The following is a 57,671-nucleotide window of genomic DNA, read 5'->3' on the forward strand; positions in this document are numbered from 1 at the left end:
ATACATTCAAAGCCAATGCCGAGTTTTGAAAAGAACTCAAAGATTGCCAAAGGCGGATGCAGGCCTGGTTTATCATGCCCGATAATGATGATCTCGGGCTTTAGTTCGACAAGCGGCGCCGCTGACTGTTCATCAAAATCAATGATGGTCAGGATTGGCCAGGAGGCAAGAATTTTTTCCTGGCTGATGATAAGGCTTCTCTCATAGAATGTGTCATTGACTTTAACTTTTGTTTCAGAATATGCCTGAATCGCATGCTTTTCTGCTTTTTCCAGTGAAATCTGCATGGTTTTTATGAACTCAATATTTTATACTCCCTGAAGTATAACACAGGGGTGAAAATCATGAGTCAATTTCCAAGAATCAATCGCTTGCCGCCATATGTGTTTAATACATTAAACCAGCTCAAGGCTGAAGCTCGGGCGAAAGGTGAGGATATTATTGATTTTGGCATGGGCAACCCTGACCAGCCGACGCCTCCGCATATTGTCGATAAATTAATCGAAACGGCAAAACGCCCTGAAACGCATCGCTATTCCATGTCGCGGGGAATCCCTCGCTTGCGGCGCGCTATGGCGAATTGGTATCAGAGAAATTATCAGGTAACCCTGGATAGCGATAAGCAGGTATTAACCACAATTGGCTCAAAGGAAGGGCTTGCCCATCTCGCCCTGGCTATCTCCGGCCCCGGCGATACTGTTTTAGTTCCTGATCCAACTTATCCTATTCATACCTATGGTTTTGTTATTGCGGGCGCTAATGTTAAGCAGATTCCCTTGCAGGATGATGCGCAGTTTTTGCGTGATCTGGAGCAGGCTATTACGCAAACCTGGCCAAAACCCAAGGCCTTGGTGATTAATTTTCCGGCTAATCCAACGACCCGTTGTGTTGAGTATGGTTTTTTTGAAGAGATAGTGGCTTTGGCCAAGCGGCATCATATTTGGGTTATTCATGATCTTGCCTATGCAGACATTGTGTTTGATGGCTACAAGGCCCCGTCAATCCTTCAGGTTCCCGGGGCAACGGATATCGCGGTTGAAACCTATTCATTGTCCAAATCCTATAACATGCCGGGTTGGCGGGTTGGTTTTGTGTGCGGTAATGAGGAGCTGGTGGCAGCCTTGGCCCGCATCAAATCTTATCTGGATTATGGAACGTTTACCCCCATTCAAGTTGCAGCAATCACGGCTTTGGAGGAGTCGGATGAGCATGTAGAAGAAATAAGAAAGCTGTATGAAAAACGTCGTGATATTTTGTGTCATGGGCTGCAAGAAGCGGGCTGGCCTGTGATGAAGCCCCGGGCAACCATGTTTGTCTGGGCTGAAATTCCTTCAGTATACCGCCATATGGGTTCTCTTGAATTTTGCAAATATTTATTGAAGGAGGCTCATATTGCCGTATCTCCCGGTATTGGTTTCGGCCAGCATGGTGAGGGCTTTGTCCGCTTTGGATTAATCGAGAACCCCTTACGTATCAGGCAGGCGTTACGGAACTTGAAAGCTTTGTTGAGGCGGGATGGGTTACTTCAGGCTGTTTAAGGATGGATGTAATTGTCAATGACAGGCTGGAATCGTTGCCTGAAGGCAGCATCCAGGTGCCGGGTTATGGGGATTTTTATTATCATCTTTTATCCTGTCTCGGTTATTCATCTAATCATTTTCCGCTGGCCGACCTCTTGCGGCGTTGCCATGGGCTTGAAGGCGACTGGTATATTGCCTCCTTAATTCATTGGCAGGCAACCCATAATGATGCCATGATTACTGCTTCTCCGGATGATTTAAAATTATCTGAGCTTGAGGCGAGACTATGGTTTGCTGCGCTGAAGGAATTTATTGCTGCTGAAAATATGGAGCTTTTTTACAGTAATCCTCACTTATGGCTGATTCAGTGTAAACAACCGCGGACAATTCAAGCAAAACCTCTTTATGATGTGCTTAACCAATCCATGATGACCCATATCAGGAATCTGGATAGTACCCTTCACTGGCAGCGGTTTATTACTGAATGCCAAATGTTTCTTGGTTCTCATTCGTTAAATGATAACCGGCCGGATTTGCCGATCAACGGGTTATGGGTTTGGGGCGGGGGCGCGCTTGCAAAACCGGGTACACGGCCAATTATTTCTGGTGACTCGGGGTACTCATATCTTGCCTCTTTTCTATCAACAAAAGTGATCCCGTATGAGCCTCGACGTTCTTATCCTGACAATGCTGTTTTACTTTTTGCAACACTGGCTGTTAAAGATTTGGCGAATTTGCAAAATCAATTAAAACATTACACGGTAAACTGGCATTGGAATAATCTTTCATATACCACCAAACCTCGGAAATGGTGGTCGCGTCTTTGGAGTAAATGATGCTGATTAAACATAGGCCCTTGTCAAACGAAGAGTTTATTGGTGTTTCCATACCCAAGGTTTTGCGGCGAATTTATTCAGCCAGGGGAATTATCAATGAAGCGCAATTAGATAAACGTCTTAAGGCTTTACTGCCATTTGACACAATGCGGGACATTCAAAAGGCTGCAATGCGGCTTGTGCGCGCAATATCCAAACAAGAAAGAATACTGATCATTGGTGACTTCGATGCGGATGGAGCTACATCCAGCGCGCTGGCTGTGAGCGCCCTCAAGGCGATGGGCGCAATGCAGGTTGAGTTTTTAGTGCCCAATCGCTTTGAATTTGGTTATGGATTGACGCCTGCCATTATTGATGTGGCAAAAAAATGGCATCCAAACCTGGTTATTACAGTAGATAATGGAATTGCAAGTATCGATGGTGTTGCTGCGGCAAACGCAGCCGGCATCGATGTTTTAATCACTGATCATCATTTGCCCGGCGAAATATTGCCTGAGGCCTTCGCGATTGTAAATCCCAATCAGCCTGGAGATAATTTTCCGAGCAAAGCCATTGCCGGGGTCGGGGTAATTTTCTATGTGATGCTGGCGCTCCGCCGTCAATTGAAAGAAAGCGGATGGTTTAACGCACAAAATATTCCAGAGCCTAACATGTCTCAATTTCTCGATCTGGTGGCTTTGGGTACAGTTGCGGATGTCGTTTCACTTGATCAGAACAATCGAATACTGGTGAGTCAGGGATTGGCGCGTATTCGCCAGGGGTTATGCCGTCCTGGCATTCGCGCTCTGGCTGAAGTCTCTGGGAGAAAATGCGATCGCATCAGGGAGTCGGACTTGGGTTTTGCTATAGCCCCAAGATTAAATGCGGCCGGCCGCCTCGATGATATGTCTTTGGGCATTGAGTGCCTTTTATGTGACAATTATGATAAAGCTTTTTCTCTTGCAAGCCATTTGGATGAATTGAACCTTGAGCGGCGCCGTATTGAAGCAGAAATGAAAGAGCAGGCATTCGAGGCTTTGGAACAATTCAATTCACAAGCGCATAAAAACGCGCATGAACTCCCCCTGGCATTGTGCCTTGTTGATCCAGACTGGCACCAAGGCGTTATCGGTATTCTTGCGGGCCGTTTAAAAGAACAATATCACCGCCCGGTTATTATCTTTGCAGAAGTCAGCAAAAGCGAGCTTAAGGGGTCGGCGCGCTCCATTCCTGGGTTGAATATCCGAGATGTATTGGCCGAGATTGATAAAGATAACCCAAAACTTATCAGTAAATTTGGCGGTCATGCCATGGCAGCAGGGCTTAGTATTCATCCTGAGCAATTTCAGGCATTTAGAGATGCTTTTATAAAAGAAGCCGCAAAACACATAGACGCTTCCCATTGCCGGGGGGAATTGCTGACAGACGGGCCGTTGCGCGCAGATGAAATAAACCTTGAATTGGCTTGCCTCCTACAGGAAGCGGGTCCCTGGGGACAGCATTTTCCCGAGCCGATTTTTGATAATACCTTTGAAGTATTGGAGCAGCGGCTTGTTGGACAAAATCACTTAAAATTAACCTTGATGCATGAGGAAGGGGGAAATCCCTTAGATGCCATAGCCTTTAACATTGATGCACAACAATGGCCTAATCATCATGCGCGCTATATTCACGCAGCATATAAACTTGATGTTAATAATTATGCCGGGCGTACCAAATTACAGCTTATTATTGATTACATGCAGGTAAAATGATAGAAAAAAGGTTAGGCTCGTCTGGTCATCGCTGCCATTAAGGTAAGGATTTTTGTCATTCCCGCGCAGGCGGGAATCTATCTCAATGCTGGTACTGTGCTAACACAAGCATGGGTCCCCGCCTGCGCGGGGATGACACTATACGGCTTAACTTAATGGCAGTGCGCCTGGGTATCTCCTCATTTTGGTGTTTTGAAGCGAAAATTGAGATAATTTACTGCCGTAAATGATGACCTGATTATTTTAGGAAAATACAATGGCTACTCCTTCCGATTTAAAAGCATGTGATTTAATCATTTTTGGTACGAAAGGAGATTTGGCATGCCGGAAATTACTGCCCGCGCTATATCAATTACAGAAAGCGAAGTTATTACACCCAGATAGCCGCATTATAGGTGTGGCGCGCGATGAGTGGACGCAAGGCAGCTATTTAGACTTTGTCAAAGAGAAGCTTCAAACCTTTTTAAAAGAAGAGCTGGACTTTGAGGCATGGAATAAATTGCAGCAAAAATTGAGCTATGTTCAGATAGATCTTCTCCAGGCGAAAGATTATATGCGGCTTGCAGATAAAACCGATCCGAAAACCCGCATTCCAATCAGTTATTTCGCAACACCTCCTTCTCTTTTTGGCCAAATCAGTCAGGGGCTTTCAGAAGCAGGCCTCACAAGCGAGCCCGCCAGAGTCGTGCTTGAAAAACCAATTGGGCAGGATTTGGTTTCATCAAAAGAAATCAATGACCAGGTTGCCTGCTATTTCAATGAAAGCCAGATTTACAGAATTGATCATTATCTAGGCAAGGAAACGGTTTTGAATTTACTGGCTTTGCGTTTTGCCAACACCATTTTTGCTTCCAACTGGGATAGAACAATGATCGATCATGTACAGATTACAGTTGCTGAAGAAGTGGGAGTTGAGGGCCGCTGGGCTTATTATGATGAAGCGGGTCAAATGCGGGATATGGTGCAAAATCATCTCTTGCAAATCCTCTCGCTGATAGCAATGGAACCGCCTGTCAGTCTCGATGCGGACAGCATACGCGATGAAAAACTCAAGGTTTTGAAGGCATTGAGGCCAATTGATGTGAGCAATGCCCAGGAAAAAACAGTCCGCGGGCAATACACTTCAGGCTATATCAACGGACATCCGGTACCAGGTTACCTTGAAGAAAAAAACGCAAAAGGCAGCAGCCTGACAGAAACTTTTGTAGCGCTTAAGGTCGATATTGATAACTGGCGTTGGTCTGGGGTTCCATTTTATTTAAGAACAGGTAAAAGAATGCCTAGAAAATTGAGCGAGGTGGTCATCTGCTTTAAGCACCAGCCCCTTAATATTTTTTACAAGGCCTACAAACAATTACCGCCTAATAAACTGATTATTCGATTACAGCCCGATGAGGGTGTTGAAGTGCAGATTATGAATAAAATCCCAGGCCTCGATGAAGCGATGCGCATACGCCAAACCAAACTGGACTTAAGTTTCGATACAACATTTAAATCGCAGCGGATAGCAGATGCTTATGAACGTTTGCTGTTGGAAGCGATGCTTGGCAATCAATATCTTTTTGTCAGGCGCGACGAGGTTGAACAGGCCTGGACATGGGTTGATGGTATTATTAATGCGTGGCAATATCATAATGAGCCGCCTCGGCCATACCAGGCAGGAAGTTCAGGGCCAATAGCCGCCATTTCTTTACTGGCTCGCGATGACCGGCAATGGGATGAGTGACATGCAATTGACCAGTTATGAAAGTAAAGAGATACTCAGTCAGGAATTTGCTGCGAAAATCAGGGCGATTTTAAGTGAGGCTATTGCGCTGAGAAATCAAGCGTTTTTGGCTGTTTCAGGAGGTCAAACTCCTCTGCAATTGTTTAAAATCCTTTCTAAAATTGAACTTGCCTGGCATTTGGTTACCGTTACTTTAGTGGATGAACGTATCGTGGATGTGAATTCTCCTGAAAGCAATGAATATTGGGTCAAGCGATATTTGCTTCAAGGGAAGGCTTCCAGAGCAAACTTTATCAGCCTGCATGCTCAAAATATCAATGAAACCGTTGCCGCGTTGCCGCCATTTGACGTTTTAATTCTTGGCATGGGAGAAGACGGCCATACCGCATCCTTGTTTCCCTGTTGTGCTGAATTGACAAAAGCGCTTGCGGATGAAGAAGATAAAGCCATCATGTTTACCAATCCCCTGTCAGCATCCCATGCCCGGATAACGATGACTAAAAAGCGTCTTTTAAGCAGTTTGCATATTTTCTTACATATTATCGGTGAGAAAAAAAAGGAGGTTTTACAGAAAGCATTCACTGTGAATAATCCCAATCTTATGCCCGTTTGTGCATTTTTGTCCCAGCCTGAACTGCAAATTCTGTATGCGCCCCAGTGAGGTATTTTATGCATCCCGTGATCAAGCAAGTGACAGCACGCATCAGAGATAGATCTGAAAGCATTCGCAAGAATTATACCTCCAATCTGGAAAACGCTTGCAACGCGAAGCCGCAACGCTCTGGATTACAATGTGGAAATTTAGCCCACGGTTTCGCCGCCTGCTCTGCTCGAGACAAATTTGACTTGCGTGGTTTATCAAAAGCGAATATCGCCATTATTTCGGCATACAACGATCTATTATCCGCGCACCAGCCGTATGAAACATATCCCCAGTTGATTAAAGACGCTATTCATGAGGCAGGAGGTGTTGCGCAATTTGCAGGCGGTGTCCCCGCTATGTGCGATGGCATTACCCAGGGTCAGCCTGGCATGGAACTAAGTCTTATGAGCCGTGATGTGATTGCTATGGCTGCGTCAATCGCGCTTGCGCATAATCTGTTTGACGGCGGCTTAATGCTTGGCATATGCGATAAAATTGTCCCAGGATTGTTGATGGCGGCTTTAAGATTTGGCCATTTGCCTTTTATTTTTGTGCCGGCAGGGCCTATGCCTTCTGGAATATCCAATCTTGAGAAAGCGCGCATCCGCCAACGGTATGCAGAAGGGAAGGCAGATAAATCAGAGCTTTTGGATGCTGAAGTAGCATCTTACCATTCGCCTGGAACCTGTACATTTTACGGTACTGCAAATTCCAACCAGCTGTTGATGGAAATAATGGGATTGCATCTGCCGGGCGCTTCCTTCGTCAATCCCGGCACACCGCTTAGAACCGCATTAACCAGAGCTGCTGCAAAGCGGATTGTTCAGTTAACAGGCTTAAATCAGGAGTATTTGCCAATCGGAAAACTGTTTAGCGTCCAAACTCTGGTGAATGGAATGGTGGGGTTATTGGCAACCGGTGGTTCTACAAACCACACCATGCATCTGGTGGCTATTGCAGAGTCAGCGGGTTTTTTAATTAACTGGGATGATTTTGCGGAGCTATCAAAAGTGACTCCGTTAATTGCCCGCGTCTATCCAAATGGTCAGGCGGATATCAATCATTTTCAGCGTGCCGGCGGGATGGCTTTTTTAATACATACTCTTCTGGATGGCGGACTCCTGCATGAAGACGTCCACACGGTGATGGGATTTGGCCTTCGGCATTATACCAAAGTTCCAACGCTGAAAGAGGGTGAAATAGTCTGGCGGGAAGGGGTTCATGAGCCTCTTGACCCGGATGTTTTGACTTCCATTGCAAAGCCTTTTAAACCGGAAGGCGGGCTTGGTGTGCTCTCCGGCAATCTTGGTCGCGCGGTTATAAAAACTTCTTCACTGCCTGATGGCAGGCAATCTATAGAAGCTCCAGCAGAAGTATTTTCTTCTCAGGAGGAGATGGAGCGGGCTTTTAAATCCGGTCAGTTAGATAAAGATTGTATCGTGGTGGTCCGCTTTCAAGGACCTAAAGCCTGCGGGATGCCGGAGCTTCACAAACTGACTCCCATATTGGGCGTTTTGCAAGATCGGGGATATAACGTTGGCTTGATTACAGACGGCAGAATGTCCGGGGCTTCAGGAAAAATTCCTGCAGCAATTCATGTGACTCCTGAAGCTTGCGAGGGGGGGGCGATCGCGAAAATTCAATCTGGCGATATGATTTTAATGGATTGGGGACAGGGCAGGCTGGAGTTGCAAATCGCCAAAGAAATTTTAGAGAGTCGGAAAGATGCCGGTTTTAATAGAAATAACCCTGCGGGATATGGGCGTGAGCTGTTCAATGGAATGAGGAGCCTTATAACCAGCGCTGAACAGGGAGCCTGCAGTTTATTCATAAACAGGGTATGCCCATGAGCAGTTTCAATCATTTTTTAAATAATGAATATGCTGTTGTTGCAGATATTGGTGGAACCAATGCTCGTTTTAGCCGGGTTAACCTGAGCAATATGGTATTGGATAAAACGGTGATTTATTCTTGTGCCCGCTTTACAAGCCTTTCTTCAGCTTTTATACACTATCGAAGAGACCAGGGTTTAATGGCAATTAATTGCGTGGCGGTCGCCATTGCCTGCCCTGTTATTCGGGACAAAGTCTCTATGACCAATTGCAACTGGCAATTTTCTATTAAAGCCTTGAAGCGCCAATTGAATCTCAGCCATTTGGTGGTTTTGAATGATTTTGCGGCAGCAGCGATGAGTTTGCAGGTTTTAGCCGATGAGGAAATGATCCAGATTGGCGGAGATAAAATTCAGCCTCAACACCCGAAAGTACTATTAGGCGCCGGCACAGGATTAGGTACCGCCTTTCTCATTCCCGTTGGTGGACGATTTTCTCCTGTTGCAAGTGAGGCAGGACATACCGATTGGAAAGCAGAAACTGGGCAGGAAAAATTTATTCAGAGATTTCTTGCCAAGCGGTTTGGACATGTTTCGGCAGAACGCGTTTTATCGGGGCCTGGCTTAGAGTGCCTTTATCTTGCCTTGGCGGCATATGAGAATAAATCAGTTAACCCTTTAAGCGCTTCAGATATCGCAAAACTTGCCCTGTTGGATCAATCAACTTTGGCCAGGGGCGCTGTTATGCAATTTTTCTCAAGTTTTGGATCCATGGCAGGCGATTTGGCTTTGACTTTAAATGCCCTGGGCGGGGTTTACATAGCAGGCGGCATTGTTCCAAAATTATTGCCTCTGATTCATGCCAGTGATTTTCGAAGCCGTTTTGAAGACAAAGGGCGGTTTAGAGAATTTAATTCGAAGATTCCATGTTTTGTGGTTAATTCAGCCCATCCAGGCTTAATCGGCGCTGCACTCTATTTAAAACAATTAATGGATAACGAAAATGGTTTTTCCCGATTGGCAATTACAGCCTGAATACCTGTTCAGTCAGTGTAAAATTATCCCAGTTTTGACGGTTCAAGAGCCGGAAACAGCAGTTGCCCTCGCTCAGGCGCTATTGTCAGGAGGGATGAATGTATTGGAAATTACGCTTCGCACCTCTACTGCTTTAGAAATCATCCGCATACTGTCCCTGGAATTCCCTCAAGCAATCATTGGCGCAGGCACCGTTTTAAATTCTGCCCAACTGGACTTGGCAATGAAGGCCGGGGCAAAATTTGCCCTAAGTCCTGGCGTGACCCCCGCGCTTTTAAATGCAGCAAAGAGCGGCCGAATACCTTTTATCCCTGGGTGCAGCCACGTATCCGAAATCATGGTTGCAATGGATTATGGTTTTCAACATTTTAAGCTTTTCCCGGCGGAAGCCATAGGCGGGAAGGCTTTTTTAAAAGCAATCCATGCGCCGTTGCCAAATATCCGTTTTTGTCCAACAGGCGGTATTAACACGCAAAACTATCTGCAATACCTCAATCTACCCAATGTAGACTGTGTGGGCGGGTCATGGATGATAGATTCTGAAAGCATAGAAAGAAAGGAATGGCAACAAATTACCGCCAGTTGTCAGGAAATGCTTTCAGGGCTCAGAGATTAAACGCGTGCGAATAAAGCATTATCCGTCTACTGAATCGATGATTACACGCGTTCCTTTCATGCCTCCCTCGGGAAGATCGATAAACTCCTCATTGAGCCAGCGCGCATCTTCGATAAACATACGCACACATCCATGACTGGCTCGGTAGCCTGGCACCACACTGCTGCCATGCAGAGCAAAACCACGGAAGAAATGCATACAATATGGCATTTCAGCGCCGCCATGATTTCCATCAGCCCGTCGTGGGAATGCCGTAGAAATGCAGTCAATATCTTGTTTGCGGATAATACGAAATGATCCTGATGGCGTTTTGCAGTATCCATCTCTGCTTGAACAGCGGCCGGAACCGGAAGAAAGGGGACCCCACCAGATGAGTTCTCCATTTTCATCATATGCGCCCCAGGCCAGTTTTTTTTGGCTAACAAAGATGGTTTTCTCGCCGTCTGATTCGATATATCTTGGAAAAGGAGAAACATCATAAATCGTTAACCGGTCAATATTTTTAGGAATCGCAATTTTCATGCCCGGCCGCAAGCGTATATTCATGCGGTTGATGCGCCGGACAATATCTCGTTCTTCGAGATTGGGAAAAAGGCTCTCCCAGCTTTCTCCGCTCCTGACTTTGATGCAAAAATAATCAGGTTCATTACATAAAGTTTCCCCAAAGCGTTGTACGGCGTGGCTGACTGGCTGGGCTAATAAAAGAAATAGAGAAGCGATTATCAACCCTGGACGTTTCATAGTTACCTCATTAAAACCGGTATATTCAGTTTAACGGCAGGTTTTAGTAAAACTTGAAAGATAAACAAGCGCTACCAGAATTTTCGCGTTATAATACAGGGCATTTCAAAAGAGTAGGGATTGTTAATTTATGAGCTGGCTAAAAAAACTTTTGCCTTCAAGAATTAGAACTGAGACTTCACAGAAAAAAGGCGTACCGGAGGGATTGTGGGTAAAATGTCAGGGTTGTAATGAAGTGCTCTACAGCACTGAGCTTATAAAAAATCTTTCAGTATGCCCCAAGTGCAACCATCATCACCGTATCACGGCAAGGCAGCGCATAGAACAGTTTCTTGATAGGACTGGCCAGGAAGAAATTGCAAGAGAACTTGAGCCGGTAGACCGGTTAAAATTTCGGGACTCAAAAAAGTATAAAGACCGCATCTCCCAGGCTCAAAAATCGACGGGCGAAAAGGAAGCATTAATCGCAGTTAAAGGAACATTGAAAGACTTGCCTGTGGTGGTCAGCGCATTTGAATTCAACTTTATGGGCGGCTCTATGGGTGCCACAGTTGGCGAGAAATTTGTACGCGCAGTAAAAGTAGCTGCGGAAGAAAAAAGAGCCTATATTTGCTTCACTGCAAGCGGCGGTGCGCGCATGCAGGAGGGATTGTTTTCCTTAATGCAGATGGCTAAGACCTCTGCTGCACTTGCAAAATTCTCTGAAACTGGCCTTCCCTTTATTGTGGTTTTAACAGATCCAACCATGGGGGGCGTATCGGCGAGCTTTGCCAGTTTGGGTGACATTATTATTGCTGAGCCAAATGCCTTGATTGGCTTTGCAGGTCCGCGGGTTATTGAACAAACGGTAAGGCAAACTTTGCCAGAAGGTTTTCAGCGAAGCGAGTTTCTGCTGGAGCACGGGCATATCGATATGATTGTGCCCCGTAAGGCAATGCGAGCGACAATAGCTGAACTGGTTTCCAAACTCAGGCGTCAAGTCCGTGTCAATGAGACAATTTAGTCACTTTTCTTTATCCGATTGGTTGGTTCATCTTGAAAACCGCCATCCTCAGGAAATTCAGCTCGGTTTGACCCGTATTCAAAAGGTGGCAAGAGATTTAAATTTGCTTGATTTAGCTGTTCCTGTGATCACAGTCGCAGGTACCAATGGCAAAGGTTCTACCGTCTCAGCTTTGGAAGCCATATATCTTGCCGCCGGCTACCAGGTTGGCAGTTATACATCACCTCATCTGTTTGCCTTCAATGAGCGAATTCGTATTAATGGCCAGCCAATCGAAGATAATGATTTATGCGAGGCTTTCGCAAATATTGAACATGGCAGAGGCGATACCCCTTTAACCTATTTTGAGATGGCAACACTTGCCGCACTTTGGCATTTTAAACAATTGCCCCTTGACTTGATTGTTTTGGAAGTTGGTATGGGCGGCAGACTTGATGCAACCAATATTATTGATGCTGATTTGGCCATCATCACAACAATTGCGCTGGATCATGAACAATTTTTAGGTAGAAATAAAGAAGCCATTGGTTTTGAAAAAGCAGGAATTTTGCGAAGCAACATTCCCTTCATCTATGCGGATATCGAACCGCCGATAAGTATTCGCACTGCAGCCAGAAATCTGGGTACGCGCATGCTTTGTTTGGAAGAACACTATTCCTATTTGTCTTTTTCCGATCACTTGCAAATTACCTGCATGGGAAAAACCTGGGAACCGTTGCCTTCTCCTGCAATTAATCATAAGGCTGCAACTGCTGCAGTAATAGCAAGTTATCTTTTACGAACCCGCTTGGCCATCTCCCCCTGTCATTGGCAAAGCGCCATGCAAAGGGTATGCCTTATGGGAAGGCAACAGTTCATCAAGGGGGAGGTTGCTGCTGTGTTTGATGTAGCCCATAATCCGCAAGCAGTCATGCTGCTTGCGGATTTTATAAAAAAGATAAATTGTAAAGGCACGGTTCATGGCGTCTTTTCAGCATTGCAAGATAAGGATCTTTACGGTTTAATTAAACCTATGCATGCACACATAGCTGAATGGTATCCAGCGCTTTTATGCAATAAACGGGCAGCGTCGGAATCTGCCTTAATGACAGCGTTTGAACAGGCATTAAATAAAAAACCCATGTGCCATCAAAACCCCATAAAAGCGTTTCAGGCGGCCTTAACTCAGGCAAATCCAGGTGATTTGATTGTTGTATATGGTTCGTTTGTGACGGTCGGCGAGTTATTGGCAAAATATCAGGCAGGAGAATTAAAGTGAAGTTTAGGCTGGAGGAGCGCGTAAAGCATCGATTGGTAGGCTTGGTTGTGATTTTATCATTGATGACCGTACTATTGCCCGCAATCATGAAAAAATCCAATCACCAATTGGATGAAAACATGAATCTTTCTGTACGGCTGCCTGCAAAACCCATTTCTCCCAAAGTAGAGATTCCTGAAGAAAAAGCCCTGTTTGAAACAGTTAAAATTGCCGAGGTCGATTTAACCGTTCGCAGTGAAATTGCAAAATTACCGCAGACTGTAAAAGCTGAACCCTTGCAACAGAAAGAAAAAATGATTGCGGTTAGTAACGTTAAACCGCAAACAAACCCTGCCAATGAATTGAAAAAATTAAAGTCTGTTGCCAAAACCAAGATCCATGAAAGTTATGCAGTCCAGTTGGCTTCTTTTTCTGTCAAAAAAAACGCGGAAGCATTAGTCAAAAAATTGCGTGATAAGGGTTACAAGGCAAATTACAACAAATTCAGTGGTAAAAAGGGCGATTATTATCAAGTCATTGTTGGCAAGGTCGCCCGACCCGAAGAAGCGAGGGCGCTACAAAAACAATTAGCAGAGAGCATTAAATTACAAGGATTTGTAATCAAAACAGGAGTCAGTTAAATATGACTGGACATTGGTTTGATTATCTGATTATCACAATCATCGGGCTTTCTGTTTTAACCGGATTGTTTCGGGGTTTTGTGAAAGAGCTCGTTGCTTTAGGCGTGTGGATTTTAGCTTTTTGGTTTGCTTATCACTATTCTTATGCGCTTGAACCATGGCTTGAGCCATATTTGGAAGATCAAACCCTGCGCACAGGGATATCTTTTATCGCTGTTTTACTTGCTACATTGACTGCCGGCGGTTTATTCAATGCGCTGCTGGCTTTTATTCTTAAGCGTTCCGGTTTGAGCGCAACAGATCGGATCCTGGGAATGGGCTTTGGCATCATTCGCGGTATTTTTATCGTTGCTTTACTGATTGTCGCTGTCAAAATGACCTCTCTGCCAGATCAGGAATACAGGCAACAAAGTCAATTTTATGCCAAATTTGATCCAGTGGTGAACTGGATATCAGGATTGATGCCTGAATTCATCAAGCAAGTCAGTCTCCTTGAGAGAAAAGAAGAAAATCCCCGTGTTTCTTTACCTAATCAAGATTACCAAATCCTGCCTAAGCTTGATGAGTTTCAGTTTATGGAAGATGAAAATTAGACATTGCTGAAACCTCATGGAGTATAGGCTAATTTATCGATATAGTTTGTACTCTTGAATATAACTGAATACTGGTGTTGGCAGATAAGGCCCGATGTCTTTTCCTTCCTTGATCTGCTTACGAAGCCAGGTTGATGAAATATCATAATGGCCAGCATCGAAGCAATAAATTTTTCCGCAGGTTGATTTTAAAAAGTCATGTTTGTTCATGGTCTTATGATTTTTTAAAACCGTTTTGAGCGGTTCTTCAGTGACTTCAGAAGAAATATGCGGTCTGTGAAGAACAAGTAGATTGCATAATTGTAAAATTTCCTGCCATTGATACCATTTAGGCAGCTGTTTGAATGCATCCATGCCAAGAATTAAGGTGACAGGTATTCGAACTCCGAAATCTTTACGGTAACTTTTCAAAGTTTCAACCATATAGGATGGGCTCTCACGGTTTATTTCCCGAAGATCAACTGAAAATTTCGGGTAGCGAATCAAGCCCAGTTTTAACATGCTGATGCGCTGCTCGACAGAAGCCTGGGCATCTTTTTTTAATACGGGAAACTTGCAGGGCAGGAATATAATTTCTTCAAAATTAAATTCTTTCTGCACAGTAAGCGCTGTTTTTAAATGACCATTATGAAATGGGTCAAAGCTTCCGCCATAAATTGCCAAATTTTTCGGCCTGGTTCCAGTCATATTTTGCTACGGAGAGTATGAGGCATATATCGCATACCTAAAAATGTTAAGTATATTAGCTCAAAAACAGAAATAAGTTAATTTTCAAAAACGTTCATCATGCAAGAATAATCATCAGTATTAAAAATATTGCAAAATGCATAAAAATAACACATAATGAGGCTTCGCCTATTTGAGAATGATGTTATGAGAAAAATTCTGGTGATTAATGGACATGGCGCCAAATTAAGCGACAATGTAAATATTAATCCGCAACATAGCTTCATCACCCCTGGCGATGCCTCTCACAGCTATGTGTTATCTTTTGATAACATGAATCGGCATTTGGAAGAAATGACCTGCCGAAATCAAATATGGCCTATCCATGATGATGAGCAAGAGATCCAATGGCACCATTATCAACGTAATAATATCAATGATATAACAATCTCTCCTTTGCAACAGAATTTTTCTTTTGTGATGTTTGCAAGCTCCTTGCTTAACAAAAAAACCGGGTGGGAGAAATTGACCACTCCGGAACATGATGTATTAGAGCGGGGCGCTCTGGCTGTAAGGCAGGGAAATAAAATTATTGTCCTTGAACAAGAGGCATTGAAAGAATATTTAACAAATGCCCAGAAGGGAACTCACGCGGGGACGCCTGTATTTTTTTGCGATAAAGAACTTGGCAAGATAAAGCCGGTAAGCGATACAACCCTTTCTGAAATTTATACCGGCATACAAGCAATAAAAGAATTCCAGTCTACGGGCACCTCTGTTATTGTGGCAACCTGCAGCCCAAATGCAAAAACGGCAAAAAACATATGTGTCAAGACAAAGCTTTCTCCGTATCCTATTGACCATGTGATGACTAAGCAAAAGGGTGATGCTATGAACAAAGGACCGAGTCCACTTAGAACATTATTGGATAAAGTAGAGAAAAATACGGGAAATTTTTCATCTTATGAGACTTCTCTCGGGAAGGGTGAAAACATTCCATTTACAGATAAACCGGCGCAACAATTTTTAGCGGGCTTAGATGTAGCAAACAAGATTGAGCAGTTATCAAAGAAGCCAACAGGGAAAATAAACGTTCAGGATATAAAGGACGTCACCATATGTAGCCTTGGCTCAGAAAATCCTTTGGTTATTCCGAAAGCGCGCATTGAAAGATTACTGAAAAGCGCCAAGGTTTATGTGAATAATGATATTTTTCCAAAAGGATTATACAGAAAAGCCAAGGTTACTACCCAGGATAAATCCATATCTGCAGCGGCCCGTAAACACTGGCAAAATTTAGCGGTAGGGGTTTGCCATGCGCAGGAGATTGACTTATTGGTAGACCAGCAAATCGATAAAGAAGGGCGTGCCATAGCAGCGCCTAGAACGGGGAAAATAGAGGAAGGTTCGCCGGCAATCCTTTTACTTTCCACCCCCGCTTTAAATTTTGCTTATGGAACTGCACGTTTTTTAACACAGAAGCAACAGGAAAAATTTATTGCAGGAATGTATCGGAATTTGTTTTCAGTAGCCGTTAGGGAAGGTCGCGAATACATTGCCATGCCAGCTGCTGGACTTAGCGTTTTTGGTGGCAATTGTCAGCAGTATTTTAAAATTTTAATGGAAGTGGCAGAAGAATTTCCAAATCTCAATGTCATTTATCATCCAGCCAAGTACAGCAAGGAATTTGATGAGGCACTAAACAAAGCAGGTAACCCTTCCAATATTGTACGGGCAAGCAAGGATGTCGTTTTTATTGCAGATCAATTAACAAAAGAAGGCAAGCTTTGCGCGCTTCATAACCCTTCTGATGAAGATGCGGTTTATGGCATATATGATATCGGCCAATATTGGAAAAACGGCAAAGGGGCTGGATATGTTGGCGAAGAGCATATTGGTTCAATGACAACCGCGCCGCTAAACAGTAAAGGTTTAAACCCGGATGCTTTCGATCAACATTTGGTCGAATGGCAGTTTAAACTTAAAGTTAATGAAAAAGCACAAAAACAATTTGAGGATGCGCTGAAATCGCTTCACAATGTAATAGAAAAATTTAGTAAAAATGGTGATGCCAATCGCAAAGAAGCTGCAGAAAAATTGTATGGTGGCTTGTCGGTTGCGTCTCAAGAGTATCTCAAAGAGCCGAATGAAGAAACCTATCAGACTTTTAAACAACAAAGCGATGAACTCATTCAGGAGGCCCGCAAAACATTGGATACAGTTGAGAGCAAGCAAATCCTTGCCAATCTTGCTTTGGCTGTAGTCGGTCTTGGGGTTTTCTATGCTGTAGCAATCGTGGCCAATAAAGCGCTTAACGGACGTTTCTTGTTCTTTCCGCCAGAGTCTGCCCGAAAAATTGACAGCACTGAGAAAAGTGCGATTGGCCTCACTGTGGAACGGTAAAGGCTTTTAGCCCCGGGAGTAAAATGAATTTTTCAGTGGATAATAGAATAGAAGAAAGCAGCATTGCACTGGAAGACTGGGAGCTCAGCAGGGTTTTTTTAAAAAATGAATCACGTATGGTATGGTTTATTCTTGTGCCCAGAGTGGATTCAATAACGGAAATTGAACATCTGAATATTCAGCATCAACACCAGGTCATGGATGAAATTACCAAACTATCCAGATTTATCAATCTGACCTTTAAACCAGATAAAATCAATGTCGGCGCGTTAGGTAATCTTGTTGCGCAACTCCATATCCATGTGGTCGGCCGATTTACCCATGATCCCTTCTGGCCGCATGGTATCTGGCAGCCTGGTTATACACCCTTGCCATATTCAGCCGAAGAGCTGACAGAACTCAAATCAGCTTTTAAATCATTTTTTGCGAGTGTAGCTTAAACTAGAACCTGTGTTCATTTACAATTTTGTCATTTGAATTTTTGAGCCATGCTCCTGAACCATTGTTGAGCCTAGAGCCTTTTCCAGGGGCTCTTTTAGGGATGGCTTGGCATTTGGGTGCTGTTTAAGAAATTCTTTTGCCAAATTCTTAAGATCCGGATCATTTGGATTTTTGGAAAGATCAGATGCCAGTTGCTTAACATGGCTTTCCCGCATGTGACTCGTAAATTGCTTATAGTCTTTTTTAACTGCGTCAAAGTCTTGTTGTTCAAGTTTGTCAAATCCCTTTTTGGCAATTGCTTGTTGACATAGCAATATGCCATGTATATTGGAACGAGTATTGGCAATTGTGCAGTTATCGCACTTTTGCGGGCTCTGCTTGAAAGAATGGACAGGTTCTTTGTTTCCTGCGACTTCTTTGATAAGTTCCATTTGTGCAGTATAGGATGATCCATTATGATGGCCGTTTATTGCCTTGTTAATAAAATCAGGGTTCACTTGACTTAAATCATCAATACGATAAATTTGGGTGCCGCAACCGGTCAACTTACTGCCTACTCCCCGATTGGTATACACCAGGTATCCAGATTTGCTGCCCGGCCCATCAGGTACAACAGACATACCCATAGCATGCCCTTTACAGGAGATTGGGATGGTGGTTATTTTCCCCTCTTGAATTCGTTTAGCCAGCTCTTCACCTGCTGCTGGAACTCTCTGTGATGTGCTGCTAGAAAATGCACAAGCTTTATTAGAAAACTGGTAGGCATCTGCAATCGCTTTAAAATTCTGGTTAGATGGTTGATTTTTTGCAAAATCTGAAACCGAATTGGTCATTAACTGGTAGGTGGGCTGAATATGGCCAAATTGAGAATGGGTGCCATCCTGGCTAGTCATCTTTATGCCAAGGACAAGACCATACTTTTTTACAGTATGCAGCTCTTCTTTTTTTGCCTCTTTTGAAATTAAATCGCTGAAGCCTGCTTCTTTGGCAGCCTTGCTGTCAAGGGAAATTTCAAACGCTGCCCTTTCTATTGGACCTGCTTCTGCGCCGTAGTCCATTAATTTTTTAGCCAGGCTGAAATTTTGATTTTGGAAGGCATAGACTAACGGGCTTTGGCCATACTCATTTTCTACTTGATTTAAAGCACTTCGGGTATCAAGTCCATATTGTTCAGCAAGTTTTTGGAGCTCGGCTTTCAGGTATTCGCTGCGAAGATTTTCTTCAAGTAATTGGATAAGGCGGTTAAACAACACCTCATTTTCAATTTTTGCTTTATTGGCTGCAATTTTTTTATCATGCTCAGTATCCTGCTCCTTGTTTGAGTAGAGCTTACCAAGCATTTCAAAGAGATCGCGGGAGCTTAGCTTATTGCCAGAGTTTAAAGGTGATAATGCCATAATATACTCGCCATTTTATGTATATTATTAAGAATAGATGGATTCATTATACTAGACAAGAATATCTAATGATGCAAATATTTTTCTCTATTCGTAAAATAATTGCATATTTGGGAAGTAAAATTATCAAGATCATTGACTGAGTGGTGAGAATTTCTCTAATTCCAGATTATCAGTTTCATTATGCTGTTGACGATGTCTGAATACCTGATATACTTGCAACCCATTGACCGGAGAGATGGCCGAGTGGTCGAAGGCGCTCCCCTGCTAAGGGAGTATGGGCCAAAAGCCCATCGAGGGTTCGAATCCCTCTCTCTCCGCCACGGACACGCGCCCGTAGCTCAGTTGGATAGAGTATCTGGCTACGAACCAGGGGGTCGGAGGTTCGAATCCTTCCGGGCGCGCCATTTTTATTCATTTCAAAATATGAAGGCATATAGCCTTATCCCATGGTTATTATCAAATGATATACCAAGATAACCAATAAACGCGTCCTACCCTAACCTCATTGATTGTAGAGTTAAAAAAATTATTTTATAAATTCCAATCTCTAATGTTTGCTGCTATCTTTACTGAACAAAATCACCGCGATTGACGGCTGCAGTTACATCAGGAGGAGCAATGAAGCAGAAATCAAATATAAATGGCAGAGAAGTGTATGTTGTTGATGGCAGCCGTACACCTTTTCTTAAAGCAAAGGGAGTTGGGCCTTTTAGCGGTTCTGATTTGGCTGTTGCAGCAGGTGAGCAGCTGTTGAATCGTCAGCCTTTTTCTCCTTCAGAGTTGGATGAAGTCATTATTGGCTCTGCCATGCCAGGCCCGGACGAAGCAAATATTGCCAGAGTGGTTGCCTTGCGTTTGGGATGCGGCGAAAAAGTACCTGCCTTTACCGTCATGAGAAACTGTGCGTCTGGCATGCAGGCACTGGATAATGCTGCTATGCAGATTGCTGCTGGCCGAAGCAATCTCATCCTGGCAGGGGGCACAGACGCCATGAGCCATGCGCCTATATTATTTAAAGAAGATATGGCGGCCTGGCTGTCTCGTTGGTATTCTGCGAAAAATTTCGGTCAAAAATTAAACTTAATGACACAATTTAAAATTTCCTATTTATCTCCAGTGATTGCGTTGCTCAAGGGTTTAACAGATCCCATTGTTGGGCTTAACATGGGGCAAACCGCTGAAAAATTGGCTTATCGCTTTAACATTTCCCGAGAAGAAATGGATGACTATGCATTGAGAAGCCATCAACGGGTGACAAAGGCTTATGAGGAAGGCCGAATGGATGAAGTGGTTCCCATCATTGATAAGAGGGGCAATTTATATAAAAAGGATGACGGCATAAGGCCTGATACTACATTGGAGAAGCTTGCGCAGTTAAAACCTTTTTTTGATAAAAAATACGGTCAAGTTACCGCGGGTAACAGTTCGCAGGTGACGGATGGCGCAAGCCTTTTGTTGCTTGCCAGCGCTGAAGCAGTCAAACAGCATCAATTGCCAGTTTTGGGAAGAATTGTTGATTCACAATGGGCGGCGTTAGATCCGGCTCAAATGGGGCTGGGTCCAGTTTATGCGGCAGCACCCATTATGCAGCGCCATAACCTGAAACCTGATGATTTTGATTGTTGGGAAATCAATGAAGCTTTTGCAGCACAGGTTTTAGCTTGTATCAAGGCCTTTGAAGATGATGATTTTTGCAGGAAACATCTTGGCCTTTCAAAATCAATTGGGGCGCCGTCGTTTTCACGTTTGAATAAGGATGGAGGAGCAATTGCTGTAGGTCATCCCATCGGCGCAAGCGGCGCGCGCATCGTATTACATGTGTTAAAAGATTTGGAAAAGAATAATGGTAAACGAGGTTTGGCTGCGATTTGTATCGGTGGCGGTCAGGGCGGGGCTATGTACTTGGAGCGGGTGACAGAGGTGAAGGGACATGAGTAATTATCAACACTGGGATAGAAAGCAGGATGAAAATCAAATCATTTGGCTGGGATTTAATCGCCAAAATGAATCTGTCAATAGCATTAACAATGAGGTGCTGGATGAATTAAACAGCCTGTTACAGGATATTTCACAAGCCGGTAATGCAAAAGGTTTGGTCATCTATTCTCTTAAAGAGAAAGGGTTTATTGCCGGTGCCGATGTTAATGAATTTGCGCGATTTGAAAAAGCTGAAGAAGCTGTGGATTTTTTGCGCAAAGGCCAGGCTGTATTTTCCCGGTTGGAATCACTATCCATACCAACCGTTGCCATGATTGATGGATTTTGTATGGGAGGAGGCCTGGAGCTGGCTTTGGCTTGTGATTATCGTATAGCTTCTGATGAAAAAGACACGAACCTTGGCTTGCCGGAAGTGAAGCTTGGAATTCATCCCGGCTGGGGCGGTACAGTGCGTCTATCCCGGCTAATTGGCGGATATCATGCTTTGTCCAAAGTCATACTCACTGGTAATGCTATCCGTGCTGAAAAGGCAAAAAATCTTGGCATTGTTGATGATGTTGTGCCAGTGAGGCAATTAAAACGCGCTGCTGTTTATTATATTGAACATAAGCCGGCAAAACACAAGCCAAGCTTTATAGAGTCACTCAGCAATTATTTCGTGGTGCGTCCCTTGCTTGCAAAACTAATGCGCCGGGAAGTTGCCAAAAAAGTACGGCAAGATCACTATCCTGCGCCTTTTGCTGTGATTGACCTTTGGGAGCATGAGAGTGGATTTGATGAGCGCGCCTTCTTGAAAGAAGCAGATTCTGTCGAACATCTCATAACCAAAAATGACACAGCAAGCAATTTGATCCGTGCCTTTCAATTACGAGAGCGCATGAAAAGCTTCGCGAAACAGGGTAATTTTAAGGCAAAACATGTGCATGTCATTGGCGCGGGCATCATGGGAGGCGATATTGCGGCCTGGTGTGCTTTACGCGGGCTAAGGGTGACCCTTGAAGATCAGAATTATGAAAAACTGGCGCCTGCCTTTGGCCGGGCTCATGAATTGTTCAAGAAGAAGCTCCGCCAAGCGAGACTGGTTCAGGCAGCCTATGATCGGTTGATAGCCGACGTTGACGGACATGGCGTGGCTCATGCGGATGTTATAATAGAAGCGGTATATGAAAAGCTTGAGCTGAAACAGGAAATTATGAAGCGGGTTGAAAAAAAGGCAAAACCTGATGCGATAATTGCTACGAATACTTCAAGCATTCCCTTGGATGAAATCAGTTCAGTCATGAAGAAACCTGAACGATTAGTCGGAATTCATTTTTTTAATCCAGTTGCCATGATGGAATTGGTTGAGGTTGTGAGCAGTGAGATAACCGCTGCAACCAGCAGTAAAAATGCCTGTTCTTTTGTCGGCCAGATTAGCCGCCTCCCATTGCCTGTAAAATCTAGCCCGGGTTTTTTGGTAAATCGGATTTTAATGCCTTATCTCATGGAAAGCGTGCAGTTGCTTGATGATGGTTATCGTCCGGAGTCTATTGACCATGCAGCAAAATCTTTTGGCATGGTAATGGGCCCTGTAGAACTTGCAGATACAGTGGGGATGGATGTTTGTCTTGCTGTTGCCGAGAATTTGACAGGCTATTTTGGCGGAAATGTGCCGCAGAAGCTCCGTGACATGGTACAAGAAGGTAAATTGGGCCGCAAATCAGGCGAGGGATTTTATCAATATAAAAATGGAAAACCGGTCAAGCAAAAGCTTGTGGATGATAGCCATGATAAAGAAATAGCGGATCGCTTGATTTTGCGTATGATTAACGAAGCGGCTGCCTGTTTAAGAGAGGGGGTGGTCATGGATGCTGATTTGCTGGATGGCGGCATGATTTTTGGCGCAGGATTTGCGCCATTCCGCGGGGGGCCAATGCATTATGCCAAACAGTTTGGCCATGGCAAGCTCAATGAATTATTCTCAAGGCTTCAGTCTCAGTATGGAGAGCGGTTTAAGGAAGATGCGGGAATTAAAGAATATACCTGAATTTTCCCCGATAATTATTGAGGGGAGATTAAAGTGTTTGTTTTTGATTCCCCTTAACCATTAATTCGCTGTATTTTCTCCCGCAAGGGAAGAAAAAAGTTAAGTTTTTATAATTTCTAACCCGGATTGGGTAAAGTGATAGTCCGGGAATAATTATTTAAGCATCATTTCAGTTTCTGCCAATCTGAGGGTTTTTGTAAATAGTGAAGTTGGCCAGATGGAGCGAGCTTCCCGTCTTCAATAGCTTCTTCAATGGTGTGATCACTATACAGATGGGCGTGTTTATCCAGGATATCCCATTCTGGAGTAGCCAATCCAGAGGAATTTCCTGTTAAGGGTTTTGGAATTTTATTAAAAAATGAATATCTTTGGGCGTAGTTAATCTCATTTGTATAAACCGAATTTTTTATAGTGGTTGAATATCCATAATCAAGAAACTCATGATTTTTAATTGAATTATTTGGGCGGGTACTGATATCAATGATACGCGGATCCCAAGCATCCACTTCCCATAAGGAATAATCTTTTTCACTTTTTAATTTAATCTTTATCTCTAAATAGACATGATCTTTTTTAACCGAATTTACAATCCGAATTCTGGCCCGGGCGCCATGAGAGTCAATTTTTTTTGCAATTTCAACAAGAAGAAAATCGGCCAACTCATGACAGTTGCCTAAACCAACATGTTCGAGCAGGTTATGCCGGTATATATAATCATTTTTATTGGTATTTTCTAGCGGTTCTCGAACATTTTTATAAAAATAATCATTTTCTTTGATTTCTTGGTGATATTTTTTATACCCACTTAATTGATTGCTAATTGTTATTTTATCGCGGGTTAATACAATTGCCTGGGTGCATATGTTGACAAAATTTTCTCGTGATAATAATGCCATGATATTTATAAACAACTAAAAAGGACTAATATGTTACCATACAGGTATTAAGAGACCATTATGCCTAATCCTTTCCTGAACTCTTTTAAACAAGTTATAAATTACAGGCAGGACAAATAAAGTGAACAAGGTGCCCAAACCAAGGCCGCCAACAAGCACGGTGCCTATTGCGCGTCTTGCTTCTGCGCCAGCGTCATGCGCATATAGCAAAGGTATTGCGCCGAAAATCATTGCAGCGGTCGTCATTAATATCGGCCGTAAGCGCAAGACTGTTGCCTCAAGAATGGCTTCTTGCCTTGATACGCCTCGTTTTTGCAATTGATTGGCAAATTCCACAATTAAAATTCCATGTTTGGATATTAGGCCAATTAAGGTGATAAGCCCAACTTGCGTGTAGATATTGGCAGACTGGTTAAAGAGATAGGCAAAAAGAAGTGCGCCAGAGCATGCAAGCGGTACGGTAAAAAGAATAATGAATGGATCAATAAAATTTTCAAATTGGGTGGCTAAAATTGCATAAATAAAAACCAGTGAAAAAAAGAACAAAAAGAGCATGGTGTTTGATGAATCATGAAATGCTTTTGCTGCTCCCACCCAATGGAGGCCATAGTGCCTGGGTAGTTCATTTTTTGCCATTTGCCACAGTTGTTTGATGCCATGTTCTAAAGAATCCTCTTTTTTCAATTGCACGTGAATGGTTGTAGAGCGCATTTGTTGGTAATGTTCGAGTGTTACCGGTTGGGTTTGCAATTTCATGCTTGCTACGGCGCCAAGCGAAATGCGCTTGCCATTAGGTGCGGTCACATAGAGTTCATGCAGGGTATATGGCGAACGTTTGCCTTTGACAATCAGGCTGTATTCTATGCCATCTTTCTCGAAGCTTTGGGATTTATCGCCGCTGAAGAAAATTTCGATGGTTTTAGCAACCTGTTTTGCATTTAAATTTAATTTGGCAAGTTGCTTGTGATCCAGCTTAATTTCATAGCCTAAGCTGTCTAAATGCAAATCATGGTAGGTTGACGAGAAAGCTTTACTGTTATCCAGGACTGATTTCAGTTTGGCTGTTTGTGCAAATAGGTTTTGGTAACTGTCTGTAGTCGAAATAACCAAATCCAGTTGAGTGCCATTACCGGCGCTATCGATGCCTGGCAAACCAGTATCCCAACTCCAGATCCGGGGTTCAATTGAGGGTAAATTGTTTAAGCTAGGCTTCAGCTCTTCAACTAACTGACTTGCCGAACGGTTTCGTTGGCTATGTGGTTTCAATGGAAAGAGCATATTACCTCCCCAGTCACCGATAAAGGTTAGGCGGTTTTTAGACTCAGGAATTGTCCCAATGCTTTTTTCCAGTGTTTTTATTTTTTTATCCAAATCAGAAATGTTTTCACCTTTGGTAGCGGGTGTATAAATTCCAATTAAACCTCTGTCCTCTTTAGGAGCCATTTCTTGATTTAGGGATTGATAAATAACAAGACTGAGAATAATGGAGATAATGGCGAGAATAAAAATTAACCGTTGTTTATGAAAAACATACTTTAATGCTTTTTCTAACTTTTGGTTTAGGTATGAAAGGAATTGATCAATTGCGGGCCATAAAGAATCGGATTGCAGGCGGAGCAAATATCCGCACATTAAAGGTGAGAGCGTCAATGCTACAATGCCTGAAATGAAAACACTCCCTGCCAGAGCGACAGCAAATTCAATGAATAATTGCCCAAGCATGCCTTCGATAAAAGCCAGAGGTAAATAAACACTGATAAGCGTAAAGGTCATGGCAATAACAGCAAACCCAATTTCGCGAGCTCCTTTTTTAGCTGCCTGTAAAGGAGATAGTCCTTCTTCAATGTGACGCCAGATATTTTCAAGAACGATGATTGCGTCATCTACGACAAGACCTATTGCCAAAACCATGGCAAGCAGGGTCATTAAATTCAGGGAATAACCAAATAACTTGAGAAAAAACAAAGCACCCAGCAAAGAAATAGGAATTGTAACCAGCGGAATAATGGTTGCGCGAAAATTTCTTAAGAATAAAAACACAATGATTAATACCAGGGCAATTGCTTCTATGATTGCAGAACGAACATTGTGAATTGATGCGTCGATAAAATCAGATTGATCAATGATGACTCTGAGCTTTAAATCAGCAGGCAGTGTTTGCTGTATGACCTCAATTGCTTTATGGACTCTTTTTGATACTTCAAGCGGATTGGCGTCTGCCGCGCGATTGATTGAGAGTACCAAGCCTGGATTGCCGTTTACCCTTACTTTAAATTGGTTTTTATCTGTCGTGAGTGAAATATCAGCAATTGATTTCAGGGTAACTGGATGGGCAGTGGAAGATGGGATTAAGAGATCTTCATAATCTTTTTGCGTATTTAGCCTGGAACTTAATGTAGCTGGGATTTTATTTTGATAATTTCCAGCCGGTAATGAAATTCTGTTTTCTATCAAGGCACTCATCACATCGCTGGCATTGATTCCAAAAGAAAACAGTTTCTCAGGTTCAAGTTCAATCTTATAGGTATAAGGCTGTCCCCATACGTTGACTGAGGCAACTCCAGGCAGGCTTCTGAAAATATTTTTAAGATTGAGGTTAGCATAATGCGTCAGATCGCCAAAATTTCTGGTTGTGGACTCAAGCGATACCCCAATAAAGGGCAAACCGGAAGTTTTGCTTTTTCTCTCTATGGAGGGAGGCTTGACTTCGTCGGGAAGTCGAGACTGGGCTTTGGATACTGCATCCTGCACCGCATTAAAGGCTTTGTCCATTGACGTACCGGCCTGGAATTTTAGAGTAATTGAGGAAGAACCGTTATTTGATTGCGAGGTGATGGTATCGAGTCCCTCAATGCCCGCTAAACGATCCTCAAGAATGTTTGTGACAGATGATTCAACCAATTCCGAGCTTGCATTGGGATAAACAGCAGAAATATTAATGATAGGGAATGTGATTTGCGGATATTCGCGAACGCTTAGATTATACAAGCATAGAATCCCTAAAACGCCGAGCATAATATTTAAAACAATGGCAATGACGGGATGTTCAATAAAATAAGTTGTAACTTTCATGATTGAGTTGTTTGGGAATAGGTTTCTGGCTGATAGATACTGACCTCCATTCCTGGATGTAATTGTTCCTGCCCTTTACTTACCACCTTTTGCCCGGGTTGCAAGCCTTGGAGAATTTCTATTTGCTCTTTCTGCCGCAGGCCTGTTTTGACGGGTTTCAAAACGATTTTACCTTCTTCAACCAGATAAACATGGGGTTTGCTATCTTTTAAAACCAATGCTTGAAAGGGAATAACCAGCGCGTTTTTTCTTTCTGCAGATACCAGCTGAACCCTTACCGTGTTTCCTACCAGGCAGGCGTTGCAATCTATTTCAATATCGCCTGGACACATATGAGTGCTTTCATCCAGCATTTTTTGCAAATGGGTTAGCCTGTATCGTTTTCCTAATACATAGGCGATAGAGCCTTCATGAATGGAATCCAGATTGCTGCAGGGAATATCGACATCAACAACAAGAGAGGATGGATCGTAAATTGTCACCACTGGTTCGCCTGAGGAGACAAGCGCTCCCTCACGCTTTTTGTAGGCTCCAACAATGCCGTCAAAAGGAGCGTAAAATTTTAAATTTTCTGCTTCAATTTTAGCTCTGGACAACTCCTTTTGTGCCTGGATCCAGATCTGTTTTTTTTCTTCAACTTCGCGGGGGCTGACAAATCCTTTTTTTACCAATAGAGTTAGGCGTTCATACTGACTTTTAGCCAATTGCTCTGCCTTTTGGGAGAGCATGACGTGATTTTCGAGTTCCGGATTAATAATTTTTGCAAGTAAAGTGCCTTTTTTTGTTTTTTCACCAGAAGGGATAAATATATCCAGTATACCCGTGCCATTTGCGGTCATAACTGCGGTATGTTTTGGATTGACAGTGCCAAGGAGATCAATCGTTTGCTGAAAATCTTGTCTGGTTATTTTTTCAACTTCAACCATTTTTTTGGGTGGCAACGGCATTTCCCCGGGCTTCTTAAATAGAAGCGGCATACTTTGCCATATTAATCCAAAAAGAATGATTGCGGGTACACATTTTTTAAGCAACAACTTCCAGTATTTGTCTGATAAGGATCTTGCAAACTGCATTAATTGTAATCAAATAATTTGTCCATCCAGGGAATGTACCACAATAATGTTTAAATATTAAGCATTATTATGATGCTTTTGGCAAATCCTCAATAAATAGTGGGCAATCAACAGGATGACAATGCTTGCCAGGACATCGCTGAGATAATGCCACCCAAGCAAAACACAGGAAAGAACCAGGATAGTATTGGCAATTAAAATGAGCGCAAAAGCTATTTTCCATGGATGCAGCAAGTATACACATAACCAAGCCCATATCACATGGAATGAAGGCAAGGCAATCATGCCTCCTTCAATGGTTGAAGGTTCAATGTGATGATGTATCTCAAAAAATTTTATGCCAGTGGCTTTTTGTTCCTCGATAAAATGGGGGCTTTCTATGATGCTTGCCGGAGCAGTGGTTGGGAAAAAATAATAGATGCTAAATCCGAATAAAGCTGAGGCTAATAACAGAAATAAGTATTGTCGCAATATATGATATTTGCCTGCCGCGATGACAATTAAAGGTATGGCTGCCATTTGGTAAGCCAAGGATTCATACATCCAGGTCAGAATTGCTACAAACAAAGGATACTGATGCGTCCAATCAAGCCACTTTTCTAAATGGATGTGAAAATAAGATTCAAAGGCAACGATCTTTTGATCGATAGTAGGGAACGGGGTGTATTGGGCTGCATTGGTGGCATAAGCCAGAACACAAAGCACAAGATAGTAAAATGTGATTTCTTTAAAAATTCTGGTTAATCGAAAATTTCGCCGGAATTGCAACAAAAGACCGCTGTAAATTAATATCAGAATTAATACGGTCAGTTCAATATTAGGCGGTATATAATTATTTCCCGGATAATGAATGAAATAATAATTAACACCAAGCGCGATCGAAGATAAGAGAATTAATAATGCTGCGGCGATAGCGATACATTTTGTGAGTGAAGGACGCATTAATCAAGCTTGTCGTCTAGTATGGCTTGCTGTTTTTGTTTAATGGCATGATAAATTTCCTCACGATGGACATTAACCGAACGCGGGGCATTCACTCCAAACTTAACATTACCATGTTCTTGCGTTTTAAACGCGATAACCTGCACCTTTTGTCCGCCCAAAGATACAATAAGTGGCTCTTCAAAGGGAACGGTAATGATTTGCATATTAAAAAACCTCTTTGTTTTTTAATACGTTATAACTGATTGAGAAGTTAAATGCAATGATATTTCTACAGGTTTTCTTTATTTTGAACTAAAAATATGATTCATGGCGTTACGGTTAGAGAAGCAATCAAAGGCAGATTTTTGCATAAGGCATTATAGAGCCATAGTATGATTTTACCTGGAGAGGGTATCAGGAAATTGCTCATAAAAGATAAATAGGTTATCATTTAGCGCTTTTAACCTTGTCTCATTACGAATTGCCGTGAGAGACTTTTATCCAAAAGGAGATATCATGAGACACTATGAGATTGTGTTTCTTGTACACCCTGATCAAAGCGAACAGGTACCTGCAATGCTTGAACGTTATGAGGGGATTATCAGCAAGCATAATGGAACCATTCATCGTAAAGAAGATTGGGGACGCAGACAGCTGGCTTACACCATAAATGATGTTCATAAGGCACATTACATATTAATGAATATTGAATGTAACCTTGCGGCATTGGATGAATTAAAAAATGCCTTTAAATTCAATGATGCAATCCTTAGGCATTTGATCATTAAACGCAAAGAAGCCATCACGACTGAATCAGTCATGATGAAAAAAGATAAAGATTCTCGTGCAGCATAAAAGGTGGTGAATGATGTCAGCTTATTCTCGACGAAAAAAAATGAGCCGGTTAACGGCAGAAGGCGCCAGTGAAATCGATTATAAAGATGTTAATCTTTTAAAAAATTACATCACTGAAACAGGTAAAATCGTACCCAGTCGCATCACTGGAGTGCAGACCCGATTTCAGCGGCAGCTAGCAAATGCAATTAAGCAGGCCAGATTTCTTGGATTGCTTCCATATTGCGATAGTCATAAGTAAATAATGACCCGAATACGCAGATTAGCATATACGCAAGGCAAGTATCTGCTTGAAAATTACAGGCAAGCTTTATTATGTGCGGTATTGCTTGCGGTATTTTCCTATACTGCCTGGTTGTCTTCTGCTGTGATTGCATTGATCACATTGCGCCGCGGCGTAAAAGAGGGAGGCCTGCTTTTGGTTGCTGCAGTTTTGGTGCATTGCCTGCTTGCACAAATGCAATTTTCCTTTTTTCCGGCGCTTGTAAGTTCATTGCTCAATTTTGTGCCCTGTTTTTTTGCTGCGTGCCTGTTGCGCCTTAGCGCAAGTTGGCGTGCGGTGGCTGGCATTCTCTTTGCGCAAGTACTTTTCGTGATGATGCTGTTACAGTGGGGCGCGCATGATTTTATTTTGGCGCAATTTGCATATTTTCAGTCAGTGGTGCGGGATTTGCAAGCCGACGGTGCTTTCAGCCATTTTCTAAGCAGTATGAATTCAGGTCATTCGGCTGTTCTTGCGAATTATCTGCTTGGCATTCAGGCAGCGGGTGTCGTTTTTTCTGCTGTATTATCCCTGGCGCTGGCTCGGGCAGTGCAATCCCTGATTTGCAATCCGGGTGGATTCACACGGGAAATGTTAGAATTTCGTGGCCAAAAGATGGAATTATTATTGCTGGTTGGCATTCTGTTTATGGTAAATCTTGGTAGCGCTCTTGCCATAAACCTGCTGCCTGTGATGTTGTTTTATTTTTTGCTTGCCGGATTGAGCCTCAGCTTTAATCTTTTTGCTAAAGAAAAGCCGTATCGCTCAATTGTATTGTTGATCCTCCCGATGATTTTCTTGCCCATAATCATGTTTTTTGTATATGTAATATTTGGATCATTGGATAGCTTGTTTAATTTTAGATTGTATCTGCATCGAGCAGATGAAAGAATGCGAGGTTAATAAGATGGAAGTAATTTTACTTGAAAAGGTACGAAACCTTGGTAACTTGGGTGATAAAGTTTCTGTGAAACCAGGATATGGCAGAAATTATCTTATTCCCCAAAATAAAGCTGTTTTTGCTTCTGAAAAGAACATTGAGCTTTTTGAAAAGCGCCGTGCAGAACTTGAAAAGAAAGCGCAGCAAGCATTAGCCAAAGCAGAACAGCGTGCTGCCAAGCTTAATGACACAAATCTTGTGATTACTGCCCAGGCTAGCGATGAAGGCAAACTCTATGGCTCTGTTGGTGTCAATGAAATCAAAGAAGCTTTAGAAAAACGCGACATTGAGGTTTATAAGCGTGAAATCGTGTTGCCAGAAGGTCCAATTCATGCTGTTGGCAATTATGAAGTGGAAGTCCATGTGCACAGTGATGTGGTTGCAACATTGCGGGTTGAAGTTGTAGCAGCCAAGTAAGATATCATTGAAGCTTAATCTGCTTGATCAATACCGGCACATGATGAAAGAACCCTCTCACCTTGGTGGGAGGATTCGAGTGCTATAAAAACTGACTCCCGGATTTTGACCGAATCCAATCCAGGCCAATACAATAAAAGGTGCTGGGCTAGAACTGTTCAATTCTGGTTACCGCATACGCGGGCTCTTCATAAGGATGAGCTTTTTTGAGCTGATGAACGATCTCATGTATCAAATCTACATCACAAAGCATCTCTACCTTATATTCAGCCACATAGCTTAGCTCCTCCGGCTTTCCAATTGTTGGGTTGGCGCCGGCCAGGGGGCGGAACTGCCCTTGACCCAAACATTGCCAGCATGCATGATCATAGTCACCAATTTTGCCCGCCCCAGCTGCAAAGAGGGCGTTTTTGACGGTTTCCAAATGAGATTCTGGCACATAAAAGGTTAATTGATAATACATCGCTCTATTCCTTCCATTTGATATTACAACCTATACTTGGTTGTTGATTTTCAGGTACCGGCTTGTCGGCCAACAACGCATCAAGGGCATCGCGTATGGATTTTCCATTCGGTTCGATGGCATTCCCAGGTCGAGAATCGTCTAATTGGCCGCGATAAACCAGTTTAAGCGTTTCATTAAATATAAAAAAATCTGGCGTACAGGCTGCTTGATAAGCTTGTGCTACTTCTTGTGTTTTATCAAATAGATATGGAAAAGGATAGCCTTGTTCCAGGGCGGTTTTTCTCATATTGTCAGGTGAGTCATCTGGATATTTTTCTATGTCATTTGAATTAATGGCAATAAAGCGAACGCCTGAGAGCATGTAATCATTGGCAAGCCGTGTTAGTTCCGGATTAACATGTTTGACATAGGGGCAGTGATTGCAGATGAACATAATAACAGTTGCTTTAGCATTATCCCGCTCAGTCAGGCTAACCATTTTTCCCGTAATCACATCGGGTAATGTAAAATGCGGAGCTTGCGTACCCAAGGGCAGCATGGTGGATGCTGTTTTCACCATAAGGCTTCCTCCAAATCAAATTTAAAAAGCAATCATAAAAGCTGTGCCAAAAACAAATACCAGGTTTAATATTGCCCATAACAAGGCTATATATTTTCCTCTGAATACTTGATAGAGCGCAAAAATAGAAATGCCAAGGCTGCCAAAGAAAAATATCCAAAGATTTTCATACGAAAAACCAATAGAGTGCAGGGCAATTCCGCTAATTCCAATAAAACGAAATAACCGCAATTCTCCGCTTAGCAAATAATAAACCAGCAATTGTAAGCATAGCATGAGAGGGAGTAAGATTTGCAGCATTGGGCCTATGTCTAACAAAATGCTTCCGTGCCCGGCAAGGAGAATAAGCTCCAGTGCTACAAAATATGTGAATTTAAAATAAATTGCTGTCACTAAAAGAAGTGTTGAGCCAATGACATAATAAATCTGCGGCAAGGGCTTCGTAAACCCAAATAAAATAAAGATTGCGCCAATAATCCCGATCGTGAGAAAAAAGATCGATTTGAATTGGGACTTTGCCAGATTACCAACGGAGTAAAATGCCTTTTGCGACGGCATCTTTAATAACCCTATTTTGCGGCTTGTTGGTTGATACCCAGTAATTCCCCATATTGCTTAAAGCAAATTTAACACGGGGATATTGGCAAACTTCAAGCACATCACTGCAATTTACCAGAGCTGTATTGTCGTTATCGAGTTTATAACATTTAAAGTGGATATTTTGGATGTCTGCAGCGAATGCCGACCAGTTGGATGGGTCAAGTTTACTTTTTAAACTGGGGCTTAGGAACACTTCTCTTGTTTCATGACGTTCCAATTCAATCTGACTATCTGAAATATTTTGTATCAGATAGAATGTCTGATTTCCCTGCTCATTCAGGATCAAATAATTTTCATGGTAAACAAATCCCGTCACTTCGCAGCCGCGAGGAAATTTGCTTGCGCTATGAAGCGATCCTGTAAATAAGAACATAAAACTCATTATAGTCAGAATTTTCAAATGAGATGTCATGATTTTGTTCAATCCAGAAAAATAAAATTAAAAAAAATTATTCTTAAAGGAGAACAACCCTTCTGTCTTGATTTTACATGGGTTGCAGCGCCTAATAATATCATTAAAAAACGCTCTAGTCTTTACCTGCAGAAATTTTAGCGATAATCATCGGTGAATATGTTCGATAAATACTCAGTATTAAATACATGATGATGTAGCCGAGTGAGATAGATAACCATATGGGATGGCTTTCAGGATAATTCCAAAGAAGCAGCGCTGAACTGATGCCGTAAAGTATTGAACACAAGTGCATTAATATCTTTAGGCGTCTTGAGTCTGTTAAATAGTCTAGCCTTGAGGGGTAAACATACTTAACCGGTATAAAAATCAAAACACAGAGAATAGTAAGCAACCAGGCATTAGTCCACATCGAAGTATTAAAAATAAACATATAAAATATCGCAAAATTCCAATAGCAGGGAAAGCCTTTAAAAAAGTGATCAGGCGTTTTGGCATCAGCCTGGCAGAACTGGTAAGCAGATGTGATAGTGATCGCTAAAGCGATCCATAAACTCGAGGCGTCGGGCAGCATATCTGGTTTAACAAGCAGAAAAAAAGCTGGGGTAATTACATAGTTTAGATAGTCAACAATATTATCCAGTAAAGTCCCGTCAATTTTTGGCATGACTTTTTTTACCTGTACAAGCCTGGCTAATGTTCCATCTACTGCATCGATAATCACGGCCAAAGCCATAAGCCATAATGCCTGCACATATTCATGTTGATGAATTTTGAGCAATGTGAGAAGGCCGACAAAGGCAGCACTGGCGGTAAAAGCATGAACGCCTAGCGCTAGAGCAGAAAACATGCGAGGAAAACTTTTTTCTGTATTATTCATCAGCTATCCTACTATAGTGACTCGTCACATTATATTTTATGTACAATGCTTTATCTTTCATCAGCAAAGAATTGCAGGGTCATGTTTAAGCACAAAATTACAGGCCCTAATCAGAGAGGCACTATTTAAATTCTATTGAAACTAAAAGAATATTATCAACAATTAAAACTTCTGTGCAAGAATTGCAGTTAATTGAACGAACTTATCTCAAGGCAAGGAGCAAATATGCAGCTAAAAACCATTAATCCTTCCACTGAAGAAGTGATACAAGTGTATCCCTTATATCAGGAAGAAAGAATTCACGCATTAATTGATGCTGCCCACATCAGCTATCTTGCCTGGCGTACGACAGATTTTAGCCAGCGCACCCAGCGTATGCAGAATATGGCAAAGCTTCTTCGCGAGAATAAAAAAAAATATGCGCAGCTGATGGCGAGAGAGATGGGGAAACCTGTAACAGCCGGAGAATCAGAGATTGAAAAATGTGCCTGGGTTTGTGAGCATTTTGCCAAAAAAGCCGCATCATACCTGGAGCCTCGCTTGATTCATACCGAAATGAGGAAAACAAAAGTCTGTTACCTGCCTCTAGGCGTTATTTTTAGCATTATGCCCTGGAACTTTCCATTCTGGCAGGTATTTCGCTTTGCGGCGCCTGCCATTATGGCTGGAAACGCTGTGATTTTAAAACATGCGCCGATCTCTACCGGTACAGGTAATGAGATTGCGGAGCTTTTTTTACAAGCTGGATTTCCTGAGCATTTGTTTCAACATTTTCTATTAGATAACAAACTGGCTGAAATAGTCATGGCACATGAGAAAATTGTGGGCGTGACTTTAACAGGGAGTGAAGAGGCAGGGCGGGAAGTAGGCTCTAAAGCTGCTAAACATTTAAAAAGAGTTGTGTTAGAACTTGGCGGTAACGATCCCTACGTGGTGCTCGCTGATGCTGATTTGGATTTAGCTGCAGAATCTATTGTAACCTCCCGAATGAACAATTCAGGCCAAAGCTGCATTGCGGCTAAAAGAATTATTGTTGTCAATACTGTTCTCGATGAGCTGACTGAAAAGATTCTAAAGGAGGTGGAAAAGTATAAAATAGGTGATCCCATGGATGAAGACACGAAGCTTGGGCCTATGGCCAGAGAGGATTTGCGTCAGAAAGTCCATCAGCAAGTCAAAGAGAGCGTACAAAAGGGCGCCAAATTATTAACTGGCGGAGAATTGCCTAAGCAAAAAGGGTTTTATTATCCTCCCACTGTATTAGATGGAGTTGAGCCTGGCATGCCTGCCTTTGACGATGAAGTATTTGGACCGGTCATATCTTTAATTTCTGCTGATGATGAAATACATGCGATAAAGCTTGCCAATCAGAGCCGATTTGGCCTGGGTGCCGCTGTTTTTACGAGGGATATTATACGTGGTGAGGAAATTGCGACCCATGAAATCCAGAGCGGTTCATGCTTTGTGAATACTTTTGTTGCATCAGATCCGCGAGTACCTTTTGGCGGAATTAAACACTCTGGTTTTGGGCGGGAACTGTCGCAGGAGGGGATCCTTGAATTTGTCAATGTAAAAACGGTTAGTGTCAAATAAGATGAATACAATCAGGTTAGATAATCAGTCCCATTCCCAGCAAATAATTTTTGTAGACGTGCAAAAACAGCAAATGCGCTGTTATCAACAGGCCGAATTATTCAAGGTTTATCCCGTTTCTACGGCAAGAAACGGATTGGGTGAAAAGATGAACAGTGAATGCACTCCGCGCGGCTGGCATAGAATTCACAGTATTATTGGCCGGGAAATGGAAGCAAACACAGTATTTGTCGCTCGCGTCAGCACTGGAGAAATCTATACACCGGAACTTGCTGCAAAGAACCCAGGCCGTGATTGGATATTGACCAGAATTCTGCGGCTCGACGGCCTTGAAGGCGGGCGCAATAAAGGCGGAGAAGTGGACAGCTTAAACCGTTATATTTATATTCATGGCACCCCCGATGAAACTCTTTTGGGTATTCCAGGTTCCCGCGGGTGCATCAGAATGAATAATCTTGACATTATTGAACTTGCAGAGTGGGTTGAAGTCAATACTTTTTTACATATCGCCTAAACTTGAATACAATCTTTGTTTAATTCTGTTTTATTGCATCCCCTCATCCAGTAAGGGTAAAGAAGCCAATAAAAATTAAACGGCCGCAATATTCTGTATAAATTTGATTCAATATATGCTCCATGCGTGCTTTCTTTGACTGTGTAGGCAATCCTGTCTTGAGAATTCTCGTCCAAAAGCAGAACATTTTTTCCTAAATTATCGCAAAAGTATTTGCATTAGGTATATAATTCCCCACAAATTGTTACCGTAATTTTTTTGCCTAAAGGGTGATTACATGTCATATAAATTTGAAGAGGGAAAAGATTTAATCATTGACAGTGTTGTAAAAAAAATTGCACAGAAAATGAGCGGTGCCCAGGCTTCTCTTTGTGCTGAGTTTGTGAGGCAATTTTTTGGAACTGTTGCCCTGGATGATTTACAGGAATGGTCAATCGATGATCTTTATGGTGCCGCAATCAATTTCTGGTCTCTTATTCAATCACGGGCTCCGGGTGAAACGAAAATCCGTATTTACAATCCTGATTATGAGCGCCATGGCTGGCAGACAACTCATACGGTTGTTGAAATCATTGCAAAAGATATGCCGTTTTTGGTTGATTCTATCCGTATGGTAGTAAACCGCATGGGTCTTGCATCCCATTTGATCATCCATATGGGCGGTTTGCGTGTGATTCGCAATGAAAAAAATATCATCACTGACATTTTGCCCCAGCAGGGCAAATTACCCAAAGAGGCAGAAGTAGACGCCCCGATTTTCATGGAAATTGACCGGCAGACCGATCCTTCAATGCTTGAAGAATTATACCGCAATTTTGAGCGAGTGCTTGAAGACAACCGCGTTGTGGTGGAAGATTGGCTGCCGATGCGCGAAAAAGTCCGCTCCATTATTGATGAATTGGAAAATGCCCCTGATAAACTTGATCCCAGTGAGGTGGAGGAAACCAAAGCCTTTCTGCATTGGATTGAGGATCATCATTTTACTTTTCTTGGTATACGCGACTATGAGCTGATTCAAAAAGGCAAAGAAACCATTCTGCAGGCGATACCTGAAACAGGCTTGGGTGTATTGCGTCCGAATTTAAGCAAATCCAGCGCCCGAAGCATCAGCGCGATGACGCCTGAGGCGCGGGAGCTGACTTTATCGCCCCGCATTTTGGTAATGTCAAAAACCAATACCTTAGCCAGCGTTCATCGTGATGCTTACACTGATTATATTGGCGTCAAACGGTTCAATAAACAGGGGCAAGTCATTGGAGAGCGACGCATCATAGGTTTGTATACTTCCGCTGCATACAATACCAATCCCAAGCATATTCCGTTTCTCAGGCACAAAGTGGCGTTAATTATGAAAAACTCCAACCTAAACCCGAGAAGCCATGCGGGTAAGGTATTGCTGAATATCCTTGAAACGCTGCCCAGAGATGATTTAATTCAAGCCACAGAAGATGAATTACTTGAAATTGCCATGGGCATTTTCCATATGCAGGAGCGCAAAAGAATCCGCATGTTTGCCCGTATGGATGTCTATCGTCGTTTCATCTCCTGTTTAGTATATGTACCAAGAGACAGATTTAATACGGAACTTCGTGAAGCAATGCAGGAAGTTTTAAGTGAAAGCTTTAATGCGCAGGAGATTACTTTTTCTACGCGTTTTTCAGAGTCTGTGCTTGCAAGGATACATTTTATTGTACGGATAAACCCTAAAGATACCACTGAATTTAATTTTAAAGAAATTGAGAAAAAATTGATTGAAGTGGGTCGTTCATGGACAGATGAGCTGCAGCAGCATTTGTATGAAGCTTTGGGCGAGGAAGAGGCAAATCGGATATATGCGCGTTATAAAGATGCATTTCCTGCTGTCTATATGGCTAATTTCTCACCCAGAACGGCAGTGTTTGATATTAAGCACGTAGAGCAGCTTTCTGATGAGAACTCGTTGGGGATGAATTTCTATCGTCCGCTGGATAAATTCACAGGTGAATTCAAGTTAAAAATTTATCAGCAAAATACCATCATACCTCTTTCAGATGCTTTACCTATCATTGAAAACCTTGGCATGCGCGCGATCAGTGAGCGGCCGTATGCATTGAAGTTTGATGATAATAAGGAAATCTGGATCAATGATTTTGCGCTGCAGTATACACATGCCTGCGAGTTCAATTTTGATGAGATCAAGGATCTCTTTCAGAATGCGTTTACCCGTGTCTGGTTTGGTGACGCGGAAAATGACGGTTTTAATCAATTGGTGTTGGGAGCAGGGTTAGACTGGCGCCAAGTCTCTGTATTGAGAACCTATGCTAAATATTTTAAGCAGATTGGATTTACCTTCAGCCAGGACTATATTATCTCAGCGTTAAACAACAATTCCTTGCTCGCCAAAAAGCTGGTGCAACTGTTTGAGCTGCAATTTAACCCAATTATGATTGACGAGCGTCAACAAAAAACTCATGCACTGGTCGGTGAAATTCTCACGGATTTGGATAATGTTGCCAATCTTGATGAAGATAAAATTATCCGCCAATATATCCAGGCAATTACTTCAACCTTACGGACCAATTATTACCAGTTGGATGCGGAAGGACAGCATAAAAATTACATATCCATTAAATTAAACTGCAAAACCATCGCGGGCGTACCAAGACCATACCCCATGTTTGAAATTTTTGTTTATTCGCCAAAGTTTGAAGGGGTGCATTTACGGGGTGGAAAAGTAGCCCGTGGCGGCATACGCTGGTCAGATCGCAAGGAAGATTTCCGTACGGAAATTTTAGGCTTGATGAAAGCCCAGCAAGTAAAAAACGCGGTTATCGTACCCAGTGGGGCAAAAGGCGGCTTTGTGACCAAGCAACTGCCAGCCAATGGCTCAAGGGAAGAAATACTGGCCGAAGGCATTAACTGCTATAAAGCGTTTATCCGGGGGTTGCTGGATATCACCGATAATTATAAAGACGGTGAGGTTATTAAGCCAACCAATGTCATTTGTTATGATGAGGATGATACGTATCTTGTTGTTGCTGCGGACAAGGGAACGGCAACTTTTTCAGATATTGCCAATGAAATTTCCCTTTCATATAACTTCTGGCTGGGCGATGCCTTTGCTTCAGGGGGGTCTGTAGGTTATGACCATAAGAAAATGGGAATTACCGCCAAGGGAGCCTGGGAATCTGTAAAACGCCATTTTTATGAAATGGGCAAAGATATTCAATCCACTGATTTTACCGTTGTGGGCATTGGCGATATGGCAGGGGATGTATTTGGCAACGGTATGTTGCTGTCAAAACATATTAAACTGGTTGCCGCTTTCAACCACATGCATATTTTTATCGATCCCGATCCCAATCCTGAAGAAAGCTATAAAGAGCGTGAGCGGCTGTTTCATTTACCCCGATCCACCTGGGCAGATTATGACAAGAAACTGATTTCAAAAGGCGGTGGTGTTTTTAACCGCAGCGCCAAGTCTATTGTGGTTAGCAAGGAAATGAAACGGGTGTTTGGCATTAAGCAGGCAGCTGTCGAACCCAACGAATTAATACGCATTATCTTGCAGGCTGAAGTTGATTTGCTTTGGAGCGCCGGCATTGGGACATTCGTTAAAGCCCATACCGAATCAAACCTTGATGTTGGGGATCGAAGCAACGATGCTATCCGCATTAATGCCAAACAGTTGCGCTGTAAGGTAGTTGGCGAAGGCGGCAATTTGGGCTTCACCCAGTTAGGGCGAGTTGAATATGCTCTGAATGGCGGCTTGATTTACACTGATTTTATCGATAACTCAGCGGGCGTCAGCTGCTCTGACAAAGAAGTAAACATCAAAATTCTATTGAATACCATAGTCAGAGCGGGTGATTTAACTCAAAAACAACGGAATGAACTCTTAATGCAGATGACTGAGGAAGTGGAAAAGCTGGTATTGCGGGAGAATTACCTGCAAACTCGCGCGATAAGCCTTATGGCGTCACAATCCATGCGCTCCGTAGTATTGCACAGCCGCTACATTAATGAATTAGAAGCAACCGGTAAGTTAGACAGGAGTCTTGAGTTTTTACCCGAAGAAAAAACATTAATGGAACGAAAACAAATGGGGATGGGCTTAACCAGTCCCGGCATTGCCGTTCTCTTTTGTTACAGCAAAATTCTTTTAAAAGAAGCAATTCTTGCATCTGATGTGCCGGAGGATCCTTATCTTCGTCAATTTCTCATTCGTTCGTTTCCCAAGCCATTGCAAGAACGTTTTTCAAAGCAAATGCGCCAGCATCCATTAAAAAGGGAAATTATTGCAACAAAATTGAGCAATATTATTGTAAATGAGATGGGTTTTACTTTTATATATCGTTTACAGGATGAAACAGGTGCTCCAGTTTCGGCTATTGTACGCGCTTATATGATCGCAAGAAGCGTGATTAATATGGAAGCCATTTGGCAGGAAATTGACACCGTAGAAGGGCAGGTGAATGCGGAAGTCCAGACGGAAATCATGATGAATTACGTTCGTTTGCTGCGTCGAATATCCCGTTGGTTTTTGCGCAATCGCCGCACTAAACTGGACATTTCAAAAACAGTGGAACTCTATGCGCCAGGGATTGAAGAGTTTAAAAAATGCATGCCACAGGTTCTCGGCGACAATGCGCGTGCACACTATGAGGAAACTTATCAACGGTATCTCGATCTTGGTATTTCCAAATTCCTTGCGCATGAGCTAACCATTACTCAGGGGTTATTTGCTGCCATGGATATCATTGAAGTTGCACATCAATTATCCATGCCGATTACCAAGGTAGCTGAAGTATACTTCAAGATTGGCGAGTTTCTGGATATTTCCTGGATTCGAACCCAAGTCATTATCCATCCGACGGAAAATCACTGGGAAGTTTTGTCAAGAGAAGCCTTAAGAGATGATTTGGATTGGCAGCAAAGGCAATTAACTGCAGGCATTATTCATTATGACTGCAGAAAAAAAGATTTGGGTAAATGCCTGCAAACCTGGTCAGAAAATCATGCCGCCCTGATAGACCGCTGGCGTGATGTGCTGGCAAACCTCCGCTCTACCAGCGGCCTTAATTACACCATGTTCTTTGTGGCCATTCGGGAGCTGTTGGATTTAACGCAAACCACAATCCAGATGGTAGAAAAAAAGCCGCAGCTGGTAGAAGCATAGGTCAGCATTGCAAACTTCAGCAGCCCAAATCAGTGACGCATAATACGGTAAGTTGAATATTCCCGGATAATGATTTAGTCTGATTGGGGCTGCAGGTTGAAGATAGATGCGTCTATCTGCCTGATAGGGATTTAACAAAGAAGGAGCTCGAATGAAAAAAAATGCTGTAGTCAGGTACTCAACCGGATCAAAAATACTGCATTGGTTGATTGCAGTAATTGTCATTATTATGCTGTCCGTGAGTTTTTTTCTGGAGGAATTGCCAAAACAATACCAACCTACCGCTTTTTTCATTCATAAATCCTTTGGACTGACTGTGTTGTTCTTGATGGTTATCCGTCTTTTCTGGATATCTTATGCCGGAAAACCTGATTTACCATTGACTGTGCCGTTCTGGCAAAAAACATTGGCCAGAAGCGTTCAATTTATACTGTATTTGTTTTTATTTGCGATGCCGATTAGCGGTTGGATTATGTCAGTTGCTGCAAACAAGCCGCCTTCATTTTTTGGGCTGTTTCAGGCTAATTTGCCCATTGAGCCCAACAAGGCTCTGGCGCAATTTATGAATCAACTGCATGAGCTGTTTGCCTGGATTTTGATTGTCCTGATTGCATTACATTTGGCAGGTGCTTTAAAACACTACTTTATTGATAAAGATAAGGTTTTGCAAAGTATGCTGCCTGAACGCCATTAATCGTTACAGGGCTCAAGAGTTATAGGCGCGCTATGTCCTTCCAGTAAGGATTCCATTGGATGTTCAAAAAGCATGCTTGCTGCTGCCAGGTAACGGTTTGCCCCTGCCGGGCAAAAATCTACTAATTCACCAATTTCCTGAGATCCATCCGTGGTGAATAGTTTTTTTCCTGATTGCGGCATTTCTTCTGCTGTCAGCCAAAGTAATTTCAGGGTATGCTTTGGCTTGCTGCGGTAGTGCATACGCGCAATAATTTCCTGTCCTTTATAACAACCCTTATTGAAACTTAAATAACCAGATTTATGTAGATCCAGGCGATGCGGTAAGAATAAACCTCGCGTTTCAGGGTAAATTTCAAATAAGCCATGCTTGAGCCGCAATAAATGCCAAGCCAGGGAACCGCGCAGTTGGCCTTGCTGGAGAAAATATTCCTCCAACTGATTTCTTTCGTTTACCGGCGCTACTAAAATAGTCAGATTTGGAGCAAGGGAGTAGCTCAAATAAGTATCATTAGATGTCGCTTTCAACTTCTCGCAAGCAAACTGCAGGGGCACAGGCATGTTTACATCTTTTTTGGGGTGATACAAGCCGTATATATCGAAGGTATTTACAGAATGAATTTGTACTTTGGAAAACACTGCTGTTTTAGCAAGCATTTTCTCCATTCCAGCAAGCATGTCCTTCGGCATTATCAGATAGAGGAGTTCATGCCAGCGAATGATATCTGTCAAAGCCAGCACACGGCCTTTTATATTGCAAAAGGCTCCCTGGCGTATTTGAGCTTGGGTAACCTCATGAACATCACAGCTTACCTGGCCTTGTAAAAACTCATCGGCACGATCTCCTTGTATGGCTAAAAGCCCATATGCAGAAGACAAATTAAATAGGTAATTCTGATGATCTGAACAGGTTAATTCATTATCCAGGGATGAATAGGCCGTAAGGCTGCGGCTGTTAACAATATGGTCATGTACGGTCATAAACTGGCTGATATTGTGATATTTAAATTCGAAGTGTAACATTAGGCATTTGCGCTTGTTAATATGAATTCAATGATTTCTCCTCAACATAAAGCCAAAATAAAATGGCATTGCCGCCGAGGCATGCTCGAACTTGATTTGCTGTTAAATCAGTTTTTAACCAGATATTTTGATGATCTGACAGAGGAGCAGGTAGGCTCTTTCGAACAATTATTGGAATTTTCCGATCCCGAGCTCTACGCTGTACTGCTTGGCAATAAACAACCAGAGGACAGGAGTCTAAAAGAAATTGTCAAACTTATCAAATTTCACCATCACTCTTGATAGATCCTGGGATTTTTTAAAATTATCGGCTTTGATTCATTTATTCGCCGGCATTTTGATTTATCGTTCATCTTTTGCAATTACAGCGATTGCTTTATTGATCTTCATCTTAACTATTCATTTTTTTTATTTACTGTACCATGAATATTCTGGTAAAAATTTATGCCAGATTCACTATTATGGAAAAAAATGGCATCTTTTAAATCGAAATCATAAAAGTGTGCAGTTTGAACGTATGGATATTGTGTTTCATGGAGGATTATTTAGAGTAATTGAATTAAGCGGTTTAAATCAAAAGAAACGCCTTGTGATATTCAACGATCAGGTTGCTCCGCATCAATTGAAAAAATTATATATACTAAGACACCTTCCCTAATGTGATTGCCGTGTTGCAAAAACAATTCTTGGCTTAGGAAATTTGATGGCCTCCCGTATTAGTTACGCGCATGAAGGATTTTCCGGGGAATCTCGGATTGCGACTTCGTCCAATCAGGGCCGACGCTCAATGGCTTTATTTTCGGGAAAAGTGAAACCCATAACCTGAAGCCAGCCTGCAAAAGGTATGATAAACTGCCTCCATCATCAACTGTTATCATATTCAATATGCTAGAAAGCGACCGCCTTATATCGAGAACCGCCACCCAATCTGAAGACGTATTTGACAGGGCCATAAGGCCATTGAGTCTTAATGAGTACATTGGCCAGGATGAAGTGCGAACCCAGATGAAGCTTTTCATTGACGCGGCGCTAAACCGGCAGGAAGCGTTGGATCATGTCCTCATTTTTGGGCCCCCGGGTTTGGGTAAAACAACTCTTGCCAATATCATTGCCCATGAGATGGGGGTTAATTTGCGCCAAACATCAGGGCCAGTTCTGGAACGCGCGGGAGATATTGCCGCAATTTTAACCAATCTCAAGAAAAATGATGTTTTATTTATTGATGAAATTCATCGCCTAAGTCCTGTGATCGAAGAAATCCTATATCCGGCAATGGAAGATTATAAACTTGATATTATGATAGGCGAGGGGCCTTCTGCCCGTTCGATAAAACTGGAGCTGCCTCCTTTTACTTTAATTGGCGCGACAACCCGGGCAGGCTCCCTGACATCTCCGCTTCGCGATCGTTTTGGTATCGTACAGCGCCTGGAATTTTATGGGGTTGATGCGCTAATGGAAATTGTCAGCCGTTCGGCGCGCTTGTTAAATGTCAGCACCGATAGCGCAGGGGCGCGTGAAATCGCTTTACGTTCGCGGGGAACGCCTAGAATTGCAAACAGGCTTTTGCGAAGAGTCAGGGATTATGCGGAAGTAAAAGCAAATGGCATCATCACCCAGCCAGTTGCCAGGCTTGCTTTGGAAATGCTCCACGTTGATGATAATGGCTTTGATATCATGGATAGAAAATTGTTGCTTACGATTATAGAGCGATTTTCAGGCGGGCCTGTCGGCATAGACAGCTTGGCTGCGGCCATTGGCGAGGAGAAAAATACTATCGAGGATGTTCTTGAACCCTTCCTCATCCAGCAGGGGTTTTTAATGCGCACCCCAAGAGGTCGGGTCGCTACGCAGTTGGCTTATCAGCATTTTGGACTGAGTGTTGTGACGGAACAGTAAACAATGGACAGTATATTGGAAGATAAAGCTGAGTTTCGTGTTTATGCTGAGAATACTGATTATTTAGGGATAGTATATTATGCCGATTATCTCTTGTTTTTAGAGCGTGGCCGCACAGAAATGCTTAGAAAGCTTGGTCTGATTTTGACTGAGGCTTTCAATCATGATACAAATTTTGCCATATATGATGTGCATATCCGTTTTCATTCTCCCGCATATCTGGATGATTTGTTAACGGTTAAAACAACATGCAAGCAGGCCAGGGCAAGCAAACTGGAATTTAAGCAATCGATCCTGAAAAACGATGATAAATTAGTAGCAGAAGCAACGGTTGAAGTGGTTTGTGTTAACAAAAATTTAAAACCTAAACGCTTACCTGAGCACTTGTTGAAATGCTTAAATAATGGTTAAATTACTGTCTTTTTGTTCATTGAGCATTGCCGGGTGTGTTTTAAAGTTATTTCCGGGCTGCGTAGGCTTTAGAATGGTTTGAATGTTTGCTCGATTTTATTAAACCTGAGCTAAAGCGTGGTCGCCCAAAGATGAAAAATCCTTATCCTCGGGAGGATAAGGTTCTTGCTTTTTCGCTTCCGGGAAAAACTTTCAAAGCATGGCCTGTGGAATCAAGGGAGGAATGTGATCGTGGTCAATCATACCAGTATTCTGGGTTATTTTTTTCAGGCAGGACTGGTCGTCAAGCTTGTGATGCTGATTTTGCTTGCCGCATCAATTGCATCCTGGACGTTAATTTTGCAAAGGGCATGGTATTACAGAAGAATAAAAGAGCAGTATGAATCATTTATCCGAAGATTCTGGGAAAGCGGCGATCTGAATAAACTGTATACCTTTATAGATAGCAATGATGATGCCAAAGAAGGATTGGCGGCTATATTTCATTCCGGTTTCAAGGAATTTTTGCGTGTTTGTAAGAATGGGCAATTCATTCTGGAACCAATTCAGCGCGTCATGCAGATACGGCATGCCAAAGAAGCAGAAAAACTTGAGCAACATTTGCCTGTCTTCGCATCCATCGGCTCAATTGCGCCTTATATTGGATTGTTTGGCACAGTTTGGGGGATCATGACTTCCTTTCAGGCTCTGGGGCATGCCCAGCAGGCAACAATTGCCATGGTGGCCCCCGGGATTTCAGAGGCTTTGGTTGCCACTGCATTAGGATTATTTACCGCCATTCCAGCAGTGATTGCATTTAATCGCTTCAGCACGCGCGCAAATTCCATACTCACGCGTTATGACCTCTTTCAGGAAGAATTGATTGCGCTAATAATGCAACAAACCAATATGGCAGAAAAAAGGGTAAGCGTATGAGACTAAAAAAATCGCAGATTTCACAGCCGATCGCTGAAATCAACGTGGTGCCCTATATCGATGTGATGCTGGTTTTGCTCGTTATTTTTATGATTACAGCACCCATGCTGACTCAGGGTATCACTGTAGATTTGCCGAAGGCTGCCAGTGAATCGGTGAAAGCCTCCAATCGTGAGCCGATTATCGTTTCTGTTAATCGTGAAGGAGATTATTTCCTCAATATTAGTGAAACTCCAGAGCTACGTATTGCGCCAGAAGCTCTGATTGTCCGTGTGGCGGCAGAGCTCGAGCTCGCTCGACAAACTAAAGAAACCATTCAGGTTTTAGTGAAAGGTGATCAAGGTGTTTCATATGGGAAAATTGTAACTGCCATGAGTTTGCTGAAACAGGCAGGCGCCCTGCAAGTGGGATTGATTACAGATTCTGCTGCCAGCACCGGGGAGGTCGCGAGTGATTGAGCAACACAGTTATCGTATCGCTTTTGTTTGTGCAATTATTTTGCATTTATTGGTTGCCATATTCTTGTTTAAGAAGCCGACCAGTCAGACTTATGCCATGAACCAAGAAAAAACCAATACCACGAATCTTGAGATGGCTTTGCAGAAAAAAGAAGAACAAGTGATTAAAGCAGTCAGCGTGGATCAAAAAGAGGTCATGGATACGGTTAATCGCTTAAAGACAGAGCGTTTGAGGGCGAAGCAGGCAGAGGAAAAAAGGCAGCGCCAATTGGCAATGCAGGCAGAATCGGCCCGCAAGCAGCGGATTGAAGAACAAAAACGGCTTATGAAACTTAAAAGTGAAGCAGAGAAGCTGGCCATAGCCCGTAAAAAAGCCTTGGCAGAAGAAGAGGAGCGCTTAAAACAACTGGCGCGCAAGAAAGCGGAAGAAGAAAAGCGATTGGCTGAAATGAAAAAAAAGCAGGAACAATTGCAAAAACAGCAGGAAGCTGAAGCCAAAAGACTGGCCGAGCTAAAAAAACAGAAAGATGCAGAAGAAGCCCGGGCAAGAAAAGAACGAGAAGCGAAAGCCCAGGCTGAATTGGAAAGAAAACGCGAGGAGGCTATACGCCAGGCGGCCATAGATGCTGAGAAAAAAGCGCGTATCGCAGGAGAGGTCGATAAATATAAGGCTTTAATTGTCAATGCCATCAGCCAGCAATGGATATTGCCTGATAATGCCGACAGCAGTTTATCGAGCCAATTCCGTATCCGGCTGGCATCTGATGGCACAGTGCTCGAAGTCAGCCTCATCCGCAGCAGCGGTGATCCGGTACTGGATCGTTCTGCGCGTGCCGCAATCTACAAGGCATCGCCTTTGCCGGTACCCAGTGATCCAGACGCCTTTAAAGTGTTTCGTGATATCAGTTTAACCGTTCGGCCAGAGAATGCCAGGGGGTAGCCTGTGTTAAAGCATTTCATTGTAATAAGTTTATTTTTCTTAAGCAAAACCCTTTTTGCGCTTGATTTGGAGCTTACGCAAGGCATCAATGCGGCAATGCCTATCGCGATCAACCCGTTTTCAGGCGGAGAAAATGCCATAAAGCTCCAGGAAATCATCCGCAATGACTTGCGCTTGTCGGGGCAATTCAAAATTATTTCTTCTCCAGGGATTTTGGAATCAGCTCCTGTTGCATTCTGGCGGAAAGCTGGCGCAGACAGTGTTTTATCAGGAAATGTGTCACAGGTTGGTTTTAACCGGTTTGACGTTCGTTTTGAATTAAGTGATGCTGCAGCACAGGGAAAACTGTTGCTTGCCAAAAGTTACACCGTTAATGGTTCTGATTTACGCGCTCTTGCGCATCATATCAGCGATGAAGTGTATCAAAAGCTGACTGGAGAGCGAGGTGTCTTTTCAACCCGCATCGCCTATGTTCTGGTTAAAAACCAAGGCCAGAAAACAAGGCATTCTCTGGAAGTGGCGGATATGGACGGACATAACCCTCAAAGCCTATTGATTTCGTCAGAGCCAATTATGTCTCCAAGCTGGTCTCCTGATGGCAGACATATAGCCTTTGTATCGTTTGAGAGAAAAAAAGCACAAATATTCGTTGTCGAAGTGGCTTCTGGCAAGCGGCGCCTGATTACTGATTTTCCAGGCATTAATGGCGCGCCCGCCTGGTCACCGGACGGCAAGGAACTGGCTGTAGTCTTATCAAAAAACGGCGCGCCTAAGATATACAGCATCAATTTATCCACAGGCGCCATGAAACAACTTACTTTCGGTAATTCGATTGACACTGAGCCGCGCTATGCTCCGGATGGAAAATCATTGCTCTTTACTTCCGGACGTGGCGGCGCGCCCCAGGTTTACAGCTTGTCTCTTAATGACGGCGCAATTCGACGCGTTACATTTGAAGGCAATTATAATGCCAGAGCATCTTACACACCCAACCAGAAGCAAATTGTCATGCTTCACCGCGAAGACAGCCACTTTAACATAGGCGTTCAGGATACAAGAACAGGCCACATCTCACAGTTGACCTTCTCAAACATGGATGAATCCCCATCTGTCGCTCCAAATGGCCGCTTGATTGTCTATGCTACTACCTTTCAACAGAAAGGCGTGCTGGCTGTTGTTTCCATTGACGGCCGCATCAGGATGCGCCTGCCATCGCCTGAAGGAAGCGTCCAGGAACCGGCCTGGTCGCCTTTTCTGGTTTAAATATTCATGAGAATTGGATTATGCACATGTGCCGCTGTCATTTTCTTGCAGATGGCAGCGGCACATGCCTGGAATGCCACAGGGCACCGTCTGATAGCTCAAATCGCCTATCATCATTTGAAACCCCATGCTAAAAAATTATTTAACCATTACAATCACGCATTGGATAATGAATACCGGCCGCAAAGTTTTGTTAATTCAGCGGCCTGGCTTGATGCATTAAAATATCAGGAATTTAACTGGTTTAATCAGCTTCATTTCATCAAAGGATATTTTAGTCTGGATAATAGTCCCTTGCCTCCAGAGCCGACTCATAATGCAGTATGGGCTATCCAGGAAGCCATGAGGGTATTATCGAGCCCGCGCGCAGGCAAATTTCATAAAGGTATTGCCTTAAGGATTCTTACTCATGTGGTAGGAGATATTCATCAACCGCTGCATACTGCGACTAAAGTCAGTTCCCGGTTGCCTTCCGGAGATTTGGGGGGCAATTTATTTAACCTGGCTTCCAATCCCATTGCTTCCAATTTGCATTCCTACTGGGATAACGGAGGTGGTTATTTAACCTCGAAAGAAGGGTACAGGCGTCAGTATGTTGTGAAGCAGGCAATAATGATTGAAAAGAAATGGCCTTGCGATTTGCTAAAAACCAATTTAAATCCGGCTGAGTGGGTCAATGAGTCGCATGATCTGGCGATAAGGTTCGCCTATCAACTGCAGGAAGGCGATAGTCCTTCAATGGGCTATCAAAAGAAAGTACAGGACATTTCAGAACAAAGAATAGCTTTGGCAGGGTGCCGTTTGGCGGCGATATTGAATCAGTTGAGTCAGAAAATTCAGAGTAAAAATTAACGATCTAGATTGGCCTTTTGGCGCAAGGGTTTTAAGAGGCTGTTCACAGTTTTATCCACAGATTTTGTGGATAAATAAAATCTGTAGCAAGAAAAAAATATATCCTCACGTTTTTGCCAAAATTAGTTTTTTATGGGTTGTCTATTTTTAAATCATGAAAATTGACAAAGCGATTAAAAAATTATCCAAAGGAAGTTTTTTTACCATGAGAAGATTATGAAGTCAGTATGTGTATATTTGGGAGCTTATTTAGGCAATTCAGCAAATTTCCCTAAAATTGTCGCTACATTAGGAAAGGAATTGGCTGGCCGTGGAAGTCGCTTAATATATGGAGGTTCCAGTCTTGGTTTAATGGGTGTTTTAGCTCAATCGGTGATTCAGAATGGAGGTGAAGCTATTGGCATTATCCCAAGATGCCTGCTTAAAAAAGAAAAACCCCCTACGAACCTGACTCAATTGATCATCACTAAAACCATACAAGAGCGTAAATTATTGATGCAACAGCACGCGGATGCTTTTCTTGTCATGCCTGGCGGACTCGGCACGCTAGAGGAAGCTATTGAAACATGGAATGCGATTAAAATAGGGATCATTGACAAACCAATTGGTTTTCTGAACCTGGATGGATATTATGACGGTTTATTTGCCTTTATAGAAAATTGTCAGAAAAAAGGCTTTATCTCGCCTAATCAGCGAAAAATCGCGTTGGTTCATTCAGATTTGGACATTTTGTTGGATGCATTTCTTAAATCCCGTTCAGATGAAGATTGCTTAAGTTCATTTTCATAGATCCAGGCATCACAATATTGAAACCCTGGCAAATTACAAGCCATCCATAAATAGTGATGATTTAACAAGGGTCTCAATAGTCTATTCACAGACTTATCCACAGATAATGTGGATAAATCATAATGGCGTGAGAATAAAAAAATCAAACATAGGCCTTGCCAATATTGGGTTTTTATGAATTAAAAATTGGGAAGCTTGAAAAATTGATGAGTAGATTAAAAAATTATCCACAGGATATTATTTTAATGAAATTGGCTAAAAGCGAATTATCAATACTACCAGAGAAAATGTAAAAAACCAGTCTTGACTTCAAGATTTTTTCTCTATTTGAAACAGCAAATCATGATGTCGAAATGCCTGGCTTCAGGAAACTCGGTGAAGAGGATAACTCTTCAATGAGCTGGAGTTTTCCTTTGGGTCGAGGAAAACTCTGGCGAATGGAATATAAAGGCAAAAACTTCTGGGCAACGAGTGCAGGCCTGCGCTTTATGCTAAGATTGAAAGAAATCCTGGAAAGTAAAAAAAAGGAAATTTAATGTTACTAAGAAAAATAATCATAGCGACTGACTTTTCAAAACATGCTGAATATGCGCTTAGAAGAGCCATTCTTTTAGCCGAGCAGCAAGATACAACATTGGAACTGATTCACGTATTGAAACAGCCATGGCCTGCAAGCTTTGTCCAATTTTCCAATAAAGAGCAGCAAAAGGGACTGCTTGAATTGGAAAAAAACACAGAAGACAAACTACAAAGCCTGGTGAAGCAATTTTCATCCTCTATCTCAGTAAATACATCTGTGCTTTTGGGCAGAGCTGCAGATGAAATTATTCGATTTGCTCAGGATAACCAGGGTGATTTGATTATTGCCGGTGCTCACGGCCAATATCATATCAGTGATTACGTATTAGGTACGACATCCGGTGAAATCGTAAGACAGGGAAAGACCCCTGTTTTACTCGTAAAAAAGGAACCTTCCTTCTCTTATAATAAGATATTAATTGCGACTGATTTTTCTGAAGCCAGTAAAAGAGCGGTGAAAATTGCTTTTCATTGTTTCCCTGGTGCTAGATTTCAACTTTTGCATATTGCAGACATCTATTACCAGCAGTTCTTAAACATTGATGATGTCGGCAAGAATGAAAGACATTATCCAACGAACAATATTTTCAAAAAATTGGATAGATTTTTAAGAGACTGTAAGGTCAAACCTGATAAATTTGAGAAAAAAATTATCGGGGGATATCTGGCTGATGCCATTATCATGCAGGCAAAAAAATGGAGCGCTGACTTGTTGGCATTTGGCACACAAGGACACTCCAAGCTGCATTATTTATTGATGGGAAGTGTTGCTAAACGGCTAATACAATTGAGTAATATAGATATGCTGATTGTTCCACCTGGAAAGATCAGGATTGGACAAAGTTGAAAATTATCTTAGAAAAGGGGATGTCTTAAATGCGATTTCATTAGACTGTATTCACTAAGCCAAGGGGCGAAGGTTTTTTCTGTGATTCAAAATAGTTTATAATGATGAAAATAAATGCATATAGAGAGATTTAGGAATGCCTTTGCCGATTATTATTATGCTTGAACGTCACTGGGATGCAGTTGCAAAAGACGCATTAAAATATACATTACCTTCGCTAGTTGAGAAGGGGTATGATGTGTTATGTTTTGAATCGCCATCAGATGAGGGGGAAGATATTCTTATTTCCAGGATTGAATCGACAATTCAATTTGCAAGGGAACGATATTCTGAAGCTAACAGTTTGCTTAAGAAACGAGGAATTAATGTAAATTTAACGGAAATGAATTACTCAGATTTGCAAAGATTATTGCGATTGTATGTATCAACCCAATACTCAAATGAAATGGCATTATGGTTTAGAGAGCTGCCGGGCCATGAAAAGAAACTAGATTTAGTAAGGGCGGCAAAATCACTAAAAATGAGTATAGCAGGTGTTGATCTTTTAGCGTCTGAAATGGAAAAATTGCAATCGATGGAAGTGCAGGTTAACTTAAAGAAAAAATTATCAGCCATTGATCAACTGGACTGTAAACGAATAGCTTCTTTTAAAAAGCATCTTCTTAATCTTCAACGAAGCGGAAAAGGAGTTATTTTTGTTGTAGGAAAATTTCATTATGAGCAGTTAGTTAAAGCTTTTTCAGACGAATATTCACTTTCTGATGTGATTTTCATTCATCCCCACTCCCCTAAATGTTTAGATAAATCTATAGATGATAGAAAACTGCCTGATTTTGAAGAAGTTGGCCATTTAACTTTAATCGACCGAAAAATTGAAATACCAGATGATTTTCTTATTTTTTCTCAAAATCTTAATAAACTGATACAATCTCATGTTGATAGTTACAAGTCTGTTGAACCAACCACGCTCTCCAAAGCGCTCATGGAGAAAACAGGCTTATCGTTTAATATCTATTTACGGCAAAGTATGCATGTGGATGCCTACCACCCAGTAGCAGAAAATGAAGATATTTCATATGTCACAAATAAGCTTAATGAAGCCGGAATCAAAGGATTATTTACCTTCTTTAAAGGAGAGCGTTCTTATTGCATTCCGTGCATTAACTCAACTGAGACGGGTGTGGCGATTACCCAACTTAAAAAGATTTGATAAGAAGCCTGTAAATCATTCTGGATAAGTGCTATGTTTAAACAAAATCAATTCAACGCTCTTCAAACTCGATCATAAATTATGTCAGCGCATGTTACCTTCGGCCGCTTTCTGAACTAAAGCCCATGTGTCTTGGTCAGGTCTTGCCTTTTTCCATTTTGTGACTAAGAAAATAGAAAAAAAAGGAAAGATGGGCTCCTGAACTGTCCATTCCTTGGTCGAAAAAAGCTTGAATTGCCTATGAAACAAGGAGCCTGCTTCAATTTTTATAATATTTTTATTGCTTAAAAGATAATAAATAACATACAATTTGAATGAATTTTATGCGGTATTGAGGGGTGTATTTTGGCAATAACAGCACAAGAAAGGTTAAGCGTTATTCAATTTATTCAATCCAATCAGCTCAACATACAAACAGAGTATGGCTTCAGGAATTATTCGGCGAACTCGCAAAACAAACATGCGTTGATTCTCAATGTTAATGACCTTAAAGCCTTGCAATCAATACTTGCATACCTTCACCAGATCAATGAAGCCAAACCCGGCGAACAACGGATTATTGTGCGAGCAGCAGCTGGAGGAAAGGGTGGCGCTTATAGCGCTTCTTACTCGGTACATGGCCCAGTTGAATCGGATATTATTGTGCGGCTCACCGGCGAGGAATTTGCACAGGTCAAACAAATTGACGCACAAGCCAAGACAATAACCGTTGGTCCGAATGTTCAAATTGGTGAGGCAGAATGTTTGTTGGCAAAAAAGAAATTGTCCTTGAGCACTACCCCGTTAAATCCATACATCACATTAGTTGGATTAGCCACTTATGGCGGGGTTGGTACTGGTGTAGAGCAGGGCACTTTTTCCAGTCTGTTAACCAGTTATACCTTGTGCTTGCAAAATGGAAATATAGTAACCATCGATAAGAATCATCCCGATTTCCATACTCTAAGCGCTGCAAACTGCGGTTTGTTGGGGATTATCATCAGTGCGACATTCAGATGTTGTGATACGACAACATTACGGCTAGTGGAAACGCCTACAAGCGTTCAACAGGTTATCTCGCAAATTAAAGATAAAGAAAAGCCCTTGTTTAAAAGAAAGCGTTATACCAGCATTTTCATTGTATGCGATTTTACTGACGATGCGACCCCATTTAATGCCCGGATATATCAATGGCAACCTGTACCTGAGGAGACCCCGGCTTACAATACTCCAACTGTATTGAGGCACTATTGGCAAACGGTGCAAGCTACCCTGATTGAAACATTGGGCATTCCTTCCCTTTTAAATTACTATCCAAGCCTTGTACCTTATTTTATGAGGCTTGTTATGAAACCCGCGACCATTGGCGACACTCCTTCTGTGTCAACGGGGCCTGCGCATGTATTATTTCATCACCAGACCGGTTACTTGCAACAAGGCATTGAAGATGTGGGCTGGGCTATTCCGGATGACGGCACAGGGGCCCAGGCTGCCGCTGCATTGCAGTATATCACTGATTATTTGTGCAAGTTACAGATGGATGGCAAGTTTCCTGTTACCGCGGGAGGAATCTATGTTCGTTACATCAAAGGCTCGCAAGGGATGAAACAAACTGGTTTATCCATGTGTTCTCCCAACCATTACACCTGCCTTATCGACATTGTATCAAACAAGCATGCTCTTGGATTTGAGGCGTTGCAAGCAGATTTGACCAAATCATTGCAAGAACAATTCAATGCCGTACCCCATCTGGGTAAATACATTCCCAAGCATTATAACATAGCCCATTCTGCCGATTTTGTTGATGCGCTCGAGAGGTTTTACAAGGCGAATCATTTAGATATTGAAAAAAATATGTTTTTAACCGGCCATTTCTGCCAATTATTATCGATTCCAGAATATGCGCCAAAGGGGAATCCACAGGTATCTCCCCGCTTTTTCCAGGATCAACAGGCTGAAAATGAGAATAGAGAACATCCTGCTCTTTATTCAAACTTTTGAAACGATGTGCGGCACATAATGATCATGATAATAAACCTTCTAATGCCATTTTATCACCGTTCATAATGGCCAAAACATGCTCTCTAATCTTTTCAATTGGCCAATTCCACCATTGTAGCTTCAGCAAAAAATCAATTGTTTCTTCATCAAAACGTTTGCGAATTACCCGTGCGGGATTGCCTCCCACAATTTCATAGGGTGCTACGTCTTTAGTCACTACAGCGCGAGTGCCAATAATAGCCCCATCACCAATGCTCACACCTGGCATAATAGTGGCACCATACCCAATCCAGACATCATTACCTATGACTGTGTCTTTTTTGCGATTCGGTATAAAAGGTACTTCAGGCCAATAGGACTGAAAAATGATAAAGGGGAATGAAGAAAATCCACCTAAATGATGATTGCCGCCATTCATTACAAATTTAACTTCAGTTGCTATTTGGCAAAATTTACCTATGATGAGTTTGTCGCCAATAAAATCAAAGTGATAAAGCACATTTTTTTCAAAATTATGGATATCAAGCGGATCATCATAGTAGGTATAATCCCCAACAATAATGTTTGGATTTTTAATGATATTTTTTAAAAAAACGGTACGTCCAGATCCTGGTATCGGATAAAACTCGTTAGGATTAGGGTGCATATGTTTATTCCTTGACGTATGAATTAGTATATTCAATAAAATCTTATCATTTGCATCGTGCATCGCATAATCTAAAAAGACCGACCGCTCCGGTGACAGCAAGCAATATGGGTACAAGAAAGCTGAATTTGATGTGGGTAAACTCAAAAATTAAAATAATGGCGGTCAGCGGCATTTTCTGGGACGCAGCAAGGAAGGCTGCTGCGCCAATAAGAGCATAGGCATTCAATGAACTGCCCGGTAAGTATAAATTCCATAATCCGCCCAACACCGCAGCAAGCAGGGAGCCATTGGCCAGAGCCGGAGTAAGAATGCCGCCACGGCCTCCTGCCCGAAGGGTTGACCAGGTTATTCCGACGCGTAGTGCCAGTAATGAAAGACTTGCTCCAAGAGTAAGCGCGGCATCAAATTCCAATTGTGCCGGGCTTTTGCCATTACCTAATATCGCCGGAAAAAAAGCTGCAAGAAAACCAATCATAAGGAAGTTAATAAAACATAAAACGGGCAGTTGCCAGTTTCGTGCAGCATTGCGGCGCGCGCCATTGACCAGATAATTAAACCAGTATGCAGCAACCCCAAATACAGGGCCGCACAGGACAGACCATAACAACAGGGAGTGATTTAATTCATAAGTTGCAATTTGGTATTGAGGGTGATTGCCTAGCCCAAGCCAGGAAATAAGGACAGCAATAACCGAGGTGGCAAATGCCCTGAGTAGAATCGACCATTCAATGGTCACCAATAAAACTTCAAGAGTGAAGATGGCGCCTCCCAATGGAACATTATACACGGCAGCAAGGCCAGCGCCGGCTCCACATGCCAGCATAATTTTTGCGTCTCGGGGTGATAATCCGATTTTATTTGAAAACCAGTCAGCAAATACTGCTCCAAACTCTCTCGGCGCCGTTTCCCGGCCTAATGGCGAACCGAGTCCTACTGTAATGATTTGAAGCAATACATGTATCATTGTGGCTGCTTTTGGCATGTGGGCTTTCTTTTTTAAAGCTTCTTCTATGCTGAGCAAAGGTTTGCCATAGCGATACAATAGCCACCAGCCAAATCCGGCAATTATTCCGCAAAGAGAAAGTACTAAGACTCGCCTTATCGGCGAAGCGGCACGAACTCCTTCCAGGAAAGTTTCATTGCTGACGAGATGCCAGGGGCTATAACCGTAAGCCAGATGCTGGACAGTCCGCAGCAGTAACGCAAGCAACGTACCGCCTATACCCGCACCGATTCCTACCACGACTGTAGAGCAAATGAGGATTGATACAGGAGTTGATGATTGTTGAGGCATAGCCCGTTGTGTTCTCACTTGACCTTCCATTGGATTGCTTATTGGTCAGAAACTCAGCACATTTCAGAGAAAACCTCTCCGCAAAACTGATTTTTTCTAACATTGGCCCAGGATGCATTTATTTTGCCATATTTTATTATGTATTTATAACGATGATTATTTGATATCCTCATGGTTCAAGCCCACATTGAATGCCGCATTAAATGGCTCATTATGTACAAA

At 42.5% G+C, this 57,671-nt stretch carries 55 protein-coding genes and 2 tRNA genes (1 of these 57 cut by a window edge); 40 read left to right on the forward strand and 17 right to left on the reverse strand.

The annotated features are described in order from the left end of the window. The coding region (locus Llon_RS11745) for an MTH938/NDUFAF3 family protein (protein WP_058529216.1) at positions 1 to 287 on the reverse strand (287 nt) is incomplete at its 3' end. Positions 288 to 344: 57 nt separating this feature from the next. Between Llon_RS11745 and alaC the strand changes: the two genes are divergently transcribed. The 8 genes from alaC to Llon_RS06310 all read left to right on the forward strand — a co-directional run bounded on the left by alaC (position 345) and on the right by Llon_RS06310 (position 9,940). After that, positions 345 to 1,538, forward strand: a complete 1,194-nt coding sequence (gene alaC / locus Llon_RS06275; RefSeq protein WP_058529217.1) for an alanine transaminase — start codon at positions 345 to 347, stop codon at positions 1,536 to 1,538. A 2-nt stretch (positions 1,539 to 1,540) separates the two neighbouring features. Continuing rightward, positions 1,541 to 2,356, forward strand: coding sequence for a hypothetical protein (locus Llon_RS06280; RefSeq protein WP_058529218.1), 816 nt, complete (start codon positions 1,541 to 1,543; stop codon positions 2,354 to 2,356). Next, on the forward strand, positions 2,356 to 4,089 hold the full coding sequence (gene recJ, locus Llon_RS06285; RefSeq protein ID WP_058529219.1) for a single-stranded-DNA-specific exonuclease RecJ: 1,734 nt from the start codon (positions 2,356 to 2,358) through the stop codon (positions 4,087 to 4,089). Before Llon_RS06280 ends, recJ begins: the two co-directional genes overlap by 1 nt. 256 nt (positions 4,090 to 4,345) lie before the next feature. Continuing rightward, positions 4,346 to 5,815 (forward strand): glucose-6-phosphate dehydrogenase, encoded by a 1,470-nt coding sequence (gene zwf, locus Llon_RS06290; protein ID WP_058529220.1) that lies wholly within the window; start codon positions 4,346 to 4,348, stop codon positions 5,813 to 5,815. Position 5,816: 1 nt separating this feature from the next. Continuing rightward, complete coding sequence (gene pgl / locus Llon_RS06295; RefSeq protein ID WP_058529221.1) at positions 5,817 to 6,476, forward strand: 6-phosphogluconolactonase; 660 nt, start codon at positions 5,817 to 5,819, stop codon at positions 6,474 to 6,476. Positions 6,477 to 6,484: 8 nt separating this feature from the next. Continuing rightward, entirely contained in the window at positions 6,485 to 8,308 is a 1,824-nt protein-coding gene (gene edd / locus Llon_RS06300) for a phosphogluconate dehydratase (protein WP_058529222.1), read from the forward strand. After that, entirely contained in the window at positions 8,305 to 9,324 is a 1,020-nt protein-coding gene (glk, locus tag Llon_RS06305; RefSeq protein WP_058529223.1) for a glucokinase, read from the forward strand. Before edd ends, glk begins: the two co-directional genes overlap by 4 nt. Next, the gene (locus Llon_RS06310) at positions 9,293 to 9,940 is read left to right on the forward strand and encodes a bifunctional 4-hydroxy-2-oxoglutarate aldolase/2-dehydro-3-deoxy-phosphogluconate aldolase (protein ID WP_058529224.1); all 648 of its coding nucleotides are present in this window, start codon (positions 9,293 to 9,295) and stop codon (positions 9,938 to 9,940) included. Before glk ends, Llon_RS06310 begins: the two co-directional genes overlap by 32 nt. 18 nt (positions 9,941 to 9,958) lie before the next feature. Here the strand turns inward: Llon_RS06310 and Llon_RS06315 are convergent, their stop codons facing one another. Then, positions 9,959 to 10,681 carry a L,D-transpeptidase gene (locus Llon_RS06315; RefSeq protein WP_058529225.1) on the reverse strand — a complete coding sequence of 241 codons (723 nt, stop codon included), beginning with the start codon at positions 10,679 to 10,681 and terminating at the stop codon, positions 9,959 to 9,961. A gap of 130 nt (positions 10,682 to 10,811) precedes the next feature. Here Llon_RS06315 and accD point away from each other — a divergent pair, with 130 nt between their 5' ends. The 4 genes from accD to Llon_RS06335 are packed head-to-tail and all read left to right on the forward strand — an operon-like array spanning position 10,812 to position 14,155. Continuing rightward, complete coding sequence (gene accD, locus Llon_RS06320) at positions 10,812 to 11,684, forward strand: acetyl-CoA carboxylase, carboxyltransferase subunit beta (RefSeq protein ID WP_058529226.1); 873 nt, start codon at positions 10,812 to 10,814, stop codon at positions 11,682 to 11,684. Next, positions 11,671 to 12,942 (forward strand): bifunctional tetrahydrofolate synthase/dihydrofolate synthase, encoded by a 1,272-nt coding sequence (gene folC / locus Llon_RS06325; RefSeq protein WP_058529227.1) that lies wholly within the window; start codon positions 11,671 to 11,673, stop codon positions 12,940 to 12,942. The genes accD and folC overlap by 14 nt, the downstream gene beginning before the upstream one ends. After that, a complete protein-coding gene (locus tag Llon_RS06330) occupies positions 12,939 to 13,562 on the forward strand; it encodes an SPOR domain-containing protein (RefSeq protein ID WP_058529228.1) in 624 nt (207 codons plus the stop codon). Before folC ends, Llon_RS06330 begins: the two co-directional genes overlap by 4 nt. A gap of 2 nt (positions 13,563 to 13,564) precedes the next feature. Next, complete coding sequence (locus Llon_RS06335; protein ID WP_058529229.1) at positions 13,565 to 14,155, forward strand: CvpA family protein; 591 nt, start codon at positions 13,565 to 13,567, stop codon at positions 14,153 to 14,155. Positions 14,156 to 14,188: 33 nt separating this feature from the next. On the opposite strand, the gene nadD is transcribed toward Llon_RS06335, so the two are convergent. After that, positions 14,189 to 14,842: a nicotinate-nucleotide adenylyltransferase gene (nadD, locus tag Llon_RS06340; RefSeq protein WP_058529230.1), complete on the reverse strand. Its 654-nt coding sequence runs from the start codon at positions 14,840 to 14,842 to the stop codon at positions 14,189 to 14,191. 186 nt (positions 14,843 to 15,028) lie between these two features. Here nadD and Llon_RS06345 point away from each other — a divergent pair, with 186 nt between their 5' ends. Both Llon_RS06345 and Llon_RS06350 read left to right on the forward strand, forming a co-directional pair. Continuing rightward, positions 15,029 to 17,224: a hypothetical protein gene (locus Llon_RS06345; protein ID WP_058529231.1), complete on the forward strand. Its 2,196-nt coding sequence runs from the start codon at positions 15,029 to 15,031 to the stop codon at positions 17,222 to 17,224. Between the two features lie 23 nt (positions 17,225 to 17,247). Further along, positions 17,248 to 17,664, forward strand: a complete 417-nt coding sequence (locus Llon_RS06350; protein WP_058529232.1) for an HIT domain-containing protein — start codon at positions 17,248 to 17,250, stop codon at positions 17,662 to 17,664. A gap of 18 nt (positions 17,665 to 17,682) precedes the next feature. Here the strand turns inward: Llon_RS06350 and ankD are convergent, their stop codons facing one another. Beyond that, a complete protein-coding gene (gene ankD, locus Llon_RS06355) occupies positions 17,683 to 19,062 on the reverse strand; it encodes a Dot/Icm T4SS effector AnkD/LegA15 (protein WP_058529233.1) in 1,380 nt (459 codons plus the stop codon). A gap of 232 nt (positions 19,063 to 19,294) precedes the next feature. Here ankD and Llon_RS06360 point away from each other — a divergent pair. The 4 genes from Llon_RS06360 (at position 19,295) to Llon_RS06375 (ending at position 23,029) form a co-directional block, all read left to right on the forward strand. Beyond that, positions 19,295 to 19,385: transfer RNA gene (locus Llon_RS06360), tRNA-Ser, on the forward strand. A gap of 7 nt (positions 19,386 to 19,392) precedes the next feature. Beyond that, positions 19,393 to 19,469, forward strand: a tRNA-Arg gene (locus Llon_RS06365). A gap of 214 nt (positions 19,470 to 19,683) precedes the next feature. Beyond that, positions 19,684 to 21,003 carry an acetyl-CoA C-acetyltransferase gene (locus tag Llon_RS06370; protein WP_058529234.1) on the forward strand — a complete coding sequence of 440 codons (1,320 nt, stop codon included), beginning with the start codon at positions 19,684 to 19,686 and terminating at the stop codon, positions 21,001 to 21,003. After that, a complete protein-coding gene (locus Llon_RS06375) occupies positions 20,996 to 23,029 on the forward strand; it encodes a 3-hydroxyacyl-CoA dehydrogenase NAD-binding domain-containing protein (RefSeq protein WP_058529235.1) in 2,034 nt (677 codons plus the stop codon). The genes Llon_RS06370 and Llon_RS06375 overlap by 8 nt, the downstream gene beginning before the upstream one ends. A 164-nt stretch (positions 23,030 to 23,193) precedes the next feature. On the opposite strand, the gene Llon_RS06380 is transcribed toward Llon_RS06375, so the two are convergent. Genes Llon_RS06380 through Llon_RS06400 form a run of 5 tightly spaced genes read right to left on the reverse strand, consistent with a single transcriptional unit; the run spans position 23,194 to position 29,218 of the window. Next, positions 23,194 to 23,925: a hypothetical protein gene (locus Llon_RS06380; RefSeq protein ID WP_058529236.1), complete on the reverse strand. Its 732-nt coding sequence runs from the start codon at positions 23,923 to 23,925 to the stop codon at positions 23,194 to 23,196. A 33-nt stretch (positions 23,926 to 23,958) separates the two neighbouring features. After that, positions 23,959 to 26,997 (reverse strand): efflux RND transporter permease subunit, encoded by a 3,039-nt coding sequence (locus Llon_RS06385; protein WP_058529237.1) that lies wholly within the window; start codon positions 26,995 to 26,997, stop codon positions 23,959 to 23,961. After that, positions 26,994 to 28,070: an efflux RND transporter periplasmic adaptor subunit gene (locus Llon_RS06390; RefSeq protein WP_083503276.1), complete on the reverse strand. Its 1,077-nt coding sequence runs from the start codon at positions 28,068 to 28,070 to the stop codon at positions 26,994 to 26,996. Before Llon_RS06390 ends, Llon_RS06385 begins: the two co-directional genes overlap by 4 nt. A 57-nt stretch (positions 28,071 to 28,127) precedes the next feature. Next, positions 28,128 to 29,012, reverse strand: coding sequence for a phosphatase PAP2 family protein (locus Llon_RS06395; protein ID WP_058529238.1), 885 nt, complete (start codon positions 29,010 to 29,012; stop codon positions 28,128 to 28,130). Beyond that, positions 29,012 to 29,218, reverse strand: coding sequence for a carbon storage regulator (locus tag Llon_RS06400; protein WP_058529239.1), 207 nt, complete (start codon positions 29,216 to 29,218; stop codon positions 29,012 to 29,014). The genes Llon_RS06395 and Llon_RS06400 overlap by 1 nt, the downstream gene beginning before the upstream one ends. 292 nt (positions 29,219 to 29,510) lie before the next feature. Here Llon_RS06400 and rpsF point away from each other — a divergent pair, with 292 nt between their 5' ends. From rpsF to rplI, 4 genes are read left to right on the forward strand one after another with little or no spacing between them, the layout of a single operon-like run. Next, positions 29,511 to 29,849: a 30S ribosomal protein S6 gene (gene rpsF / locus Llon_RS06405; RefSeq protein ID WP_058529240.1), complete on the forward strand. Its 339-nt coding sequence runs from the start codon at positions 29,511 to 29,513 to the stop codon at positions 29,847 to 29,849. Positions 29,850 to 29,862: 13 nt separating this feature from the next. Next, positions 29,863 to 30,090, forward strand: a complete 228-nt coding sequence (gene rpsR, locus Llon_RS06410) for a 30S ribosomal protein S18 (RefSeq protein ID WP_058529241.1) — start codon at positions 29,863 to 29,865, stop codon at positions 30,088 to 30,090. 3 nt (positions 30,091 to 30,093) lie between these two features. Then, a complete protein-coding gene (locus tag Llon_RS06415; RefSeq protein WP_058529242.1) occupies positions 30,094 to 31,014 on the forward strand; it encodes a hypothetical protein in 921 nt (306 codons plus the stop codon). Between the two features lie 4 nt (positions 31,015 to 31,018). Continuing rightward, positions 31,019 to 31,468, forward strand: a complete 450-nt coding sequence (rplI, locus tag Llon_RS06420) for a 50S ribosomal protein L9 (protein ID WP_058529475.1) — start codon at positions 31,019 to 31,021, stop codon at positions 31,466 to 31,468. Between the two features lie 148 nt (positions 31,469 to 31,616). Here rplI and Llon_RS06425 read toward each other — a convergent pair whose 3' ends face one another. The 5 genes from Llon_RS06425 to pcsA form a co-directional block, all read right to left on the reverse strand. Then, the gene (locus tag Llon_RS06425) at positions 31,617 to 31,931 is read right to left on the reverse strand and encodes a YqfO family protein (protein WP_058529243.1); all 315 of its coding nucleotides are present in this window, start codon (positions 31,929 to 31,931) and stop codon (positions 31,617 to 31,619) included. 4 nt (positions 31,932 to 31,935) lie between these two features. Next, a complete protein-coding gene (locus Llon_RS06430; RefSeq protein WP_058529244.1) occupies positions 31,936 to 32,493 on the reverse strand; it encodes a thioredoxin family protein in 558 nt (185 codons plus the stop codon). 21 nt (positions 32,494 to 32,514) lie between these two features. Next, complete coding sequence (locus Llon_RS06435; RefSeq protein ID WP_058529245.1) at positions 32,515 to 33,051, reverse strand: hypothetical protein; 537 nt, start codon at positions 33,049 to 33,051, stop codon at positions 32,515 to 32,517. Beyond that, positions 33,017 to 33,466 (reverse strand): enhanced entry protein EnhB, encoded by a 450-nt coding sequence (locus Llon_RS06440; protein ID WP_237758279.1) that lies wholly within the window; start codon positions 33,464 to 33,466, stop codon positions 33,017 to 33,019. The genes Llon_RS06435 and Llon_RS06440 overlap by 35 nt, the downstream gene beginning before the upstream one ends. A gap of 154 nt (positions 33,467 to 33,620) precedes the next feature. Beyond that, entirely contained in the window at positions 33,621 to 34,385 is a 765-nt protein-coding gene (gene pcsA, locus Llon_RS06445) for a phosphatidylcholine synthase (RefSeq protein WP_058529247.1), read from the reverse strand. A 225-nt stretch (positions 34,386 to 34,610) separates the two neighbouring features. Here pcsA and Llon_RS06450 point away from each other — a divergent pair, with 225 nt between their 5' ends. The 4 genes from Llon_RS06450 (at position 34,611) to Llon_RS06465 (ending at position 42,344) form a co-directional block, all read left to right on the forward strand. Continuing rightward, the gene (locus Llon_RS06450) at positions 34,611 to 35,978 is read left to right on the forward strand and encodes an NAD-dependent succinate-semialdehyde dehydrogenase (RefSeq protein ID WP_058529248.1); all 1,368 of its coding nucleotides are present in this window, start codon (positions 34,611 to 34,613) and stop codon (positions 35,976 to 35,978) included. Between the two features lies 1 nt (position 35,979). Then, positions 35,980 to 36,492, forward strand: coding sequence for a L,D-transpeptidase (locus tag Llon_RS06455; protein WP_083503288.1), 513 nt, complete (start codon positions 35,980 to 35,982; stop codon positions 36,490 to 36,492). Positions 36,493 to 36,769: 277 nt separating this feature from the next. Continuing rightward, positions 36,770 to 41,650: an NAD-glutamate dehydrogenase gene (locus tag Llon_RS06460; protein WP_058529249.1), complete on the forward strand. Its 4,881-nt coding sequence runs from the start codon at positions 36,770 to 36,772 to the stop codon at positions 41,648 to 41,650. A gap of 151 nt (positions 41,651 to 41,801) precedes the next feature. Continuing rightward, a complete protein-coding gene (locus tag Llon_RS06465; protein ID WP_058529250.1) occupies positions 41,802 to 42,344 on the forward strand; it encodes a cytochrome b in 543 nt (180 codons plus the stop codon). On the opposite strand, the gene ygfZ is transcribed toward Llon_RS06465, so the two are convergent. Next, positions 42,341 to 43,366, reverse strand: coding sequence for a CAF17-like 4Fe-4S cluster assembly/insertion protein YgfZ (ygfZ, locus tag Llon_RS06470; RefSeq protein WP_058529251.1), 1,026 nt, complete (start codon positions 43,364 to 43,366; stop codon positions 42,341 to 42,343). The genes Llon_RS06465 and ygfZ overlap by 4 nt on opposite strands. 30 nt (positions 43,367 to 43,396) lie before the next feature. On the opposite strand from ygfZ, the gene Llon_RS06475 reads away from it, so the two are divergent. From Llon_RS06475 to Llon_RS06545, 13 genes are all read left to right on the forward strand, one after another. Beyond that, the gene (locus Llon_RS06475; RefSeq protein ID WP_058529252.1) at positions 43,397 to 43,648 is read left to right on the forward strand and encodes an FAD assembly factor SdhE; all 252 of its coding nucleotides are present in this window, start codon (positions 43,397 to 43,399) and stop codon (positions 43,646 to 43,648) included. Continuing rightward, positions 43,614 to 44,024: a hypothetical protein gene (locus Llon_RS06480; RefSeq protein WP_058529253.1), complete on the forward strand. Its 411-nt coding sequence runs from the start codon at positions 43,614 to 43,616 to the stop codon at positions 44,022 to 44,024. Before Llon_RS06475 ends, Llon_RS06480 begins: the two co-directional genes overlap by 35 nt. Before the next feature lie 227 nt (positions 44,025 to 44,251). Further along, positions 44,252 to 45,262: a Holliday junction branch migration DNA helicase RuvB gene (ruvB, locus tag Llon_RS06485; RefSeq protein ID WP_058529254.1), complete on the forward strand. Its 1,011-nt coding sequence runs from the start codon at positions 44,252 to 44,254 to the stop codon at positions 45,260 to 45,262. Positions 45,263 to 45,265: 3 nt separating this feature from the next. Then, positions 45,266 to 45,673: a YbgC/FadM family acyl-CoA thioesterase gene (locus Llon_RS06490; RefSeq protein WP_058529255.1), complete on the forward strand. Its 408-nt coding sequence runs from the start codon at positions 45,266 to 45,268 to the stop codon at positions 45,671 to 45,673. Between the two features lie 228 nt (positions 45,674 to 45,901). Then, positions 45,902 to 46,588 (forward strand): protein TolQ, encoded by a 687-nt coding sequence (gene tolQ, locus Llon_RS06495; RefSeq protein ID WP_115336918.1) that lies wholly within the window; start codon positions 45,902 to 45,904, stop codon positions 46,586 to 46,588. Then, the gene (gene tolR, locus Llon_RS06500) at positions 46,585 to 47,046 is read left to right on the forward strand and encodes a protein TolR (RefSeq protein WP_058529256.1); all 462 of its coding nucleotides are present in this window, start codon (positions 46,585 to 46,587) and stop codon (positions 47,044 to 47,046) included. Before tolQ ends, tolR begins: the two co-directional genes overlap by 4 nt. Then, positions 47,039 to 47,986: a cell envelope integrity protein TolA gene (gene tolA, locus Llon_RS06505; RefSeq protein WP_058529257.1), complete on the forward strand. Its 948-nt coding sequence runs from the start codon at positions 47,039 to 47,041 to the stop codon at positions 47,984 to 47,986. The genes tolR and tolA overlap by 8 nt, the downstream gene beginning before the upstream one ends. A gap of 3 nt (positions 47,987 to 47,989) precedes the next feature. Beyond that, positions 47,990 to 49,249: a Tol-Pal system beta propeller repeat protein TolB gene (gene tolB, locus Llon_RS06510; RefSeq protein WP_058529258.1), complete on the forward strand. Its 1,260-nt coding sequence runs from the start codon at positions 47,990 to 47,992 to the stop codon at positions 49,247 to 49,249. A 6-nt stretch (positions 49,250 to 49,255) separates the two neighbouring features. After that, positions 49,256 to 50,101 carry a S1/P1 nuclease gene (locus Llon_RS06515; protein WP_058529259.1) on the forward strand — a complete coding sequence of 282 codons (846 nt, stop codon included), beginning with the start codon at positions 49,256 to 49,258 and terminating at the stop codon, positions 50,099 to 50,101. A gap of 216 nt (positions 50,102 to 50,317) precedes the next feature. Continuing rightward, entirely contained in the window at positions 50,318 to 50,890 is a 573-nt protein-coding gene (locus tag Llon_RS06520; RefSeq protein ID WP_058529260.1) for an LOG family protein, read from the forward strand. A gap of 535 nt (positions 50,891 to 51,425) precedes the next feature. Continuing rightward, positions 51,426 to 52,316, forward strand: a complete 891-nt coding sequence (locus tag Llon_RS06530; RefSeq protein WP_058529262.1) for a universal stress protein — start codon at positions 51,426 to 51,428, stop codon at positions 52,314 to 52,316. Between the two features lie 136 nt (positions 52,317 to 52,452). Further along, on the forward strand, positions 52,453 to 53,526 hold the full coding sequence (locus Llon_RS06535) for a hypothetical protein (RefSeq protein WP_058529263.1): 1,074 nt from the start codon (positions 52,453 to 52,455) through the stop codon (positions 53,524 to 53,526). Positions 53,527 to 53,871: 345 nt separating this feature from the next. After that, positions 53,872 to 55,506 carry an FAD-binding protein gene (locus Llon_RS06545; protein ID WP_058529265.1) on the forward strand — a complete coding sequence of 545 codons (1,635 nt, stop codon included), beginning with the start codon at positions 53,872 to 53,874 and terminating at the stop codon, positions 55,504 to 55,506. Positions 55,507 to 55,528: 22 nt separating this feature from the next. Here Llon_RS06545 and Llon_RS06550 read toward each other — a convergent pair whose 3' ends face one another. Together Llon_RS06550 and Llon_RS06555 are read right to left on the reverse strand one after the other, a co-directional pair. Then, a complete protein-coding gene (locus Llon_RS06550; protein WP_058529266.1) occupies positions 55,529 to 56,152 on the reverse strand; it encodes a CatB-related O-acetyltransferase in 624 nt (207 codons plus the stop codon). A gap of 46 nt (positions 56,153 to 56,198) precedes the next feature. Beyond that, on the reverse strand, positions 56,199 to 57,467 hold the full coding sequence (locus Llon_RS06555) for a chloride channel protein (protein ID WP_237758280.1): 1,269 nt from the start codon (positions 57,465 to 57,467) through the stop codon (positions 56,199 to 56,201). Between the two features lie 153 nt (positions 57,468 to 57,620). Between Llon_RS06555 and Llon_RS06560 the strand changes: the two genes are divergently transcribed. After that, positions 57,621 to 57,671, forward strand: partial view of a haloacid dehalogenase type II gene (locus Llon_RS06560; RefSeq protein ID WP_058529268.1) — the beginning only. The gene runs 798 nt beyond the window's last position; 51 of the gene's 849 nt are visible here — the first part of the coding sequence; its start codon is at positions 57,621 to 57,623; its stop codon lies off the right edge, out of view.

Origin of the sequence: Legionella londiniensis, from assembly GCF_001467825.1 — a bacterium.
GTDB classification, from domain to species: domain Bacteria; phylum Pseudomonadota; class Gammaproteobacteria; order Legionellales; family Legionellaceae; genus Legionella_A; species Legionella_A londiniensis.

Excerpts from the sequence above, each read along its gene's own strand:
- alaC (WP_058529217.1), top strand. The coding sequence starts at position 345 with ATGAGTCAATTTCCAAGAATCAATCGCTTGCCGCCATATGTGTTTAAT.
- Llon_RS06280 (WP_058529218.1), top strand. The coding sequence starts at position 1,541 with ATGGATGTAATTGTCAATGACAGGCTGGAATCGTTGCCTGAAGGCAGC.
- recJ (WP_058529219.1), top strand. The coding sequence starts at position 2,356 with ATGCTGATTAAACATAGGCCCTTGTCAAACGAAGAGTTTATTGGTGTT.
- zwf (WP_058529220.1), top strand. The coding sequence starts at position 4,346 with ATGGCTACTCCTTCCGATTTAAAAGCATGTGATTTAATCATTTTTGGT.
- pgl (WP_058529221.1), top strand. The coding sequence starts at position 5,817 with ATGCAATTGACCAGTTATGAAAGTAAAGAGATACTCAGTCAGGAATTT.
- edd (WP_058529222.1), top strand. The coding sequence starts at position 6,485 with ATGCATCCCGTGATCAAGCAAGTGACAGCACGCATCAGAGATAGATCT.
- glk (WP_058529223.1), top strand. The coding sequence starts at position 8,305 with ATGAGCAGTTTCAATCATTTTTTAAATAATGAATATGCTGTTGTTGCA.
- Llon_RS06310 (WP_058529224.1), top strand. The coding sequence starts at position 9,293 with ATGGTTTTTCCCGATTGGCAATTACAGCCTGAATACCTGTTCAGTCAG.
- Llon_RS06315 (WP_058529225.1), bottom strand. The coding sequence starts at position 10,681 with ATGAAACGTCCAGGGTTGATAATCGCTTCTCTATTTCTTTTATTAGCC.
- accD (WP_058529226.1), top strand. The coding sequence starts at position 10,812 with ATGAGCTGGCTAAAAAAACTTTTGCCTTCAAGAATTAGAACTGAGACT.
- folC (WP_058529227.1), top strand. The coding sequence starts at position 11,671 with ATGAGACAATTTAGTCACTTTTCTTTATCCGATTGGTTGGTTCATCTT.
- Llon_RS06335 (WP_058529229.1), top strand. The coding sequence starts at position 13,565 with ATGACTGGACATTGGTTTGATTATCTGATTATCACAATCATCGGGCTT.
- nadD (WP_058529230.1), bottom strand. The coding sequence starts at position 14,842 with ATGACTGGAACCAGGCCGAAAAATTTGGCAATTTATGGCGGAAGCTTT.
- Llon_RS06345 (WP_058529231.1), top strand. The coding sequence starts at position 15,029 with ATGAGAAAAATTCTGGTGATTAATGGACATGGCGCCAAATTAAGCGAC.
- Llon_RS06350 (WP_058529232.1), top strand. The coding sequence starts at position 17,248 with ATGAATTTTTCAGTGGATAATAGAATAGAAGAAAGCAGCATTGCACTG.
- ankD (WP_058529233.1), bottom strand. The coding sequence starts at position 19,062 with ATGGCATTATCACCTTTAAACTCTGGCAATAAGCTAAGCTCCCGCGAT.
- Llon_RS06370 (WP_058529234.1), top strand. The coding sequence starts at position 19,684 with ATGAAGCAGAAATCAAATATAAATGGCAGAGAAGTGTATGTTGTTGAT.
- Llon_RS06375 (WP_058529235.1), top strand. The coding sequence starts at position 20,996 with ATGAGTAATTATCAACACTGGGATAGAAAGCAGGATGAAAATCAAATC.
- Llon_RS06380 (WP_058529236.1), bottom strand. The coding sequence starts at position 23,925 with ATGGCATTATTATCACGAGAAAATTTTGTCAACATATGCACCCAGGCA.
- Llon_RS06385 (WP_058529237.1), bottom strand. The coding sequence starts at position 26,997 with ATGAAAGTTACAACTTATTTTATTGAACATCCCGTCATTGCCATTGTT.
- Llon_RS06390 (WP_083503276.1), bottom strand. The coding sequence starts at position 28,070 with ATGCAGTTTGCAAGATCCTTATCAGACAAATACTGGAAGTTGTTGCTT.
- Llon_RS06395 (WP_058529238.1), bottom strand. The coding sequence starts at position 29,012 with ATGCGTCCTTCACTCACAAAATGTATCGCTATCGCCGCAGCATTATTA.
- Llon_RS06400 (WP_058529239.1), bottom strand. The coding sequence starts at position 29,218 with ATGCAAATCATTACCGTTCCCTTTGAAGAGCCACTTATTGTATCTTTG.
- rpsF (WP_058529240.1), top strand. The coding sequence starts at position 29,511 with ATGAGACACTATGAGATTGTGTTTCTTGTACACCCTGATCAAAGCGAA.
- rpsR (WP_058529241.1), top strand. The coding sequence starts at position 29,863 with ATGTCAGCTTATTCTCGACGAAAAAAAATGAGCCGGTTAACGGCAGAA.
- Llon_RS06415 (WP_058529242.1), top strand. The coding sequence starts at position 30,094 with ATGACCCGAATACGCAGATTAGCATATACGCAAGGCAAGTATCTGCTT.
- rplI (WP_058529475.1), top strand. The coding sequence starts at position 31,019 with ATGGAAGTAATTTTACTTGAAAAGGTACGAAACCTTGGTAACTTGGGT.
- Llon_RS06425 (WP_058529243.1), bottom strand. The coding sequence starts at position 31,931 with ATGTATTATCAATTAACCTTTTATGTGCCAGAATCTCATTTGGAAACC.
- Llon_RS06430 (WP_058529244.1), bottom strand. The coding sequence starts at position 32,493 with ATGGTGAAAACAGCATCCACCATGCTGCCCTTGGGTACGCAAGCTCCG.
- Llon_RS06435 (WP_058529245.1), bottom strand. The coding sequence starts at position 33,051 with ATGCCGTCGCAAAAGGCATTTTACTCCGTTGGTAATCTGGCAAAGTCC.
- Llon_RS06440 (WP_237758279.1), bottom strand. The coding sequence starts at position 33,466 with ATGTTCTTATTTACAGGATCGCTTCATAGCGCAAGCAAATTTCCTCGC.
- pcsA (WP_058529247.1), bottom strand. The coding sequence starts at position 34,385 with ATGAATAATACAGAAAAAAGTTTTCCTCGCATGTTTTCTGCTCTAGCG.
- Llon_RS06450 (WP_058529248.1), top strand. The coding sequence starts at position 34,611 with ATGCAGCTAAAAACCATTAATCCTTCCACTGAAGAAGTGATACAAGTG.
- Llon_RS06455 (WP_083503288.1), top strand. The coding sequence starts at position 35,980 with ATGAATACAATCAGGTTAGATAATCAGTCCCATTCCCAGCAAATAATT.
- Llon_RS06460 (WP_058529249.1), top strand. The coding sequence starts at position 36,770 with ATGTCATATAAATTTGAAGAGGGAAAAGATTTAATCATTGACAGTGTT.
- Llon_RS06465 (WP_058529250.1), top strand. The coding sequence starts at position 41,802 with ATGAAAAAAAATGCTGTAGTCAGGTACTCAACCGGATCAAAAATACTG.
- ygfZ (WP_058529251.1), bottom strand. The coding sequence starts at position 43,366 with ATGTTACACTTCGAATTTAAATATCACAATATCAGCCAGTTTATGACC.
- Llon_RS06475 (WP_058529252.1), top strand. The coding sequence starts at position 43,397 with ATGATTTCTCCTCAACATAAAGCCAAAATAAAATGGCATTGCCGCCGA.
- ruvB (WP_058529254.1), top strand. The coding sequence starts at position 44,252 with ATGCTAGAAAGCGACCGCCTTATATCGAGAACCGCCACCCAATCTGAA.
- Llon_RS06490 (WP_058529255.1), top strand. The coding sequence starts at position 45,266 with ATGGACAGTATATTGGAAGATAAAGCTGAGTTTCGTGTTTATGCTGAG.
- tolR (WP_058529256.1), top strand. The coding sequence starts at position 46,585 with ATGAGACTAAAAAAATCGCAGATTTCACAGCCGATCGCTGAAATCAAC.
- Llon_RS06515 (WP_058529259.1), top strand. The coding sequence starts at position 49,256 with ATGAGAATTGGATTATGCACATGTGCCGCTGTCATTTTCTTGCAGATG.
- Llon_RS06520 (WP_058529260.1), top strand. The coding sequence starts at position 50,318 with ATGAAGTCAGTATGTGTATATTTGGGAGCTTATTTAGGCAATTCAGCA.
- Llon_RS06530 (WP_058529262.1), top strand. The coding sequence starts at position 51,426 with ATGTTACTAAGAAAAATAATCATAGCGACTGACTTTTCAAAACATGCT.
- Llon_RS06535 (WP_058529263.1), top strand. The coding sequence starts at position 52,453 with ATGCCTTTGCCGATTATTATTATGCTTGAACGTCACTGGGATGCAGTT.
- Llon_RS06550 (WP_058529266.1), bottom strand. The coding sequence starts at position 56,152 with ATGCACCCTAATCCTAACGAGTTTTATCCGATACCAGGATCTGGACGT.